Origin of the sequence: Dorea hominis, assembly GCF_014287705.1 — a bacterium.
GTDB classification, from domain to species: Bacteria; Bacillota; Clostridia; order Lachnospirales; family Lachnospiraceae; genus Dorea_D; species Dorea_D hominis.
On sequence record NZ_JACOOY010000001.1, the window covers coordinates 230687 to 287816 of the forward strand.

A 57130-nucleotide genomic window follows, 5' to 3' on the forward strand; every position below is an offset into this window, starting at 1 on the left:
TTAATGTCTTCATTGCCTGTGTCGGATTTTCAGAAGCTGCAGCTAATCCTCCGAATCCTTTTACCAGTTTCGTACAGTTCTTTGTTCCAACGGCAGCAAGCTGGCTGTAGGTCGTTGCCATATCCGAAGCGGAATAGATTGTCTTTGTAGCAAAATCCTGTAGTTCATCTCTTGTCTTCGTGATGGATTTTGTCCCTTTTCCGATCATCTGCATATTTCCGTTAAATGTCTTCCATGCCGCAGATGATTCATTTAACTCCCCTGTCACTCCGGATATTCCACTCGTTATTGCAGAGAATGCTTTCTGACCGATCCCGGTCATGATTCCAAATCCTAGACCGGACGTCAATGTACTTTTCAAACGTTCTGCACTGCTTTGCGCACTCTTGAACGCAGACGAAAATCCACGGTCGCTCGCAGACAATATCGCCTTTACTGAATAACTTTCAGCCATATTGCACCTCCTACTGTTTTTTCAGAAGCTTACCGATTCCAACAAAACGACTGTCCGTCTTATTCTTTCCAAGGACACGGTTCACTTCTTTTTCATAATCGAAGAACTTCTTAAAGTTTGCATATACCGGCCGCAGTTTGTCTTTTCCGGCTTTCTTCTTCGCCTTCGCTTTGAAGTTAAGAAATGCCTGTAAATGCAGCCGGTACTCTTCATCCACTCTTCTTAGTTCAACGGATTTCATTAACAGGTTGTATTCGGGAATCGTCAGTTTATTTACTTCCTCGAAGCTTTTCATGCCCAGATAGCGAAAACAGTTTAATGCGATTTCCTTATACTTTTCTCCAAAATCTTCTAATTCTGCGTCTCGGCTTCCGCCAGTTCCTTCTCCACCTGTTCCACAAGGAATTTCGTTGCTTTCTTCGTAACATTGGCTCCTAATAAAAAATCCTTCACCTTGTCAAACAGTTCATCGATATCTGTATCCGGATCTTCCACATAGGCTTCCAGAGCCGCCGGTGTGATTCGCGGATTCTGCCCCTTGTTCGCTGTGTTCAAAATCATTACAAGTGCTTCCACGTCACCACCGAGCATCTCTGCCGCATAATAATTGAATCCAACGTCCTTTTTCATGCCCGGAACTTCTTTCACCGGAACTGCGATCATTTTATTCATATCTCTTAAAAAGCCAATACCAAACTTAAACTCATATGTCTGCCCATTGATTACTAATTCTTCCATTGTCTTACTCCTTTCGCGAAAAATGAGGATACCGCAATGTGTATCCTCATGTATATTATCTTACTCATGCATATTACTCGTATATATTACGGACCTGTCTTCTGGGTATCTGCAAATACATAATTTGCAAGCTCCTGCTGTTCCTTCGTAACTGTCGCATAACCAGCTTCGCCTTTTCCGTTACATCCGAATGTAAGTGAAACTTCTACATTGTCTTCTGCATTGGATGTATATTCCAGTTCTGTAAGATACCCCTGGAAATATTTTGCTTTGAATTTTTCTGCATCTGAAGATGTTCCTTTTTCAAGCAAATTCACTTCCCAGATCTCCAGAAGTTCATCGTTGTCCAGTGCCTCTTCCAGCTTATCAATGGTTGTATCCCCTTTTGCCAGAATACTGGTCGCAGTGATTTCAACTTCCAGTGCGCCCGGTGTACGGATCGTTCCATCTTTTGTGGCAGTTGTATCTGCATCCTTGGACTTGGTACGTCCGTTTTCTGTCGTAAATGCGATTCCTTTCGCACTCTCTGTTGCCGCTTCTTTTAACAGACGGTATAAGTAAATGATTTTTTTACCCTGTACCGCCTCTGTGTTACTTTCTGAAAATACCTGCAATCCCTGCATTTCTTTCCTTCTCATTTTCATCATCCTTTCATGAAAAACTAAATTCAAACTCCAGCACACCGTGCAAGAGTGCCTGTTTCGTAGTGGTGTCCGGAAGGATCCTCTGTTCAGCAAGCTTTACTGACCAGCTAAAGTTCCGTGTGTGTTCTAAGCTCCGGCACAACTCTTTTATACTCAGCATGATCTGAGAGACCGTACCGCGCTTTCTCGGATTGTCGTGCCAGACATGGACCGTCTGACTCACTTTTCCGATGATCGCGTCCTTCGTGTCCTGATCCGCCTGCGTAGTTGCTCCGAGATATACAAATGGATACGCCGTTCCTTCCGGCGGCAAAAAGGTGTCGTAAACACCAATGCCTGTATTTTTATATTTTTCTTTCAGCGCGATCAGCAGTGCGCTGAATATTTCCTGCTGCGGATCCATTCTCTCACCTCACCAGTTCATTTAAATCTTTGACAAATTTCTTCTTCTGCTCATCGTAAGCGGGCTTCAGATAAGGCTGCGCCTCCATGAATCGTGTACCGTATTCAACGTAAGCTGCATAGTCTGCCGCAGGCTCTACCTCTGCTGTCATTCCATTGTCTGTAACATCCAGTCCAATACTTCGTTTTAAATTACCCGAATCAACCGGCGCATTTTTCTGTGTCTTCCCTTGCAACTCTGCGCCGTTCCTTCTTACGACTGTTCGCACTGCTCCGAGGTCCATATTCCGCTTAAGTTTCGCCTCCAGCTTGTCAAAGCCGTCTATCCTTACTCCTGCCACTACAATACCTCCGATACGACAAAAGACTGCTTCGTCCGCAGTCTTCTGCTCATGTCAACTGTATAAATCTTCTTTCCAATCCGTATCCTGTCAAACGGATCTAAGTAATGATTCTGTAAATGTATGGTCAAACTTCCCTGTTTCAGCCCACCGTACACTAACTGCATTGTCTCTGTTCCGGTATCCATCACAGATGCCATCAGCTCAGTTTCGCTTACATGCTCATCTTCATAATCGCCTGTATTCGGATCATACTCACCGGATGTGATCATCTGCATAAAAACAGGTGTATCATATCTCACAGAAACCTCACCTTGCCTTTCGTTATCTCTTTCTGGTTGTCCAGATATGAACGGATATCATCCATATATCCGGCAAAATCATTATCAGACCAGGAAAGGCTTTCTCCCTCTACGGTATGAGAAGAAAGCCCTTCTGATCCAATCCGGTTGAATCGTATGATTGCAACGTCCAGAATGATATAATTCAGTTCTTCAGGAGGTTCGATCCCGCCAAGCAAAAGTTTCAGCCGGCTCTTTGCTGCAGTTAAAATCAACTGCAGCTTTTTGTCCTGGCTTACATCTTCTTCCGGCAAGCCGAGCAATGCTTTCAGATTATCCAGCATAGCCTGTCCCTCCAAACTTTACTCTCCTACGCTCACGACTACATCACCGGAACGAACGGCTTTGTAATTCTGATCACATTCAACCAGAGTGATGTGATGAGAGGCAGTTGACGCAATCTCAGATTCGCCATCCCATTTAGTCCAGTTCTTCACATCCATTCCGCAAGTTACATTTGTAGCAGATGCCGCATCCTTATATTTCCAGCTATTTCTCGGAGACATCAACTGTTCTTTCACAGACAGTTTTGTCAGTCCTGCTCCTGAACCAGCTTCTGATGTTACATCCAGCGTTCCTAATGTCTGTGTATCAGAGCTACCGACTGAAATATAAGCAATTGCATCCAGATATTCACAGAAAAGACGTAAGCCCATGATTGCAAAGTTATCAGAAATCATACGTCCGTAAGTGCCCTCTGTATGGAATCCGATAAAGCCTGTCTCCGCATCCGTTGTAAATGCAAGGCCGGCTCTTGCGAACTCTGAATCTCCCGGATCAACATAGTATGCAGCAAGGTTGTTGAGCGGTGTCGCAACTACAACATTCTGCGGAATCTCAGATGTAATAAACACAACGTCTGCTCCAAGGAAATCTGTCATATACTTAAATCCAAACGCTGTCTGCAGAGTGATGTCAGCAGCTCCAAGGTATTTATACACATCCAGCGTATTTACCCATACAGCAACACCAGTAGCTCTAACCGTTGTACCTCGTCCTTTTGTCGTCTTCGCTCTTGTCTGCTTCGCTGGAACTTCGTGGCGATTTTATTTCTTTCAGCCTTATCTTCTGCAAACTCCAATTCGTGTAAAAAGTCCTGCAGCCTCTTGTCTTCTTTTCCAACAGCTTCACGAGCCATCTCATACTCTGACTTAACCTGATCAATATAATTTAAGAATCCCTGTAACAGTTCGGAAGGCTGTCTTTGCGTGTTTTTCACTTTGCGTCACCTTCTTTCTCCGGTACACCCAACAGTCCCCTTTCCAGTTTCTCCATGTTATAATCACGCCCCGAAAAATTATTTGCCTTATTCTTCTGTCCGGATCCGGGCTTTCTTTTTCCTGTTTTCAGTTCGTAGAATCCTTTATATCCTCCCGCCGTAGCCTTCTTAACGATAGCGATCTGTTCCTCTGCCTTGTCGCTCAGTGTTTTCAGATCATCCCTCAGAGCCTGTATCTGTTCCGGAAGGATTTCTCCATAATTATGTTCACGGACAAGAAGGTACATCTGAAAAGCCTGTTCAAGTTCTGGATGTTGAAATGCTATATTATTATTTTTATTATTTACTTTACTTTTCTTTGTGTCATTTTTCTCGGAATTTAATGAGTTTTTCCCGGAAAAATCCTTGTATTTTCCGGAATTTTCTTCAAAAAGTGTGCACTTAATAAAAGGTTCTGTATCTTCTTCATTTAGAAGCCAGTACCTGCCTACTTCTAACGGCGTTCTACTCTTTCGCATTCTTTCTTTAATACCAAGCTGATACCGCCTCTGTATCCCGGCAGAGGTCAAGACCTTGTCCAAACTAAAAAGTGTGTTATCAAACAGTGACCGTTTTAGCAGGAAGTTCAAGACCTGCTTCACCTTATTCTGATCTATCCCGAGTTCATCGGAAATGATATATTCAAAATCATCATCCACCTTGATGTAATATCCCTGACGATAGATCTCGCACAGCAAGAATAAATAAATCAATACTCCATCGGATTTGTATCTTGCTTTCAAAATCCGAATCTTATTATCTTCAAAAAAATCTATATCAAATGGAAAGTAAAGAAGGCCTTTTAGTCTCGGTCTCGCCATGTCGCACCTTCTTTCCTAATTCGCATATTCCTCCACTGTCACATCCAGTCCTTCTATTGCCGAATATGCTTTCTTAGCTGCCACCAGAACAATCTGCGTGTCATCGTGGTAAGCTACGCCATTCAACGCATCTGCTACAACCTTTACGATGTTGTCCACATCTGGCTTCTTAAGCGGAAGTTCTTTTCCCTCCAACATAAGTGCAGCACGCTTTTTGCTTGTACTCTTCGGAGGGGAGAATCTGGCTACGATCCGAAGTGTTACCGGCTTTCCCTGTTCCAGGAACATTCCGCCGCATGCATTCAAGAACTGGTTCTTAATATAATTTTCATACAGCAGGTCTTTTTCCGGTGTGTAAGACATTGTATTTCCGGTATGTTTATTCCGGACTGTCTTCGCTCTCGCTTTACCCTGTGGTTTTCCCGGCACATGAAATGTCACTGATTTCACTGGCTGCTCCTTTCTTCCTGCGGATGCTGAATTGCTTCAGATCATCCACAGGACATCTGCATGGTTTACAAGTTACTTTTGTGATACACTTCCATAGGAAGTTGCAAGCTTAAGCAATTATCGTAATTTTATGTTCCTCAATCTGATCACTTAATTCATATTCCAGATAATCTTTAATTTTCTTCATAACTACATTCTTCCACAAACCACCATCGGCTTCTACCAGTTTAAATGCCGGTCCCCTGTCATTATCTTTAATGCGGAATATATAAGAACTCTCTGGCTGTTCGATTTCCGCAAATGTACGATATGGTCTAAGTTTTACCGGATTCGGCACGATTACATCACTCAGTTCTACACCCGCTTTAATCGTCGTTTTTTGTGAAACTCCATCATCAGAATAATTTGCTGTTGTTCCAGATTTGATATTCCCAGATACCTGCATAATAGTAAGCAGATCCTCTGTCTGTAAAAAGTTTGACTGCAATTCTATCAGAAAACGTTCCTGATCATAATAATTGTCAAATGCAAATTCATTTACGATTGCTTCTGCAACCATTAAACTTTCTCTTTTTCTCTCATCGATTAACCCTGAATACAAGCTCACTCTGGTTGGGCTTACTACATGGAGAATAGATGTTTCTCTTAATTCTTCTGGTTTCCCCTTAATGTAATCTACTAATGCTGTCAATGTATTTACCGAAAGGCTACTTGCCATAGGGAATCTGTGATATCTGACGAGATCTCTTGTACAATATGTACTTCCTTCTATCTCCACAATTTTCGGTTCCATACTCTTTTCTTTCAATCCTGTAATGTACTGCAATGCGTCTCTTAATCCTTCTACCATCTACCAATTCCTCCTTATGCTTTCTTCCTCAAATCAACAACTTTATTTTCGACAATTTCACCCGTAGTTGCATCTACTTTGTTTCCATCCACTTCCACTACGCTTTCAGGGACAACTACCGGCACGTCATTTATAGACATCTGCCCCGGTATCTGGTTTCCCATTTCAACGGCTTCTACTTCTCCGGTCTGCAGGTTTTTACCCATACTAAATGCTGTGACAGCTCCAAGTGCCGGTGCAAGCGTTGTCTTTGTCTGTACACCGGTAGCAACAAAGTTACGCTCTGCATTTGGTTTAAATGCAATTGTAACTGTAATTTTTCTTGCAGCACCGGCATCCGTGTTAGGATTTTGAATGTTCTCTGTTACCTCTTCAATGGCCCTGTTCACCTGTGCAGAAAATGCTCCATTTGCAAATTTCTCTAAATCTACATGTTTCATCACTTATGTACCTCCTGTGTTATTTATTGAAAAACTCCGACTCAATATCGGAGGAATCCCCCTGTGCCTCTTCCGCATCTATGTGTACTTCCTGCAACTCCTGATCCACAACCACGTCAGCTGCTTCTGCATCAGTTGTGTTATTTTCTACATAATCTACAGATCCATCTTCCTGAATAACTGCCATGTCTTTATCAATTGCCTTCTGCAGATCGATACTCATGGTTCCCCATTTACTGATCAACTGACGAAGCATTGTTTTGTGCGCCATACCATCAAAATCCTTGAACCAGAAGGAAGAATATTTCCATAAATCTTTTTCTGGAATTTTCCCCTGTTCTAACAGTTCCAACGATTTTGCTCCACCATTCTTATAGAAAGCAAACGAATATTTTTCTGCATGTGCCAACATTTTCTGTTTCGACCAATAAATGCTATGTCTATATCCATTCACTTCCTCGAACATTGCATAATATCCGATTGTCGGAGTGCTTTCTCTTTCGTAGTCATCTTCGATCAGATTTACTTCCAGTTCTTCTTCCAGCGGATTATAAGAAATCAATTCTCCTTCTTTTATAGAAACAACATTGATCTTTTTGTATACCCCACTTCTCTTAGCCAACTGAATATATCCCTTATATCCGAGCTGAAACTGTGCTTCCTTACATCCCTTTTTCTTATTGTCGAATGGGACCATATAAAACTGTCCAAGCTGTGGCGACGGCGAAAGATTCAAGGCCTCTCCTAGCAATGCTGCTGATAAAATACTTGGATTTGTACACTCCTGCAATGCCGGAGTTGTCTGGACTGCAGATACAATACTGGAAATGAATCTTGTTCCGTTCTTTCCGCCAACCACACTGTTAATCTGCTTTTTAACAGCATCCTGCGTCAGATAAGCTGTTAAGCCAGTCTTTGCCGTTTTCTTTACCAAACTGTTACTTACTGCCATATTTTTATTCCACCTTTCCAAATCTTAAATGATTTTCTTTCATATAATCACGCAGAGCCATCAACTGCTCTTTCGTTCCCCATACACGGAAGTCCAAACACATCAGGTTTTCTTTTTCAACTGTTGCTTCCGGCGCTGTATCCTCTGCTGTTGTAACCTCTGCTGCATCTGCCGCCGCAACCGGCTCTGCGTTCTGCGCTGCCAGTTCTGCTGCTTTTCTTTCTTCTTCCGCTTTCTCTTTGGCGAGACGTGCTTCCTCTTTCCGCTTCTGGATATCCGCAAGCTCCTGTCCTTTCCGGATTGCCTGTGTAAGATCCAGTGTCTTCTTATAGACTTCCAATGCTTCAAAACTGAACTCCTGAAGATGATTGATCGTTCCAACCTCTTCGCCGATCCGGTACATGATATCCTTCATCTGGCTTTCTACCTTGGATAATGGCACAGATGCATTTAGCCATTTTTCATCCCAGATCATTTCGACTGTTACGAAATTCTGAAAACCAATTGTCTTAAATAATTCCTGTACTTCTTTTCGCTTTTCTTCCCGTTTCATCTGCTCGACTTCTTTAATCTGTGCATCAATCAGCTTAGCCGGTTCATCGATCAGTACAGTGACTTCTTTTAACTGTTTTTCAAACCGATTATACGGTTCCATACACAGCTTTTTGACTCTCTTGCGTTCGTCTTCAAATGCAGCCTTTAGCTTATTCAGGTTTGCTCTGTCCTGTTTTGCTTCTTTAATAGAGTTCTCTGTAAATACAAGTCCTCTGTAGTCTTCCATCATGGCTGCGATTCCGGCTTTGATTTCTTCATGGTTCCACTCGATTTCCCGCACGAATCCATCTTCCTGCGGACTTAAAATCTTTAATTCCAACATAAAATACCTCCTATATTATCGGGATGGTTCGCGGAGGCATCCTGTCGCTCTCCACGAATCCCCAAAATTTCTTTTCTTCCCGAAGTAGCATGGCAAGATCCTCTTCCACTTCTGAGCGTTCTATAAAATAATGCCTGACTGCGGTCTGCCTTTCGCCGCCCCAGTCTGTATTCAAATGTGCTCTTAAGACTACGAACTGCCAGCCGGTAACTAGCAAATAATGCAGTATCTGCGTGTAATAGTTGTCCGGGATACGCTTTTTCCATTTCTCGTACTGTGTAGATCGTAAAATATTGGTGGTCTTGATCTCCAATATTCCTTTTCGACCGTTCTGGTCTGTCAGCTCTCCATCTAAGGAAGCCTGCATGAATGGATATTTCTTACTCTGCAATATCCGGAATTCATGATGCTCCACTTCGTATTCCGGATAATCCAGTTTGAAAAGCTCACGTATATACTCCTCCGCTTTTTTTCCATAAATCACATAAGGCTTGTCCGATATATCTTCCGGTACTGTCCTTCCGGTTTTTTCTTCAAACAGATCGATATTACTTTTATATGGATTCTTTCCCATAACTGCACTGGCATCACTGCCGCCTATTCCATTCATTCTGCCTTTCAGCCAATGTTCTTCATCTTCAAAATCGTAGATCTTAAAAATATCATTCATGCTTGCTTCCTGATCTGCCTTTCACCTGTAATTCTTTCTTGTACTCTTCACATTCCTGGCACTCACATTTTTCGCCCGGATCAAGATTCGCCCCGCAAAAAGGACATTCATTGTAATACATTTATTCTTCTCCTTCCTCCAATATCGGAAAATCATTCAAAAGCTTATCCATCCACTGCCTTGCATCACTTTCCGTAAATCCGGTAAAATCCTCACCGACTACCAGCGCAAGAAGGACATCTCCCGCGATTGGATTGCCATGCTCCTGTGTGCCGTAAAAGTAGCTGCCAACTACATTTAACGGTAACCTCTTCCAGAGTCCTTCCTCATCCACCAGCATGATCACCGGTGCCTTATAATACTCGTACATGATCTTTGTATGTACTGTTTCAAAATGTCCGCCGAGTTCTTTCTGAATGGCTTTATAATCACTCATATTGATGTCGATCATGCGGATTTTATTATCTGTCGTGATTTTCAGTGTTTTCATATTTGACTAATTTCCTTTCTTCGTTTAAAATACAATTGACTAATTTCTTTTGTGCCGGATTCGGGTTCTTCCCTTTCTGGCACTCTTTTTATATGCTTTTAAAATACTGTGCCTGTCCGGCTTCGACTCTTAATCCGGAAGTTCCGATCTCCAGATTGTACGGACCGGCTGCTGCATCATTGGTATATCCAAATACATCACCGTCCAGCACCTGCACCGACACATGCCGGATACCATGCTTCGCAGCCACTCTCCGGATGTCTTTCATCGCCCGGACTACATCTGCATCTGTAGCAAATCCAAGCCATTTTTCTTTCATGCTCTGCACTTTTTCACCTTCTCTTTAATAAAATGTCATAAATATCACCACCCAGAATCCAACTACTGACACGCCGATCAGCGCTACCAGGATTCCGAGAATCCAGCAGAATACTTTGTACGCCATCTGCTTTCTTCTTTTGTATCTTTTAATTCCCTGCTCTCTCATCAATATCCAATAAAGAGCCAGTGGAGAAACATCAAAACTGCCGCCGCGTAACAGGACAGACAGATCAGCAGTGCACTCTGCGTCGCTTCGCTCATTTTTCTCTTTCTTCTCATGCTCTATCTCCTTTCTGATCTTATACAGATCTTGTTTAAAACCTTGTTTGACCTTGTTTAAAGCTTGTCTTACTTTAACCGCCTAAGCGGTTTTCTCTTTTAAGTCCTTTAATTTTCCAACGATGAAATCCGAAAAGCTCCGGACAATCCGGTTCACCTCTTCCGGTGTCTTATCCCGGTATGCATCATCGGAGATATGGCAGGTGCAGCCATTGTTGTTCATTGTTTCTACAATCATCTTCCTGCCCTCCTGTGTTCTTATTTCATGTTATGTGGTACAGTTTGTACTTGTTGCGGTTCTCTGGTATAATTTTCCTATCAAATGATGAAAGGAATATTGAAATGAACGAAGACTTCTCCAACATAAATCTTTACCGAAAGGAACGATTCAAACTATTTTGTATGCGTTTCAGAAAATGCGTTTCCGGCAAATTTCTAGGTGAATCCTTATACGGATTATCTCGAATTAAATTTATCCAAGCTGTTTATGAATTTGAAGATGCTGTTGCTACGCAGCATCCAAAGGAAACGTTTTACCAACTTACGGATAGATATTTTCGCTATTGTGTATATCGACGAAATAAATTTTATGATGGTAAAATATGGCCTTTTATCATTTCAATAGCCACTTCGGTTATTACTGCTATCGTTACGTCATACATCACTTCAAATATAGCAGTGCAATCAATATTGCATTAACTGCTAAAAGTACTCCAATGATACTTCTGTAAATCTGCCGCCTACGGTATATCATTTTGAAGAATTTCTCTTCTTCCACCGATATGCCGTAGAAGTCGAAAAAACCGTCACGTTTTTTCTCCTCATTCTCCATCTGCTCATCTCCTTTCTTCTGAACCTGTTTCATCTGTTGCGAATAAGTAATCTAATGATTTGTCTGGAAATTTTTCTTTCATATTTTTCTACCTTATTTTTCAACATTTTGTGTAAGAACGAATGTTTTTATACATTATATAGTATTTTAATATTGACTCATCGCTATATTAGTAGTAATCTTGTATTAGAAGCTTCAAAAATCTAATAGAAAGGAATTGTTCCAATATGTCAAAATCAAAAATTGTAACCTATGACTTGTGCAACTCTGGCAAAAATTACGATGAGCTATACACCTATTTAAAACAATATCCGTGGGCTCATATTACAGAATCCACTTGGTTTATCTCCACCGAAAAAACTTGCGTTACTATTCGCAACGAAATTAATCAAATTATTGATAATGATGATAGAGTTTTTGTTGGTGAATTAACTGGTGTAGCCGCTTGGCGGAATACTCAATGCAGTTCTGAATTTCTTAAAGAACATCTTTAATGCCTAGCTTTGAGAGTTGTTATATACAGCTCTCTTTTTTATTGTTATTTCTTCAACAGATTCATCAATATACTTAACTACCTCGCGTTTTAATTTATCAACACTACAAAATTCTTCCTTGCTTCCTTGCGCCTCTTCGTCTACTATCAGAATCACTTCTATCACTCTCCTTTCTCAATTCCAAAAAGATAATTTGCATCAATTCCAAACTCTCTTATAACTTTTAATATCGAACTTATATCCGCCGCACGCATGATTCTTCTGCCATTTAACATGTCGTTTAGCTCTTGCGCTGTGTAACCCGCTCGATTTGCAATCGACGTTTGTTTAAGTCCTTTTTCAGTTATAGCTTCTTTTAATCTAATTGCGACTATACTGTTTGATGATGTTATATCAAGCAACTTATCCACCTCCTTCAAATAAACAAGTTTCTTGTTGTTTTAAATATTATTACAAGTTTCTTGTTTTGTCAATACCTTTTTAACAATTTTCTTGTTATTCAATATTGACACAGCAAGATTTATGAAATACAATACCTATATAAAATAAATGAAATGAGGCGAAATAAATGAGTGTTGGTAGCAGAATAAGAGAATTGCGAGAAAGTAAAGATATTTCCCGAAGCGAATTAGCAGAAGCCATAGGTGTAACCGTCGGTGCCGTTTCAAATTACGAAAACGAAGTCAGTTCTCCCAAAGAACCTATTTTATTTAAAATAATGAAAGCTCTTAAATGTGACGCTAATTACCTTTTTCAAGATTCTATCAACTTTCCTAATATGGATCTCACCGTTTCGGTTGCTGAGCGTGATCTAATAAAAAAATACAGAGATCTTGATTCATTTGGGCAAGAAACCGTTTCTTATATTTTAAACAGAGAATCTGAACGTGTTAAAAATATTCAAAAAATCTTATGTCGTTCATTTTCAACAAACGAGCCATCCTATTTGATGACAGATGCAGCGCAACCGCGTACAGATATTTCAGTTCCCGAAGATGAAGATACGTCTGATGACGATATCATGAGTGCTGAAGATTTCTAAGTCCTTTTTATTGAACAGGTGAGTTATTATAATTATCTTGGAGGTGTTTATGATGAATGCTTATGAAGCACTTTTGGATGAAGCCTGCGATATGGGACTTACAGTAAAAGAAAAACCATTAAAGTATAACAACGGTCGGATCAAAGGAAACCGGATTGCAATCCGACAGGATATCGATACAACAACCGAAAAAGCCTGCGTCCTTGCCGAAGAGCTTGGTCACCACTACACTTCGGTTGGAAACATCATTGATATGGATAGCTCTTCCAATCGGAAGCAAGAACGACAGGCAAGATTATGGGCATATAACAAACAGATCGGACTCAAAGGTCTGGTCAGAGCATACGAACATGGTTGTACTGCCAGCCATGAGATTGCAGAATATCTGGATGTCACAGAAGAAGCTCTGCAAGAATGCATTGAATTTTATCGGGATAAATACGGGGAATACAAGACAGTTGAACATTACATCATATTTTTTATTCCGCATCTGGCAGTGTTGAAGAAGATATGATTGCCTAGAGCGATTATATAGAAGGAGTGAAAACATATGAAAAAGAAAATTTTAGCAATCAGTTTAGCAACCTTAATGGCAGTGTCTCTGTCAGCTTGTAGCAGTAGTGATTCTGGATCATCGGATAAATCCGCTCAAAAAACTACTGAAAAGTCTACTGAAAAGACTACTGAAACTAAGAAAGAGACAAAGAAAACCTACGAAAGTATCTTAACCGACTACACAAAGAAAATTAAAAAAGCTACACCTGGTCTAATCAAGGAATACAAGAAGGATTCAAAAGGTGTAACAGATATGAACAAACTCGCAAAAATTTGCAATGCAAAAGTAGAAAAATTAGCAAAGATTACAAACGATGGAGTTGAGGAAATGGCTAAAGTCATGCAGGAAAATGGAGATAAATATGAAATTTACGAATCCTGGGCTGGTAAGTTACAGGATGTATATACAGACTACGCCGGAAAAATCCAAGATGCTTACATGGATTCTGCTACAAAATAATCCTTAACTGAAATTCAATGCTTAGGTCTGACTCGTATACTTGACACATTCTTTTGTGCGGTATAATATATTTTATACAAAGCGTCATGCACGCACAAAATCATGATCTTGCCTATATGGCATCAAGAGTCAGACCTCGTAGAAATACGAGGTCTTTTACGTTACCAGATATGATTCCAAGAAAGGAGCGATCTTATGCCATTATCAAAATCAAACACATACACAATTGAAGATATCTACGCTCTTCCGGAAGGAAAAAGGGCGGAACTGATTGATGGACAGATCTATGATATGGCACCGCCGAGTTATCAGCATCAGCGACTCGTGATGAAGCTTTCCGCCACATTGAGAAACTATATTAAATCAAAAGGTGGATCATGCGAGGTCTTCCCTGCTCCGTTTGCGGTATTTATCAAAAAGGATGATACGAATTATGTAGAGCCGGATATCAGCGTAATTTGCGATAAAAACAAAATCTCTAACCGCGGATGCGAAGGGGCACCGGATTTTGTAATCGAAATTGTATCTCCGAGCAGCCGCAAGATGGACTACTCGTTAAAAAATGCATTATACTCAGACGCTGATGTCCGCGAATACTGGATTGTTGATCCAGCCAGAGAACGCACTACTGTATACCGATACGAAGAAGATGTTGCACCGATTATCATTCCTTTTGATAATTATGTAAAAGTCGGAATCTATGGCGATCTTAAAATCTGTATTGCGGATCTGCTGAAATAAAAAAATCGCCTCCACACAGTGAAAGCGATTAATGACAGCTAGTTCAGAATATCATAAAAAATAATACATTGCAAAGGGAAAATGCATTTTTTATGTTTTTTTATTATAAAAATGTTGATTTTTTTCTACTTTGGGCATATTATAATTGTACATCACAATATGTGATGCTTAATTGAATTTTTGCGAAATGCGAAAACACAGTAACATGTATAAGTTACGTTAAACGCGTCCCAGGTAGTAAGTCCCCAATATACGGGTAAGGCTGAAACCTGGGATTTTTCAATATAAGGAGGAAATATGAAAACAGCTATACTTGTAGATGGCGGCTTTTATCGCAGGCGAGCTTACGCAGCATTTGGAGATAAGCCACCGAAAGAACGAGCCGATGAACTTTGTAACTATTGCAGGAGACACTTGCACACTCACGGCGAATCAAATGAACTTTATAGAATATTTTATTATGATTGCCCTCCTATGACGGCGCAAATATATCATCCATTAACAAAAAAGGCTGTCAATTTTGCAAAATCAGATACATATATCTGGGCAAATGATTTTTTCAACGAATTAAAAAGAAAGCGAAAAGTTGCATTACGGATGGGAGAGCTTTCCGAGCAGAATGCTCATTATATATTAAAAAACAACGTACTTAATAAACTTATGCGCGGGGATATAGCTGTTTCTGATATAAAAGAATCCGATTTTCTTTTTGACGTTGAACAGAAAGGTGTTGATATGAGAATTGGATTGGATATTGCGTCACTTTCTTATAAAAAGCAAGTCGATCAAATAGTTCTCATCTCTGGAGATAGCGATTTTGTATCAGCCGCCAAACTTGCACGTAGAGAAGGCATCGATTTTATACTTGATGCACTTCATACAAATATTAAGCCAAACCTATTCGAACACATCGATGGTTTGCGCACATGTGATAATGCATTTAAACCGAAAACAAAATAAAATAAGAAAACCGCCCCTGCTACCAACAGGAACGGTCTCTCGAATACTATACAGTGCCTAGGCACGATATAATAATCCCTGAACAAGAATATTATATCACATTTCCCCGGCACCGTGTAGGTGTTATTTTTGTACTCATTTTTAGTGCGACGTCGCACATATATACTAAGGAAAGGTGATACATATGCAATATGAAGAATATCTTATCTATCTCCGGAAGTCCCGAAGTGATGCTTCTCTGGAAGCTATGGGCGTGGATGTCCTGGAACGGCATGAGCAGATCTTACTTGATCTTGCCAAACGAATGAACTTATCCATTGGCGGGATTTATCGTGAAGTCGTTTCCGGAGAGTCTATATCCGCGCGTCCGGAAATGCAGAAGCTTTTATCTGAAGTTGAATCCGGACGTTGGGAAGGTGTACTCGTAATGGAAGTGGAACGTCTGGCGAGAGGTGATACTGTCGATCAGGGAATTGTTCAAAGAGCTTTCCAATATTCCGGAACGAAGATCATCACTCCAACAAAGACCTATAATCCAAATAATGAATTTGACGAAGAATACTTTGAGTTCGGACTCTTCATGAGCCGGAGGGAATACAAGACAATCCGCCGCCGGATGCGCGCCGGTGTGACTGCTGCCGTGAAGGAAGGAAAATGGCCGTTCAATCAGGCACCCTACGGCTGGCAGCGCGTGAAGCTCGAACATGGGCGTGGATGGGTTCTCGCTCCGGATCCGGACGAAGCTCCGGTCGTGAAACTTATCTTCCAGCTCTATACCGGTCCCGATCGCATCGGAATTACCCACATCTGCAGATATCTGGACAACCGGGGAATCAAGCCAAGGAACGGAGATACCTGGCTGGAATGCAGCGTCATGGGAATCTTAAGGAACATTGTCAATGATCAGCGAGTCGGCATTGGGCGAAGAAAGGTTATAAAGCAGGTCCAGAACGGTTCTGTCAGTAAGGTGCGTCCTCACAGTGATTACGATTTCACTGCTCCAGGACTGCAGCCACGATTGATTGATCATGATGTATTTCTGGAAGCGCAGGAGTATCTCGCCAGGAACTCTCACAAGCTGCCGGAGTCTTACGGCATAAAGAATCCTCTTGCCGGAATCCTGGTCTGCTCCTGCTGCGGAAAGAAAATGCAGAGAAGACCGGCTTCCAGGGACGGCTCTTCCGGAAGATGTCCATATGACGTTTTAATGTGCAATACCAGAGGCTGTCCCACCATCGGCTCAACGCTTGAGCTGGTAGAGCGTGAACTCATACAGGCACTATCCGACTGGGTAGCTGGATACCAGTTAGATCCAACTCTGGAAGTTGAGAACAAAGTTCCGGAAAAAGAACAGCTTCTCTCTTCTGCTGTCAGCAACCATGATTTATTATTAAAGCAAAATGGAAACTTATACGATCTGTTGGAACAGGGAGTCTACACCACCGAGATCTTTCTGGAGCGTTCACACGAATTGCAGAAACGTATCAAAGAATCGGAAGCACATATAGAAATTCTAAAAAAAGATCTGGAATATGAAAAAGAGAAAATAGCAAACATAGAGAACTTCATCCCTTCCTGCAAGGAACTTCTCTCCTGCTACTGGGACTTATCCGTCCAGGACCGGAACAAAGCTCTGAAAATGCTCCTGGAAAGTGTCGAATACACGAAAACGAAGCGAAATCGTAAGGGAGATAAGGATAATCCTACTTTTACACTGAATTTAAAGCCCCGAATCCCGCGTATTTAGGGGCTTTTTCATTAGCGACAACATTTATGGGCGCAAGAACTGGCTCACTTAGAAATCGTCTGTGCTATTGTTTATCAACTTACAAAAAATATGACAATGGAAGAATTAGAAAAATCCGGTTTTGATAAATATTATGTAGATCATACGCTTGCACTCTGGCCACAGTCTGCCGGCGGTGTTCCTTGGAGCGCCACTACTTTCCAGTCCAAAGGTGATCCCATCACCGATTTAAGCGAAGATATGGCTGCGGAGCAAAAAGCACGTACAACCTACGATAACATTCTGCGCCTTGTCAAAGATCCGGAAGTCTGCGAACCAATCCGTTTCCTGCGTGAACGCGAAATCGCACACTATCAACGTTTCGGTGAAAGTCTGCGCATCGTACAGGATCATCTGGACAGTAAAAACTTCTATGCGTTTAACCCGGAATTTGACCTCCGGGCATGTTTCAAAAACAAAAACTAAACAGAAAAAGGATTCCCGGAAAAATTCCGGAAATCCTTTTTATTATTTCAATAGCATATATACAATTACTGCTGCTACAACTACGATTGCAATTCCAAGAATGATTACAGGCGCTTTGGAAAGCTTCTCTTCTTCCTCATAAACATCATCGTAATCATAATCTTCTTCTACTCTTGCAGTTTTTTTCTTTTTCTTTCTGCCATCTTCTACTGCTAACAGTTCATCATATGCTTTGCGCATCTCATCTTCACGTTTCTTACGAACGCTCTTTGGTGGAATATTCGAATACTTCTGTTCCTGCTCTTCCTCTTCCTGACGCTGCATAGATGCTTCCTTAATAGATCTGTGCAATGTTTCCTGCGTTGCCGGTTCTCTTCTTTCCGGAGCATGCTTCTGTTCTTTCCTGTTCTGTGGTACTTTGAACTTCTTCTTGCAATTATAACATAACAGGTAATTTGGATCTTTTTTACCCGGCCGGAGCTGTTGGCCGCAAATCGGACACTTCATTGGTATATTTTGCCTCCTCATATCGTAATCTACTTAGCATTATACTACAAATCACAGAAAATGGCAAAAACATTTCTCTTACTGTGTATTTTACTTATTGTGTGCTTTTTCCAAGTGTAACTTTCACGGTACGCTCTTTATAACTTCCATTTGAATTTGGAACCTGGATCGTCACTTTAACTTTCTCGCCAACTTTGTAATACTGCAGTTCTTCTTTTAATGCAGACATACTGTCCACTGTTGTTCCTTCCAGTTCTGTGATTACGCATCCCTTTGTGATCCCTGCATTTTTTGCTCCTCCGCCAGAGATAACATTAGATACATACACACCTGTTGGCATATTATACATCTGCGAACTGTCGGAAGTCACATCCACGCCTTCAATTCCCAGATATCCCTGCTTGCCTTCTGCTACTTTTGTTTTTGTCTTCTGATTCATCAGATTTTTAATTACATCACTTGCGCTGGAAATTGGGATCGCATATCCCATGCCTTCTACTGCATCTGTCGCGACCTTAGCAGTATTAATACCAATCACTTCACCCTTTGCATTCAGAAGTGCGCCACCACTGTTACCCGGATTAATTGCTGCATCTGTCTGGATAAGTTTGCCACTAACTCCATCCAGTGTACGTCCGGTTGCTGATACAATACCTGTTGTCACAGACTGACCGTAACCAAGTGCGTTACCAATTGCAATAGCCGTCTCTCCGACCTGCACTTTTTCTGAATCTGCAAGCGTTGCAACTTTAATTTTATTTAATGTAGAATCTTTGATATCACTGAGCTTTACAGCGATAACTGCAAGGTCTCTGGAAGAATCTGTTCCCTTTACCTGTGCTTCCACACTCTTATTGTCAACAAAAGAAACTGTCAGCGTTTTATTACTTTCCACTACATGGTTGTTCGTTGCAATTAGAAGTTCTGAATCTGTCTGGGAAATAATAATACCAGAGCCTACACTCTTGCTTTCCTGCTCCTGCACTCCACCAAAGAAATTCTGGACCTGCTGTACACTTAAATTGGTAATTGATACAACCGATGGCATTACATTACTTGCAACTTTGGAAATATCTGAGCTTGTTGAACTACTGTCTGAACTTGTTGTAATCTTTGCACTGTTTACAGTTGCAACTTCTTTTGTCTTACTGCCTGATGTGCCGAAAACCTTGCTACCCACAAGATTACTTGTCTGAAAAGCCGCACTTGCTGCCACACCAAATGCCAGTCCGAAACATACTGCTTTTACCCAATGTGATGTTTTCTTTTTCGGTGGTTTCTCATCCTGCGGCTGATACTGATAACCTCCCTGTCCATTTTGATTCTGATCGTCCTGATCCGGTGTATAATAAGTATATTGATTTTCCATAAATCATTACTCCTTTCACTACTTCGTTTATACTAAGTAGTCTAATCTATAATTGTGTTTAAACTGTGATAAAACTATGTTTAAACCTTAAAAAACAACCTGGATCAAAAACATATATAATGCCGTACCAACACCAATACTTAACAGGTTATTACGTTTCCATACATGAAGTCCTGCCGTCACTGCCACAGCAAGAAATTCTGGTATGCCATGTGGCGATACAAAAACTGGTGTATTCTTTAGGCAGTAAACTACTAACATCCCGATCACCGCCGGAGTCAGTACTTTTCCCAGATACTGGATCACTGGCGGTATTTCTTTTCCTTCTGGAAACAAGAGAAACGGAAATACTCTTGTTCCAAAAGTTGTCAATGCAACTGCCAGAATAATAATTGCTGATAACGCTGCATTTACTGGCATGACAGGTTCACCTCCTTCTGAAGCTGTTTTTTCGATACAAATAAAATCATTACAATTAATAACATGGATGGCAGTACAAATCTGGATGCCCCGAAAATCTGCAATCCAATAAATGCTGCTGCCACTCCGATAATTTCCGGAATCCGGTTCTTTTTATCCAGCCACTGTTCAATAAAAATGACAACAAACAATGCCGTCATTGCAAAATCAATTCCCTCTGAATTAAATGGCAGTACACTTCCCGCCACTGCACCAATGATTGAACCAGCTACCCAGTACACCTGATCCAGTGAAGCAATCGCAAACAGGAATTTTCCTTCATCAATGCCTTCCGGAATCTTCGTCGTACACAAAAGGGAATATGTTTCATCTGTCAGGCTGAAAATCATATACCATTTTTTCTTTCCCATACCATTAAATCGTTCCAATAAGGAAATTCCGTAAAAAACATGACGGATGTTAACCATTAATGTCATAAAGACAACCTGGAAAATTGATATTCCGGGAACAAAAAAATTCACAGCAAGATACTGTCCGGAACCTGCATATACAAGAATACTCATAAGCGCAGCCCATAAAAATGAATATCCCTTTTCTGCAAACATAACTCCGAATGCTACTCCGATAAATATATATCCGGTCAAAACCGGAATCGTATATGGGAATGCTTTTTTGTATGCCTCTCTGTATCCTTTCATCTTATTGCTCGCTCCTTTTTTCATCTTATGTATCCAAATGCCGTTTTCTTCGTTGTATAGACACAGGTAAACTTCCGGCACTGTAATGCTATACATAAAAGCCAGATCCTTTTGCAAAGATCTGGCTTCTCGCTCTCTATCAAGAATGATTCAGTGCTTTCTGTAACTCCTTTACCGATTCCGCAAGTAATGCATCCGACTTCAGTGCCGTCTGATACTGTCGGCGGCTCTTTTCAAGCAGTGCTTTCACATCATGTTGTCCGGCAAGCAATTTTATATGGTCAATCTCCTGCCTATCCAGTTGTTTCACCCTGACCTGGAAATTCTTTCCATCCTTTTCCGTAATATACAAGGTTCCTACTCCCGGAAGCTCTGTATAGACCTGCTTAATCTTCATCCGGTACATTACAAATGCTACATATGTATCTGCATATTCTCCATCTTTTATATAAATCTGGAGATGATTGTATGTTTCTACAAAGTCCGTCTTCTCTGCTATACATCTGTAATAATCTCTTACCGCCTGTCTTAATTCCGGCGATCTATTCTTACGCAGAGGATTCAGTTGTTCAACTTTACATCCCATATTTCTTGTTCTGCGCTTTTCTCTTACTATCTTTTGTGCTTTCTTCTGTGTGTTATCTCCCGTAAGTCCGATTCCGGTGCTCAACAAGATCAGGATAAAAAATAAGAAAAGCAGGCATCTTCTGCTTTTTCTCTTCTGAATATTCCTGTCTGTGAAGCCCGCTCCTAACGCACCTTTCATAAGAGTACCTCCACATACTATGCACTTTTAAAATACACACCCGGGCGGATTCGAACCGCCGCTCCCGCCTCCGGAGGGCGGTGCTCTATCCCCTGAGCTACGGGTGCATGACAATTTTCTTCAAACTGCATTATTTATACTACCATATTTTTCTTTTAAAGTAAAGGAAATGCTATAGACATTTCGTACATTTCCTTTACTTTATTATTTCTACTTTTCCTGATTCTTTTTACAATCTCAACAACTAATAAATGTTTTTTTACAGCCAATTTATACATTGGATTCTTTTATGCCTTCATATCAGCATATTGCAAGCCGGTCCTCTATTCTGTCATAATAATAGGCATGATTTTCAAGAATTTCTTCCGGCAGTACACAGGCTGCATTAATGCTTGCAACCATTTCGTTCAGATTCATGCAGTCATCGGTCTCCTTTTCGGGAACAATGATCACTTCATGCACACTGCTTGGCAAGACGTAAAAGTTTTCCTTCAGATATGTACCAATCTGATTTAAACATCCTGGATATATCATAGTTGCTGCCCCGAAACTTTTCTTTTCATTCGTCAGTACATACATTCTTGCAGCTTTATCTACAGCAATTCCTTCTTCGGAAAGCACATTCTGTATTGAATGAAATCTTGCCGGAAGGTGTTTTTTCATATTCATCATTGCAATTGCAAGAAGTTCCTTTTCATCTACGTTCCATTTTTCCATTGTTTCATTGCTGATCTGCATGGAAGCCATGCCGTCTTTGGTTATCTCTAAAAGTATGTAGAAAATAATCTCCAGATCCAGAATCGGCACATGTGGAATTTCTTTCAAAAATTCTTCATTCCTACTTCTCTGGACAAGCCTGAATACGATCTTATTCTTTATCTTTTCATAATTAAAAATCTCCGGCTCTTCCCATGACTGATCAAATTTCACTTTTTCATATACATTTAGAACTTCTTTTGCCAGCTCATCTACCTGGCTTCCAGACCGGTACTGTTCATAATAACCTTCCAGATAAATCGTCGGCGAAACATTCACACGCTGTTCTGAAATCACCAGACCGCTCCGGATGATTCCATTATTCTTTTTATTGTTGCATAATTCGACAGACAAAAGACATCCTGCCATTTCTTTCACACTTTTTTCCAATGCCTCAGTAAATTGATGATAAGTCATATTTCTCCTCTTTGGCCATTGTTGTAGTTATCTTCCGGAAATTGATGCGGGAAAATCCGCTTTTTACATCTTGTAGAAATTTAGAATAAATATTATGGTTTTATTATTATAAAAAAGCCTTGCAGAAAATGCAAGGCTTTTTTAATATTTCTTTTAACTCGAAAAGATTAGTTTGCTCTGGATAAGTACTCTCCGGAACGTGTATCGATCTTAATCTTCTCTCCCTGCTCAACAAATAACGGAACAGCAACCTGTGCACCGGTCTCAACAATAGCCGGTTTGTTTGCTCCCTGAGCTGTGTTACCTTTGAATCCAGGCTCCGTCTCTGTAACAACCAGTTCAACAGTAAGCGGTGGCTCGATTGCGAAAGGTTTCTCCTGATATAAACTTACAGTAACTTCTTCGTTCTCTTTTACGAATTTCAGAGAATCACCAACATCTTCTGTCCCTACGGCGATCTGGTCAAATGTCTCATTATCCATGAAATAATACAGATCTCCATCATTGTACAGATACTGCATTTTCTTTCTCTCAATATATGCTTCCTGGAAAGACTCTGTAGGACGGAATGTTGTCTCTACTACACCACCGTTGATGATATCTTTTAATTTAACACGAACAAATGCTGCACCTTTTCCTGGTTTAACGTGCATGAAATCAATAACCTGACATACTTTACCATCAATCTCCAGTGTCATACCATTTCTAAATTCACCTGCTGACTTTGTTGCCATACTTTTATCCTCCTTAAATTATGTGTTTTCACACTTTATCAATTCTACTCACTTGTTCCATTCTATAATATCTGAGCGTTTTTTTCAACTATTTTTTATCTGTACAGCCCCATTTTACCGTCCTTTTCGCTCTTTTTGATAAAAATAAAGAACGATTTTCTCCAGGTAACGTTTTAATACAATCTGTATCTCTTCTTTTGGATGGATCGGCTTCACAAGAATATTTCTGATTCCGGCTCTTTTTGCTCCCCAGACATCCGTAAAAAGCTGATCTCCCACAAATACTGTATTGGAAACATCCGTTCCCATAATCTCCATTGCTTTTTTGTAATTTTTCGTTGAAGGCTTATGCGCATCACAGATATAATTCACCTGGATATCCTGATTGAACATCTTCACACGTGGCTCCTGATTGTTGGAGATCAGGCAGCACTGATAACCAATCTTTTTAAGTCTCGCAAAAAGTGCTTTCGCACGGTCATCTGCCGGTGCACCATGCGGAACAAGCGTATTGTCAATATCAAAAATTACGGCACGTATTCCTTCTTCATACAATTTCTCAAAATCTATTACATAAGTAGATGCAACATATGCATCCGGGAAAAATCTGTCAAACATGTCTATTCATCCATCTCCATTAATCGTTGTACCAGTTCTTCACAGATCTGCAGAACAGTCTTATTATCTGTCTGGATAACAATATCTGCAGCCGCTTCATATTTCTCACATCTCTGCTCCATCAGTTCGGAAATGCCTTCAACATTCTTGCGGCCGGTCAGAACCGGACGGTCATTGCTGTCCTTTACACGTTCATAGATTACCTGTGGACTTGCTGTCAGAAGTACAACTCTACCATTCTTCTTCATCTCCTGCACATTATTCTTGCGAAGGGCAGCTCCTCCTCCGCAGGAAATAACTGTATTCTTCTTCTCCTGCATTTCCACAAGAAGATTGGTTTCCAGATTACGGAAATATTCTTCTCCATACGTTTCAAAGATATCCGGAATACTCATCTCTTCTCTCTCTGCGATAACCTGATCCATCTCAACAATTTCCATCGCAAACATCGTACTTAAATAATCTGAGATCGTAGATTTGCCTGCGCCCATAAAACCAATGAGTACAATATTGTAATCAAACAGTTTTCTTGCTTGAATCCGCTTGCTGTTCTTGCGGATACAATGGAAAATGTCACAGATCTCATCCTTGTAACGATTATCTGAAAGCTTTTCTTCCAGTCTTCTTTTCTGCTTTGCTTCCTGTCCCGGCTGAAGAATCGGCATACCATATTCTTCTTTGTATGCCATGATTTTCTCTATGATCATGCTTCTTTCCACAAGGGCATCAATAATTTTATCATCACACAGAGCTAACTGCTCTCTGTACAGTTCCAAGTCGTTCATGCTTGCCTCTCCTGTTTTCCTTACGATTTCTTTCTTAATTATGTATAAATATACATACGCTTATATATTATAGCAATATCACTTTGATTTTTCCAGTGCTTTTTTTACATCTTTCCGGAACTGTTTCCAGGCATTTTCATGTTCTACAAAATATTTCGGACAGTTCTTTCCTGTGACATCATAATGCCGAATAATATCATCCGGTGACAGAGCAAACTTCAGGCAAAGCCAGGCACACAAATGTATCACTGAGCGATAAGTCGCTTTATTAAATTCCCCCGTCTTATCCGGATGGCAACACTCAATCGATACCGTATCTTTATTCCGGTTATTGGAAGCATACGCCACTTCCCATGTCGGCACACACTGCACGATTTCTCCATCCAGCCCTACAATGAAATTACTGCTCGTTTTTGTCACATGACTGTCTTTGAGCCCCTCAAAGTAGTTTCGGTTTCCCATTGCTGTTGCACCCGGATTTGCCGTATAATGCACAACAATTCCCTTAATCTTACCGGTTTTTATCCCCGGTCTGGAATACGGATTCGGCGTCAGAAGTTTCACTGTAATATCAGGTTTAGATGCATCAACCTGTGCATTGTCTATTTCACTGTATTTTCCAGACAGCCATTCCGGATGTAAAATCCTGATTCCTGCTGCCAGAACCATAACAATCACCAATAAAAGCAGGCCCAGCCGCATCCTGCGCTGAGCCTGTTTTTTCTGTTGTATAGTTGTGAATGATTTTTTTCTGTTTTTAATCTTTTTTGTTCTCTTCATACTACACATTATTCATATGGCATATATTCTATGCCTTTTGTAAATTCTTATTGAATAGAAAACTGATATACCGTTTTGGATGTAAATAGTTCATTCGCCTTGATAACCGGCTGCGCAAACTCCGAATGATGAATGGCATCCGGGAAAAACTGTGTTTCAAAGCAGGCAGCATTGCGGATACGGTATTCAGCTCCGCCTTTGCCTTTCTCATAATCAACATAGTTTGCTGTATACAACTGCATACCCGGAAGATCTGTATATACATCCATATGGATTCCTGTCTTATCAGAATACATGGAGGCAGCTTTGCGGAATCCTTCACCTCTGATCACCCAGTTATGATCGTAACCTTTTCCATCGATCAACGGCTGGTAATCCGCTTCTATATCCTGTCCGATCGCTTTTGCTTCATTAAAATCCATCGGTGTTCCCTTTACAGGTGTCAGTTCACCTGTCGGAATACTCTGGGCATCTGCAAGAGTAAAATAATCTGCACTGATCGTTACTTTCTGATCCAGTACATCGCCACTTCCCTGTCCGGCGAGATTAAAATAACTGTGATTTGTAAGATTCAGCAGTGTATCTGCATCTGCTGTTGATCCATAAACAATTTCCAGTTCATTCTCCGGTGTAACCGTATAAGTTACTGTCAGCTTAAGATTTCCTGGAAATCCCTGGTCTCCATCTGGGCTGTCAAGTGATAAAGTCACGCTGTTATCTGTAGATTCTTCAACTTTCCACATACGCTTATTCATCATATCTCTACCACCGTGTAGTGTATTATCCCCATCATTCTTTGTCAGTTCATAAGTCTTACCATTTAATGTAAATGAACCTCCTGCAATACGGTTTGCCACACGTCCTACAAATGCGCCAAATACACGGTCGCCTTTTTCATAACCACTGACATCGTCATATCCGAGAACAACATCCGTCGGATGTCCTTCCTTATCCGGTACGATCACATTTACAATCGTTGCGCCATAATCGGAAATAGCAACTTCCATCCCTTTTTCATTCTTCAACAGATACAATTCTGCCTTTTCTTTTGTTTTCAATGTTCCAAATGCCCGCTTCATATCTTGCCTCCTGCTGTAATGTCTATTATAACGCCAAATTTCTCTGGTATTATTCTCTTTTACTCATCTACACTGTAATTTGGAGCTTCTTTCGTAATGTGAATGTCGTGCGGATGACTTTCTTTCAGAGATGCAGATGAGATCTTTACAAACTGTCCTCTCTGTTTGAGTTCTTCAATTGTTGGAGTTCCGCAGTAACCCATACCGGAACGAAGACCTCCCATCAACTGGAATACAGTATCTTCTACAGTTCCTTTGTATGCTACACGTCCTTCTACACCTTCCGGTACTAACTTCTTCGCATCTGTCTGGAAATAACGGTCTTTGCTTCCGTTCTCCATTGCAGCAATCGATCCCATGCCACGGTATACTTTGTATTTTCTTCCCTGATATAATTCAAATGTTCCCGGGCTCTCATCACATCCTGCAAAGATTGATCCCATCATACATACATTCGCACCGGCTGCAATTGCTTTTGTCATATCTCCTGAATATTTGATACCACCATCTGCGATAATCGGAATTCCATATTTGTCTGCCGCTTCATAACAACTCATAACTGCTGTGATCTGTGGAACACCGATACCTGCAACGACACGTGTTGTACAGATAGATCCAGGTCCAATACCAACCTTTACTGCATCTGCTCCTGCTTTGATCAGCGCTTCTGCTGCTGTTCCTGTTGCAACGTTTCCTGCGATAACCTGCAGATCCGGGAATTTGGATTTGACCATATCTACGGTACGGAGTACATTAGCAGAATGTCCGTGTGCAGAATCCATAACAACAACGTCTACATGCGCGTTCACAAGTTCCCGTGCACGTTCCAGGCAGTTTGCGGTAATTCCAAGTGCTGCACCGCAAAGCAGTCTTCCCTGGGAATCTTTAGCTGACAGTGGATATTTGATCTGTTTTTCAATATCTTTAATCGTAATAAGACCTTTCAAATTGAAATCTTTGTCTACGATCGGTAATTTCTCTTTTCTGGCTTTTGCAAGAATCTTCTTTGCATCTTCCAGCGTAATTCCTTCCTGTGCTGTAATAAGTCCCTCAGAAGTCATTGATTCTTTAATCTTCTTCGTAAAATCTTCTTCAAATTTCAGATCACGGTTCGTGATAATGCCTACCAGTTTTCCGTTTTCTGTAATTGGTACACCTGAAATGCGGAATTTTGCCATTAAATTATTGGCATCTTCCAACGTATGTTCCGGAGACAGATAAAATGGATCCGTGATAACACCGTTCTCAGAACGTTTTACTTTATCAACTTCCTCTGCCTGCTGCTCGATCGTCATATTCTTATGAATGATACCAATTCCACCCTGACGAGCCATTGCAATTGCCATACGGTGTTCTGTAACCGTATCCATACCTGCACTCATCATCGGTATATTCAATTTAATATTTTTTGTTAAATACGTGGATAAATCTACTTGATTTGGAATCACCTCAGAATATGCCGGTACAAGCAGCACGTCATCAAATGTAATTCCTTCTCCAATAATTTTTCCCATGGTAAACTCCTTTCACTCTTATCCTTATTTATAGCTTATCGGGGTAAAAACTCCGTTTTGCTCTTTCCTATAATTAACTGGTATCATAACGAACTTTGCTATCGTTTGTCAACTTGTTTTTTTATACATACAAAATACATTTTTCTGACTATTTTGCAGATTTGTATGTAACTTTTCCCGGAATCATTCCGGCATACCCGTCTACAATCGTCTGATTCGGTTCAAAAATAATTTTTCTTAATTCTCCTGCCCTGGAAACAACTAGCACATAAGTCTGATCATTGCGTCTGCCCGAGCTATAATCGCTTTTCTTTGCCCGCTGATACTGTCTGAGTTCACCTGTTCCAAATGGAGCCAGGACCTCTATTTCTTCTAACTTTATTGTACAGATTCGTCTTCTTCTCGACTTATGTATGATCTTGTCAACATCCAGTTCCCCATTCACAAATAAATATTCATATTCTGCATCAAATTCCAGATACAAATATATATCCATTACAAGTAATATAACTGTAAGCACTATAAAAAAAAGACAATGTACGACACCATATACACTCAGTAAAGTCGCTGCAAGCACCATTCCTTCCAGAAACCACTGACCTTTGCTTTTCTTCCTTTTAATAAGCTGTTCTGTACATATGTCATTCATGTCTTACATCCTCCGCTTTTCTCAATGTGTCTATTGTAGCACAAAAACAAGAAAAAAGAAAACTCCCCATACAGGGAGTTTTCTTAACTTTTTCTTACATCATGCCCATTCCGGCACCTGCACCTGCAGGCATAGCCGGTGTCTCTTCTTTGATATTAGCAACAACGGACTCTGTTGTCAGCAGTGTAGATGCAACACTTGTTGCATTCTGCAGAGCACTTCTTGTTACCTTAGCCGGATCAAGGATACCATGTTCAACCATGTCTACATATTCCTCAGCTAATGCATCAAATCCGATTCCTGGTTCTGACTCATATACTTTATTAATGATTACTGCGCCTTCCAGTCCTGCATTTGCAGCGATGCGAAGCAGTGGAGCTTCCAGAGCTTTCAGTACAACATTCGCACCTGTCTTCTCATCACCATCCAAATCAGCAACGATCTTGGCAACTTCTTTTGCACAGTGAATATAAGCAGATCCGCCACCTGCAATGATTCCTTCTTCTACGGCTGCTCTTGTTGCTGCAAGTGCATCTTCCATACGAAGTTTTGCTTCTTTCATCTCAGTCTCAGTTGCAGCACCTACACGGATAACTGCTACACCGCCTGCAAGTTTTGCAAGTCTCTCCTGCAGTTTCTCTCTGTCGAAATCAGATGTTGTCTCTTCAATCTGTGCTTTAATCTGTGCTACACGGTCTGCGATTGCCTGTTTGTCTCCGCATCCGTCAACGATAACTGTATTTTCTTTCTGAACTTTTACAGATTTTGCACGTCCAAGCTGATCCAGTGTTGTATCTTTCAACTCCATACCGAGTTCTTCTGAAATTACCTGACCGCCTGTCAGAATTGCAAGATCCTTTAACATCTCTTTTCTTCTGTCACCATATCCAGGCGCTTTAACACCTACTACATTGAATGTTCCACGCAGTTTGTTTACGATCAGTGTTGTAAGAGCCTCACCTTCAATATCTTCTGCAACGATCAGGAGTCTTGCTCCGGACTGTACGATCTGCTCCAGAACTGGCAGGATCTCCTGAATGTTAGAAATCTTCTTGTCTGTGATCAAAATATATGGATCATCCAGATTTGCTTCCATCTTATCCATATCTGTAGCCATATATGCAGATACATATCCACGGTCAAACTGCATACCTTCTACAAGGTCAAGTTCTGTCTTCATAGTCTTGGATTCTTCAATTGTGATAACCCCGTCATTGGAAACTTTTTCCATTGCATCTGCAACCATCTTTCCAACTTCTTCATCACTTGCAGAAATAGCTGCAACTTTTGCGATCTGATCTTTGTCTTTTACTTTGCTGGACATTTTAGCGATCGTCTCAACTGCTTTGTCTGTTGCTTTCTTCATTCCTTTTCTAAGGATGATCGGGTTTGCTCCTGCTGCCAGGTTCTTCATTCCTTCATGTACCATTGCCTGTGCAAGTACTGTAGCTGTTGTTGTACCATCTCCGGCAACATCATTTGTCTTAGATGCAACTTCTTTGATAAGCTGTGCACCCATATTCTCAAATGCATCTTCTAATTCAATTTCTTTTGCAATTGTAACACCATCATTAGTAATAAGCGGTGCTCCGAAAGATTTGTCAAGAACTACGTTACGTCCTTTTGGTCCTAACGTAACTCTGACTGTATCAGCCAGCTTATTAACTCCTTCTTCTAATGCTGCTCTTGCTTCTGCGCCATATTTAATTTCCTTTGCCATGATCAAATGCCTCCTATAATCTTTGTTTCTCTTCTTACATCTACATCTTACTCACAAATTGCAAGGATATCGTCCTGTTTTACGATAATATACTCTTCATCATCAAGCTCTACAGATGTTCCTGCGTATTTAGAATAAATAACTTTCTGTCCTACAGTGACATTCATCTTCACTTCTTTTCCGTCAACTGTTCCACCAGGTCCTACAGCAACGATCTCTGCCTGCTGTGGTTTTTCTTTAGACTGTCCAGGAATTACGATTCCTGATTTTGTTGTCTCTTCTGCAACCAACTGTTTTAATACAACCCTGTCTCCTAATGGTACTAATTTCATATTTATTCCTCCTTAAATGATATACTTATTTATTTTGTTAGCACTCACAAAAAGAGAGTGCTAAGAAACTCTAGATATAAAATAGCACTCTCTTAATATTTTGTCAACCGCCTTTGTTTAGTTTACAGTATTTTTATAAAATCCATTTTCCACATGGAAAACAAGTACTTTTCCTCTCTTATCCCAGTACCGTTCGACAATCTTTCCTCTGCATTTGACCTCTTCTTCCTCATCCGTCATCGTGCACTCATAGATACTGTCCAAAGAAAATTCTGACAGTTCCGTCTTCCCCGTTAACAGATATATGCATTCCTCTTCTTCATTATACTTAATCATCTTACACAGATAGATATTATCGTTAAAATATCCCCCGTCAAGAATCGTTTTTATCATCTCGAGTTTCACCGTATCGTCCTGAAATTTTTCCATTATATCCTCCAGTAAAATTCATCTCATCTTCAATCAAAGAAAAGGGTACCAGTCTCCCGATACCCTTATACTTCATCTTAATTGTTGCGCTCTGCTTTGATCTTATCCAGTTCCGTAAATACATAATCATTCACAACTTTGATATAAGTTCCCTTCATACCGGAAGATCTGGATTCAATAACTCCGGCACTCTCAAACTTGCGAAGCGCATTCACGATCACAGAACGGGTGATTCCTACACGGTCTGCAATCTTGCTTGCAACCAGGATTCCTTCTGTACCATCCAGTTCATCAAAAATATGAATGATCGCTTCCAGTTCAGAATAAGAAAGTGTGCTGATGGCTGACTGTACAATGTGTTCTTTTCTTGTTTCCTCCGCACTTTCTTCATTTACAGAACGAAGCATCTCAAGACCAACAACTGTTGTTCCATATTCACTTAAAATGATATCATCAATCTCATATACTTCGTCTTTCTTATAGATGAATAATGTGCCGAGTCTCTCTCCTGCGATATCGATTGGAGTTATAATAGCCTGATAACCTTTTGAGGCTTCTTCCGAAAATCCAAGAGTCTCAAGATTCACATTTTCCTTTGTCGAAAGAATGCTGAGCAGACGTTCATTTAACATATCATCAATATGTCTGCCTACTTCCTTCTGGATCAGTTCTTCTATATACGGAACACCTGTACATTTGCTTCCTCCGAGAACTTTTCCTTTTTTGCTGACCACCAGTACATTCGATGACAGAATCTCTGTCAGAACTTCACAAATATCATTAAAGACCACTTTACTTGAATTATTGTTGTGAAGTAACTTGTTGATTTTTCTAGTTTTGTCTAATAATTGTACACTCATTTGCACTCCTCCATCCTATGAAGTTATATTATCATACAATTCACTATAATTCAACGAATATTATTGTTATTTATCAGAATTTTCCTTATTTTCTACATATCCGCACTGAGCGTCACTACAACAGATCTTATTTCCCTTTTCGACCATATAATTTCCACATCTCGGACACTTTTTCTGAACCGGTTTCTGCCATGACATAAATTCACAGTCCGGATTGTCTTCACATCCGTAATATTTTCTGCCTTTCTTTGTCTTACGGAGCACAACATCTTTTCCACACAGAGGGCAGGAAACACCGATTTTTTCCAGATAAGGCTTTGTATTTCTACACTCCGGGAATCCTGGACATGCGAGGAATTTTCCGTGTGGACCGTATTTGATGACCATGTTGCGTCCGCACTGTTCACAGACAACGTCAGTCACTTCATCTTCGATCTTGACTGTCTCTAATTCTTTCTGTGCCTTTTCCACTGCGGCTTCAATATCCGGATAGAAGTTCTCGATAATCGTCTTCCATTTTACCTTGCCTTCTGCCACACCATCAAGCAGGCTTTCCATGTTGGCTGTAAAATTCACATCTACAATACTTGGGAAGGACTGTAACATGATATTATCTACAACTTCTCCCAGTTCTGTCAGATACAGATTCTTGTTCTCTTTTGCAACATATCTTCTGGCAATAATCGTTGAAATTGTCGGTGCATACGTGCTTGGACGTCCAATGCCCAGTTCTTCCAGAGCTTTTACAAGTGTTGCTTCTGTATAATGTGCCGGTGGCTGTGTAAAGTGCTGCTTCGTATCAAAACTTTCTTTTGTGAGCTTTGAATCCATATCCAGTCCTTTCATCAATACAGATTTTTCTTCTTTCTCTTCTCCTGCTTCTGTATAAACCAGTCTGAATCCCTGGAATACAATCTTGGAAGCAGCTACTGTAAAACGATATTTTCCTGCACTGATCTTCACAGATGTTGTCTCATATTTTGCCGGTTGCATTCTGCTGGCAAGGAAACGCTTCCAGATAAGCTGATACAAACGGAACTGATCTCTTGTCAGAGATTCTTTGATTGCCGCCGGTGTTCTTGCCGGATCTGTCGGACGGATCGCCTCATGCGCATCCTGGATGATCTTGCCGCCTGTCTTTGCTTTTGTTTCTCCAACTGCAACATACTCTTCTCCGTACTGTTCTCCGATATAAGCACGTACATTTGCATCTGCTTCATCTGAAATACGAGTAGAATCGGTACGCAGATACGTGATCAGACCGACGGTTCCATTTCCTTTGATATCGACACCTTCATACAACTGCTGTGCGATCTGCATCGTTTTTCCTGTAGCAAAATTCAATGCTTTGGATGCTTCCTGCTGTAATGTACTGGTTGTAAATGGAACCGGTGCTTTCTTTGTACGTTCCCCTTTTTTAATCTCAGCGACTTCATAAGATGCACCTTCTAATTCTTTTAAGATCTTATCCAGTTCCTCTTTGGATGAAATCGTCATCTTTTTCTTATCTGTTCCGTAAAACTTGGCATTCAGGAGTTTTCTCTCGCCTTTGACTTTCAGATTCGCATCCAGGCTCCAGTATTCTTCCGGAATAAATGCATTGATCTCTTCTTCACGGTCAGCAATGATACGAAGTGCTACAGACTGTACGCGTCCCGCACTTAAACCTCTTTTTACTTTCGCCCAGAGTACCGGGCTGATTTTATATCCAACCACGCGGTCAAGGACACGTCTCGCCTGCTGGGCATCTACCAGATCCATATCAATCTCTCTGGCATTTTTCAGAGATGCTTTGACTGCGTTTTTCGTAATCTCATTAAAACTGATTCGGTACGTTTTCTTGTTTTCCAGTTTCAGTGCTTTGCATAAATGCCAGGAAATCGCTTCTCCTTCGCGGTCCGGGTCAGTTGCAAGATATACTTTATCTGCTTTTTTCACTTCTTTTCGAAGATTTGCAAGAATCTCTCCCTTGCCACGGATTGTTATATACTTTGGTTCATAGTCATTCTCAGGTCCGACACCAAGCTGGCTCTTCGGCAGATCGCGCACATGTCCGTTAGACGCTACGACTACATAATTACTTCCTAAAAATTTTTTAATTGTCTTCACCTTCGTCGGTGACTCCACGATCACAAGATAACGTGCCATATATGATTTCCTCCATAAAATCCGCCCCGCTTTTTAGCGCATTTTCACATAATAATTCTTCGATATTTCTTTGACAAACCCTTGTAGTTCAAGCGTTATTAACTCTTCCATAAGTATCTCCGGAGCCAGTTTTGTCTCCTGCGCAAGCTCCTGAAGTCCCTTTGGAAACAAACCGACACAACTATACACCATATTTTCTGGACTTTCAAGTACTTTTTTCTCCGATGATTTATTTTGTCTGCTTTTTGACAAACAAATTCCCATCGTTTCCATCAGGTCTTCCGGACTTAGCAAAATCCCTGCACCTTGCGCGATCAGCCGGTGACACCCCTGACTTAAAAGGCTTGTTACAGGTCCCGGAAGTGCATAAACTTCCTTCCCCTGTTCCAGCGCCTGGTCTGCCGTAATAAGAGAGCCGCTTTTTTCTTTTGCTTCTATTACAAGTACGATATCTGCCATCCCGCTGATGATACGGTTACGCGCAGGAAAGTACCTGGCAAGAGGCGGGCTTCCCGGACTCTGTTCTGAAATCACACCGCCTTTTTTGATCAGATCCTGATATAGTCCGCGATGTTCTCCCGGATAACAGATATCCACGCCACATCCTAATATACCATATGTCATTCCCCCGGCATTTAATGCACCTCTTTGTCCGGCGCCATCAATTCCTCTTGCCATCCCGCTGATAATACTAATCCCGTTTTCTGCCAGCTTTTCTCCATATTCTAACGCCATTCTCTCGCCATAATGCGTACAGTTTCTTGCACCCACCAAAGCAGCCGCAGGTCTGTCACTGTCCGGCAGCCTGCCTCTCACATAGAGTGCATATGGAGGCGCCGGAATATTCTTAAGGCGCACTGGATATTCTTCCGAAAAATACGGAATAAAACGGATATTTTTCTCTTCCAGCATCTCCCATTTTTCTTTTATATCCTGCTGTTTTTTTGCTTTTATAAGTGCCTGGATTTCTCTGTCCGTCAGTATCCCCAGTTCTGTTAATTTTATTTCTTCTATATAATAAATCATTTCTGCTGTCTTTAAAATTTCACGCAGTTTTTTCTTTTTCATACAGTTAAGCCCGGAAATCCCCGCATACCAATATTCATAAATCATAAGCCTTTCCCCCAGTATTTTTTATCTACCGTACGGTATCCGATTGCCTCTTTAATATGCGCCGGAGTGATCACCTCACTTCCGGCAAGATCTGCGATCGTCCGTGCCACACGCAGAATCTTATGATATGTCCGCGCTGTCAGACCAAGTGTACAGAATGCCTGCTCCATAATCTGTTCCGTCACAGCGTCTAGCACACAGTGTTTTCGGATTTCCTTTGCTCCCAGCCTTGCATTTACCGAAAACGGCAATCCTTCATATCTCTTTTTCTGTATTTCTCTCGCTGCACACACGCGTGCACGTATATCTACTGAGCGTTCCTGCTTCTGCTGTGTATGGAGTGCCGCATAATCCACGCGCGGTGTTTCGATGCAGATATCCAACCGGTCTAAAAACGGCTGACTGATCCTTGCCAGATAATTCTGGATCTGCTGTGGTGTGCATGTACACGTCTGAGCCGGATAATTTCCGCAGGGACATGGGTTCATTGCCGCAACAAGCATGAAATCTGCCGGAAATGTATAATTTGCCTGATTCCTGGCGAGATGGATTTTCTGCTCTTCCAAAGGCTGGCGGAGCACTTCCAGAACAGACTTTTTAAACTCCGCAAGCTCGTCCAGGAAGAGGACGCCTCCATGTGCCAGACTGATCTCTCCCGGAACCGGGTAATTCCCGCCACCGATCAATGCCGCTTTTGTAACCGTATGATGCACCTCCCGGAACGGTCTTCCTAACATCAACGGATGGGTTTCCTCCACTTTTCCAACGACACTGTAGAGACTTGTAACTTCCATCGATTCTTCCAATGAAGGCTTCGGTAAAATGGTTGGAATTCTCTTTGCAGCCATCGTCTTTCCACTTCCCGGTGGTCCAACTAACAGCAGGTTATGTCCACCGGCAACCGCCACTGTCGCAGCTCTTTTTACAATTTCTTGTCCCTGTATCTCACTGTAATCCAAAAGTTCCGAATCCAACAGTCTCCCACATTCTCTGGCATCTTTGCACATCGCCGGTTCCAGCTTTTTTTCTCCTTTCAGATAACTGCACACTTCCTCCAGTGAATTCACACCATATACCGTGATCTTTTCTACCAGTGCACCTTCCGCCGCATTCTGCTCCGGTACAATACAGCACTTAAAGCCTTCTCTTCCTGCTTTCTGTACGATTGGTAAAATTCCGGAGACCTTTTGTACACTTCCGTCCAGCCCCAGTTCACCGGCAACCATTACATCTCGCAATCGTTCTTCTGGAAATATTTCAAGTGCTGCCATAATACTTAATGCAATAGGAAGGTCAAACGCTGTTCCTTTTTTCCTTATTGAGCCGGGCGCCAGATTTACAATGATTTTCTTCGGAGGCAGCACAATACCACTGTTACGGATCGCTGTCCGCACACGTTCTGCTGCCTCCCGTACCTCACCGGACAGATATCCCACCATATGAAACACAGGCAGACCATTGCTGACATCTGCCTCCACCTGTATCATCTTCGCTTCAACACCCTGAATCACTGCTGAATTTACTATACAAACTCCCATGTATCCACCTCTTTCTTCCTGCTTATTCCATGCGTTTACTGCTGTACCTGCAAAACTCCGCCAGCGACAGTTTCCTCCGGCTGCTATAACAGCTAAAAAAAAGTACGCAGTTTTTCGATCGCACTTTTCTCAATCCGTGATACATAAGAACGAGAAATTCCAAGCTGTCCGGCAATCTCCCTCTGCGTATACTCCTCTTCCCCATAAAGTCCGTATCGCATTTTCAGAACCAGCCGTTCTCTCTGAGATAATTCCGACTCCATTTTTGCATACAAAATCCGGACCGATTCTTTTAATTCCGCATGTCTGTGCGCATCTTCTTCTTTTGTTTCGATCACATCAAAAAGCTGGATTTCATTGCCTTCCCTGTCTGTCCCGATCGGCTCGTACAGTGAAATTTCCCGGGACATTTTTTTCTTCGCACGCAGATGCATCAATATCTCATTTTCAATGCACCGCGCCGCATATGTTCCCAGACGCACACGTTTTTCCGGATCAAAACTTACAACTGCTTTAATAAGCCCGATTGTCCCGATCGACAAAAGATCTTCCACATCCTCCTCTCTGGATGGATATTTTTTCACAATATGTGCAACAAGGCGCAAATTCCGTTCGATCAGAATATGTTTTGCTTTCAGGTCGCCCTCTGTATACTTTTGCATATAATAAGCTTCTTCTGCTGCAGTGAGGGGTTTCGGAAATGATTTCAAGGAACGCACCTCTCAGGGTATTTGCTTATAGTTTATGTAAGAGTATTCTTTTTTGTGCTTTTCCATCTGTTATGATCTTTTTCTGGTATTTTGTTGGATCGTATCTGTTTATGTCTTTGTTGAAAAATTATAAGATCTGTTTATGAAAACCATCACGCATATGTGACAATTTCAGATTATAGATGTTCCGGTTAAGATCTGCCGGACTCTCTTTCTTATGTGGCTAATAGTATACTGTATCTCTATCGAAAATACAATCATTTTTTATAAAAGCGCTTTAGGACGAAGTTTTCTGGCATAGAAAAGAATGCCAGACAGAGTCCGCATATAATAGGTTTCTCTGTCTGACATCCTATATTCTCAAATCATCTGTTTTTAAGCCTCTATGTCTTCCGCTCTTCTTAAAATATCATACTTCTCTGCTTTTTTATCCAGTTCGATATAGAGAACCTGTTTGGAATGCGGGGCACTCTCCTGTGTTTCCCCGTCTTCATTGATAATCGCCCGGACAACCGTCTCTATGTTTTGTCCATCCGGCTTCATAATCTCAATCGTCTCGCCAACCGAAAATTTATTTCTCTGCTCAATGCGGTATCTTCCGTCTGACTCTTTGCCAATAATTCCAAGATATGTGTATTCTCTTACATAAGTGTTGCTGTCGTAAATCTGACTTGTCTCATCCGGTTTTCCAAAGTAAAATCCGGTTGTAAACTGCCGGTATGTGCAATTTGAAATCTGATCCAGATACCACAGCATATGTTCTTCATACAGCTTCGGATCTTTCAGATAGTCATCAATCGCAAGGCGGTATGTTCTTGCAACTGTTGCGACATACAGCGCCGTCTTCATACGTCCTTCAATCTTGAAACTGTCAATTCCTGCTTCGATCATCTCCGGAATGTGCTCGATCATACAAAGATCCTTGGAATTGAAAATGTAAGTTCCTCTTTCATTTTCATATACTGGCATATACTGTCCCGGCCTTTTTTCCTCTACAACTGCATATTTCCAACGGCACGGGTGTGTACAGGCTCCCTGATTCGCATCTCTTCCGGTAAAGAAATTGCTGAGCAGACATCTTCCGGAATAAGAAATGCACATTGCACCGTGAATAAAACTTTCAATCTCCATCTCCTCCGGAATATGCTTACGAATCTCAGAAATCTCTTTCAAGGACAGTTCTCTTGCCGAAACTACTCTTTTTGCTCCCTGTTTCCACCAGAAATTGTAAGTACCATAATTTGTATTATTCGCCTGTGTACTGACATGGCGTTCAATGTCCGGGCAGATTTCTTTTGCCATTTCAAAGATTGCCGGATCTGCAATGATCAGCGCATCTGGTTTTAATTCCTTCAATTCGCAGAGATATTCCCGCACGCCTTCCAGATCATCATTATGTGCCAGAATATTTACGGTAACATGCACACGTACACCATGTTCATGCGCAAAACGGATTCCGGCAGCCATATCATCTTTGGAAAAATTCTTTGCTTTTGCACGTAATCCGAATGCCTCTCCTCCGATATAAACAGCATCGGCTCCAAACATAACCGCCACTTTGAGTACTTCCAGATTACTTGCTGGAATTAATAATTCCGGTCGTCTACCATTCATCTTACTTTTCTTCCTCCTTTTTCACACTCAGTGCCACCCCGTCTCCCAGTGGAAGAATGGATGTCTGAAGTCCTTCGTGGTGTTTCAGTTCATACAAGTATTCCCGCATGCGACTGTGAATTGTACGATTCCTTCTTTCAACAGCAAATCTTGACTGTGTAATATCGCCGTCTTGAAGTACATTGTCTGACATCAGTACTCCTTCCGGCGCCAACAGACGCAGTACTTCCGGCATATAATGAATATACTGTCCTTTCGCTGCGTCCATAAAAATAAAATCATACGGTCCTTCCAGCGTTTTCATCACTTCAAGAGCATCTCCCTCCAGCAGTGTGATCTTATCTTCTTTCTCCGCCCTGGCAAAATTTGCTCTGGCAACCGGGATTCTTTTTTCATAATTCTCAATCGTGATAATATGTCCGTCCTTTGGCATATAATGGCTCATTAAGACAGCCGAAAAACCTACTGCGGTTCCTACTTCCAGGATTCTTTTCGGTTTCTGTATCGTCAATAATACTTTCAGGAAACTCTGTGTCTCTTTTCGGATGATCGGCACATAAGCTTCCAGCGCTTCTTTTTCAATCTCTTCGATCACCGGAATATCCGGCATTTCCAGAGAATGTAGGTAGGTTGTAATTCTGTCATCTACGATCACAAAGTCTTCCTCCTTCTGACATAATACAGGACGTAGTAAAGACTGCTCTACTACGTCCTTTTTCTTCTATACGTCCATAATGATCGGAAGGATCATCGGTTTACGTTTTGTTCTCTTCCAGATAAACTCATTCATCGTATCACGGATCACAAGCTTAATCTTGCTCCAGTCCGCATTTCTCTGATGTGTCAGACAATCTTCCACGGCATTTGTCAGAACATTGCGTGCCTCTTCCATCAATCCTTCAGATTCTCTTACATATACAAATCCTCTGGATACAATATCCGGTCCCGCAAGCAACTGATTACTTCCTTTCTCAAGCGTCAGTACAACGATCAAAATTCCGTCTTCAGCAAGGTGCTGACGGTCTCTCAACACAATATTCCCAACATCTCCAACGCCAAGTCCGTCTACAAGGATCTCGCCTGTGTGAACCTTATCCACAACTTTTGCTTCATTCTCACTGACTTCCAACACATCTCCGGACTGTAACAGGAAAATATTTTCCTTCGGAATACCCAGGGATCTTGCTACTCCCGCATTGGCCTTCAAATGACGGTATTCTCCATGAACCGGAATCGCATATTTCGGTTTTACAAGAGAATAAATAAGCTTCAGTTCTTCCTGGCAGGCATGCCCGGATACATGTGCATCCTGGAAAATAACATTGGCACCTTTGGAAGAAAGCTCATTAATAACCTTGGAAACAGATTTTTCATTTCCAGGAATCGGATTAGAACTGAAAATAACTGTATCACCCGGCATAATTGTAACCTTCTTATGCACATCTGCCGCCATACGTGACAGTGCTGCCATGGATTCTCCCTGACTTCCTGTCGTGATCAGGACCGTCTTCTCCGGTGGATAGTTTTTCAACTGATCAATCTCAATCAATGTCTTGTCCGGTACATTCAGATAACCTAATTCCTGTGCAACCTGAATGATATTTACCATACTTCGTCCTTCTACAACAACCTTACGGTTGTATTTGCATGCAGAGTTAATGATCTGCTGAACACGATCTACATTTGAAGCGAATGTAGCAATAATAATTCTCGTATTCTGATGCTCTGCAAAAATATGGTCAAATGTAATTCCGACTGTACGCTCTGACTGAGTAAATCCCGGTCTCTCTGCATTCGTACTGTCTGACATCAGCGCAAGAACGCCTTTTTTGCCAATCTCTGCGAAACGCTGCAAATCGATTGCATCTCCGAATACAGGCGTATAGTCTACTTTGAAGTCTCCAGTATGCACAACAATACCTGCCGGAGAGTAAATTGCAAGCGCTGCTGCATCCTGAATGCTGTGATTTGTTTTAATAAATTCAATCCTGAACTTGCCAAGATTAATAGACTGTCCATGTCTGACTACTTTTCTGCGCGTACTGCGGAGAAGATTATGCTCTGAGAGCTTCTTCTCAATAATTCCCATTGTCAATTTCGTTGCATAAATCGGAAGATTCATCTCACGAAGTACATAAGATAATGCTCCAATATGATCCTCGTGTCCGTGTGTGATCACAAATCCTTTTACTTTCTGAATGTTCTCTTTCAGATATGTCACATCCGGAATAACGAGATCGATTCCGAGCATATCATCTTCTGGGAATGCAAGACCGCAGTCCACAACAATAATACTGTCTTCAAACTCAAAGGCAGTAATGTTCATTCCGATCTTCTCCAGACCTCCAAGCGGAATGATACGCAATTTTCCGTTGTTTTCTCTTTTCAATTTAACACCTCCATGTGCCTCTCCGTACTACTTTTTCCGGCATTTTTTACACTGTCCGTAGAATTTCAGCTCATGGTCCAACACATGGAATCCTGTCTCTTCCTCAATATGACGTTCTAGTCCGTCCAGCAGATCGTCCCTGAAAGGGAACACTTTTCCACATGTTTTACAGATCAGATGATGGTGATGATGGTGTGGCTCACCCTCTCCGTCATTTGCCTCACCAATCTCATATCGCACACATCCGTCATCCAGATTGATCTTATCCACCAACTGCATCTCGAGCAAAAGCTGCACTGTCCTGTATATCGTCGCCAGTCCAATCTCCGGATAGTCTTCTTTTACAAGTTCATAGATATCCTCCGCAGTCATGTGTCTGTCCCGATGTGCGGCAAGGACTTCCAGAACGAGCAATCTCTGGTTTGTAACTTTCAAACCTTTTTCTTTCAGCATTTGTTTAAACTTTTCCTGACTGATAGACATAAAGTTCTTACCTTTCAATCTCAATATCTTCCAGTAACTCCTCGAACACTTTTAAAATTGCTGACAATTCTTTCTCGTCTTCTACAATCTCATAAATGCTCTCTTTTTCTTCTTCCGCTGATGTATCTTTTAAAATTAAACACTCTGCATCGTCTTCTTCTGAATCCGTCACAAGAATGTAAGACACTCCATTTAATTTCGTCTGTTCCAGCACAAAGAATTCTGTCTCTTCCTGCAGTTCATCCGATGTAAATCTTATTTTTTCCATACAAAAAACACCTCACGACTTTACCGAGTCCAAGTATCCCTGCAAAATAAATACTGCAGCAATTTTATCGATATATTTTTTGCGGTCCTCTCGTCTGATATTGCTTTCGATCAGGGTACGTTCCGCTTCCATTGTTGTAAGTCTTTCGTCCCACATCTGCACTTCCAGACCTGTCCGTCTTTTTAACATCTCTGCGAATTCCATTGACTTCTCAGCTCTGATTCCAATGTCATTGTTCATATGCTTTGGCAACCCGATGACGATCTTCTCCACTTGATACTCTTCGATCAGAGCCTCAATTCTTGCACAGGTCTTACGCAGCTTGTTCTCATCTTTGCGTGTAATTGTCTCAATTCCCTGCGCAGTAATGCCAAGTGGATCGCTGATTGCAACGCCCACCGTCTTCGAGCCGTAATCCAGTCCCATTATTCTCATAGATATTATACCCACTTGTTGTGCTCAATATACGTCTTGAGCATCTCTTCCACCAGTTCGTCCCGCTCCATCTTCATGATCAGGCTTCTGGCTCCGTTATAACTTGTAATATAAGTCGGATCTCCTGACATAATATATCCAACGATCTGGTTGACCGGATTGTATCCCTTCTCAACCAATGCCCGATAGACAATTTCCAGAATATCTTTTGCCTGAATCTGCGGGCCGCTTTCTACCTGGAAAAACTGTGTACTGCTTAAATCTTTCATATACTCACGTCCTTCAAAAATACTTTTCATTTTATTCTAACTTATTAACACCGAAAATTCAATGTATTATTTGCAAACGGCTCTCAATTTCTACATTTATGAGCTGATTTGCCAGATTTTTTTCTGTTTTATATCCAATTTTTACATATTCCTTCGTATGCCCGATCCGCCAGATTCCGTCTTCTCTCTCTATAGCTTCTTCCATCAGCACTTCCTGTGTAGTTCCGATCAGTTCTTCCTCAAAGCGGCTCTGTTTCTCTTCACTTAATGCAATCAGTACTTTGCTTCGCTCTGCCTTAATCTGCTCCGGTACCTGATCCGGCATAACGGCAGCTTTTGTACCTTCTCTTCTAGAATATTTAAAAATATGTGTCTCATAGAAATCCATGCTGTCTACAAACGCCCTGGACTCTTCAAATTCTTCCGGTGTCTCTCCCGGGAATCCAGTGATCACATCGGTTGTAAGTGCCGGATGTGCAAAATATTTGCGCAGGAGCTGACATTTTGCAGCATATTCTTCTGCCGTATATCTACGATTCATTCTGCGAAGTGTCGCATTACATCCGCTTTGCAGAGACAGGTGAAAATGTGGGCACACCTTCGGCAGTGCGGAAATCGTCCGGACAAACTCTTCCGTGATAATCCCCGGTTCCAGTGAGCCAAGACGGATACGGTGGATTCCATCCACTTCGTGTACAGCCAGAATAAGAGAAAGCAGATTATCCTCTATATCTACTCCATAAGAGCTCAGATGGATTCCGGTCAGTACGACTTCCTTATAACCATTTGCAGCAAGTGTCTTTACTTCCTCGATCACATCTTCTTTGGCACGGCTTCGCACTCTTCCTCTTGCATACGGAATAATACAGTAAGAGCAGAACTGATTACATCCGTCCTGTACTTTGATATACGCTCTTGTGTGCTCTCCTGTGCGGCTCAGATGAAGATTCTCATACTCCTTTGTATGTCCGATATCAATAAGATCGGTTGTTCTTTCTCTCTCCTCTTCGTACTGTTTGAGGATCTCCACAATATCTTTCTTTTTATTATTACCAATCACAATATCAATGCAATCGTCCACTTCCTGATTCTCAGTCTGCACATAACAGCCAGTTGCCACTACGATTGCATCCGGATTCATCTTTCTTGCCTTGTGCAGCATCTGTCTGGACTTACGATCCGCAATGTTTGTAACTGTGCATGTATTGACTACATAAACATCTGCACCTTCTTTGAACGGCACGATCTCATAACCGTTTTTTTCCAGAAGCTCCTGCATGGCTTCTGTTTCATATGCATTTACTTTACATCCAAGATTATGCAATGCTGCTTTCTTCATAATTTTCTTTTTCCCTCTCTTTACAAATTATTCCTTGACTTTTTGACTACAAAAAACTAAGATAAACGTGTAGAAAAAAATGAAACCAAGGAGGTATATTCAATGAAAACAGTTAAAATTTCTTTGAATTCCATTGACAAAGTAAAATCTTTCGTAAATGAAATCACAAAATATGATTATGATTTTGATTTAGTATCCGGCAGATACGTGATCGATGCCAAATCCATCATGGGTATCTTCAGTCTGGATTTATCTAAGAGCATTGACCTCAACATCCATGCTGATGACAACGAAATCGACAAGATCCTCGAAACATTAAAACCATACATCGTAGAGTAATTATTTTTAACCTTTAAAAGAATGTGCCGGAGCACATTCTTTTTTGTTTTACGGTGTTACTTCAATCACTTCTACTGTATCGATTGCTTCCTGAACCATAGCATCGATCTTCTCAGCCAATTTCTCCTCTGATCTGCGAATCACTTCTATATTCGGCTTTGTAACCGGATGTTTAGCCACAAAAATCGTACAGCAGTCTTCGTACGGCTGAATCGATGTCTCATAAGTGTCGATCTTCTCTGAAATATCTACAATCTCCTGTTTGTCAAATCCAATGACCGGACGATATACCGGAAGTGTGCATACATCATTTGTCGCTGCAAGGCTATGCATTGTCTGACTTGCGACCTGACCAATGCTCTCTCCTGTGATCATTCCAAGACATCCGTCTGCTTTTGCAAAATGTTCTGCGATCCGCATCATATAACGACGCATAATGATCGTCAGCTCATCATGCGGACACTGATCATAAATATAGAGCTGGATATCTGTAAAGTTTACCACATGAAGCTTGATCGGTCCGGAATATCTTGCTACAATCTTTGCAAGGTCTACAACCTTCTGCTTTGCACGTTCACTTGTATACGGTGGTGCATGGAAATAAGTTGCTTCCAGTCCAACTCCACGTTTGGAGATCATATAACCGGCAACCGGGCTGTCAATGCCGCCTGACAGAAGAAGCATGGCACTTCCATTTGTTCCAACCGGCATTCCACCTGCTCCCGGAATGATCTGTGAATACACATAAATCTCATTACGTACTTCAACATGCAGCATCACATCTGGTTTGTGCACATCTACATGTGTCTCCGGGAATGCATCCAGAATTGCCTCTCCCAGATCACAGTTGATCTCCATGGAAGTCTTCGGGTAAGATTTTCTCGCTCTTCTTGCTTCCACTTTGAAAGAAAGCTTCTTATCCGGATATACTTCATCCATATATGCAACGACATCTTTTTTCAACTGGTCAAAGCCCTGATCTTCCATACGGACAACCGGACAGATACCTACCAGTCCGAACACTCTTTTTAAATGCTCTACTGTATCGTCATAATCATATTCACCTTCACAGTCCACATAAATACGTGCCTGTGATTTATAAACATTGAAAGTTCCTTCTACATCTTTTAAAGCGTAACGCACCTGTCTTACAAGTGCATCTTCAAAAAGATAACGGTTCTTTCCTTTAATTCCAATCTCTCCATATTTTAACAAAAAAGTATGAAATCTCATCTTATGTCTCCTTTTCGCTTCCGGACCGGTTAGTGTCTGGTATATTTTCTAAGCACCGGTACTATATTATAAAGGGTATCCAAAGTATAGTCAATCTCTTCTGATGTAGTAAATTCCGACATACTGAAGCGAAGTGTGGCATCTAAAAATTCCTGCCCTGCTCCGATTCCTTTTAACACGCCGCTCACCTGCGGATGGTTGGAAGCGCAGGCAGATCCGGAGGATACATAGATTCCCTTTTCCTCCAGTGCATGCAGGAGCACTTCGCTTCGGATACCTGCAAATCCGACACTGATAATATGCGGCGCACTCGTCTCATCATAGAGCCCATGGATCGTCGTATTTTCAATCCTGGCAATTCCTTCGATGAAATGCTCTTTCAGCTTACGCATCTTCTGCACTTTTTCATCCAGATCCTCGTAAATTGTCTTCGCTGCAAGAGACAGTCCTGCAATACCCGGAACGTTTTCCGTACCGGAGCGGATATTCTTCTGCTGTTCTCCTCCAAACAGAATTGGTTTGATCTTCACTTTGCTGTCAATATACAGCACTCCTGTTCCTTTCGGTCCATGAATCTTATGACCGCTGATGGAGCAGAGATCTACACCCAGTTTCTTCGGATGGATCCTGTATTTGCCAAATCCCTGTACTGCATCTACATGAAACAGAATATTTTTATTATATGCTTTCACAATACTTGCCGCTTCTGCGACCGGCTGTACAGAACCAACTTCATTATTTACATACATCACAGACACCAGTATCGTTTCATCACAGAGTGCCTCCTTCAATGCCTCTAACTGCACTCTTCCATAACGGTCAACCGGAAGAAATGTAACCCGGAATCCCTGTTCTTCCAGATAGCGCATCGTATTGATGATCGCAGGATGTTCAATTCCTGTCGTGATCAGATGATTACCTGCGCGTCTGTTTGCCATTGCTGTTCCGATCAGAGCCAGATTATCACTCTCTGTTCCTCCAGATGTGAAAAATATTTCTTTTTCCTGTACTTTTAAAAGTCTGGCAAATGTCTCTTTTGTATCTTTTATATATTGTTCTGCTTCAACGCCTTTTCTGTGCAGAGAAGATGGATTGCCATAATCTTCGCACATCACATGCGCAACCAGTTTTCCGACACTGTCGTAAGCTCTGGTTGTTGCTGAATTGTCCAGATAAACTTCTTTCATGTTCTTCTCTCCTGCTTATTTTCACTATTAGCTTATGTATCATTCTTCCAAATGGAACATAAGTACCGACAACGTTGTAAGTCCCGCTGTCTCCGTTCTTAAAATCCTCTTTCCCAGTGTGATCGTATGTGCGCCTGCCGCCAGTGCCTGTTCGATCTCTGCTTCTTCAAATCCGCCTTCCGGTCCGATAAATATCCCAACGCTCTGCCCCGGCCATATTTTCTCAAGAAGTGTTTTTGTCTCTTTCATACCTTCTGCACATTCATACGGTACGAGAATGACATCCAGCTGCTTTGCCTGTTCCAGTGCTTCTTTAAATGTACACACCGGTATAACTTCCGGGATTACACTCCGACCGGACTGCTTTGCCGCACTTCTGGAAATTTCCTGCCATCGTTCCTGCTTCTTTGCTGCCTTTTTCGCATCCAATTTTACAACGCAGCGCTTCATGGAAACCGGAACAATCTGATAAGCTCCAAGTTCTACCGACTTCTGCACGATCCACTCCATCTTTTCCTGCTTTGGCAGTCCCTGGAACAGATAAATTCTGGATGGAAGTTCTGTACTGCTCTCTTCCTGCGATTCTATTTTAAGTACGGCCTCCTTATCTTCATAAGAATCAATCACACACTGGTATGTCTTTCCGGCTCCGTCACTGACTGTCACACGTTCCCCCGCATGCATACGCAGAACGTTCTTCATATGATTCACATCCGAACCATTCAGACGTATCCACTCACCTTCTGCCTGGGACGGTTCAATAAAAAAATGCTGCATCTTTTTTCTCCTGTCTGAGCTGCCTGTTTTTATTTATGCATTTTTACGTGCGACAACAGAAACCCATTCCCCCTGGTGGTTCACTTCCAGGACTTCCAGTCCTGCCGCCTTTACAGCCTCTGTTACAACTGTTTCTTTGTCCTCAATGATACCACTTGTAATATATACAGCTCCCGGTTTCATCTGGTGTACGATTACCGGAGTCAGTGGCTCCAGAACATCCGCAAGGATGTTAGCAAGTACAATGTCGTATTTTTCATATCCGACAGCATCCTGCACGTCTTTATCATCAATAATATTACCGATCATAACTTTATATTGATCTTTTGCTATACCGTTTACTTCCATATTTTCATGGGTGGCATCAAGCGCACACGGATCAAGATCTGTTCCGATGGAATGTCCTGCACCAAACTTCAGTGCAAGCATACCCAGGATACCACTTCCGCATCCTACATCCAGAACAAGATCTCCATTTTTTACATACTTTCTCAGCGCACGGATACAAAGTTGTGTTGTTTCATGCATTCCTGTACCAAAAGCTGTACCCGGATCAATGTGGATCACCAGTTTATCACTGTCTTCTGCTTTTACATCTTCCCAGGATGGAATTACAAGGATATCATCAATATAGAACTGATGGAAATACTGTTTCCAGTTATTTACCCAGTCCACATCTTCTGTCTCGGATTCCTCAATCGTTGCATCTCCTACATCTACATATGCACGCATCTGTTCCATTTCTTCCCTTACCTGTGCAAGGATCGTTCCTGCATCCAGATCCGGGTCAAGATAAAATGTGAGATAGGCAACTCCGTCATCTTCCGGAATATCTGGTAATATATCCACAAACATCTGCTCTTTGTCCTGCTGTGTAAGCGGGATCTTATCTTCAATCTGCACGCCTTCGATTCCAAGATCCGCCAGCATGCTGCTAACAATATCTTCTGCTTCAGTTGTTGTTTTTAATCGGAATTGATTCCATTTCATGATTTTCTCTCCTTCATACAATATATCATCCGTTATATTAACATTGCTCAAAAGCTCCAGCTCTTCCAAACCCAGGAACAGCCAGAGCTTCATAATTAATCAAGGTCAATGAAATCCACCTTAAAGGTATCATCATCTTCCATATGCCCTCTCTTCTTTTTCGGTGTCTCTCCGAGAAGATCATCTAAATCATCAATCGTAAGTTCTTCTCTTGGAGTATATCCGGCAAATACATTTTTATCCAGATTGCCGTAATCATCCTCTTCATAAGTAATCTCTCCGAATTCGTCTTCGTCATAAGCATCGTATTCGTCTTCAAAATCATCTTCGTCATAAGCATCTTCATACGCGTCTTCTGCATCATATGCATCATAATCATCTTCTACATATGCTTCTTCAAATGCATCTCCATCATCTACATTATCAAAATCTTCTCCGTCGTAAGTTTCAAAATCATCTTCATCTGATTGTTTTTTCTTACCAAAACGAGATTCTTTTTTATTCTTCTTTTCTTTTTTGTTTTTTACCGGTACCGGCTCTTCTTCCACATCAATACCGTACTCATCATAAAGCTCATCTAACTCTGCGTTACGGTTATGCAGTTTGATACCAAGAATAATAAGGATCAGTAAAAGAACAATTGCTCCGATTCCTCCTGCAAGAATAATCATCTGTAAATGATCATTTACAAATGCCGGAAGCTTGTTGGAAGTAGTTTTACTGGATGTATCTGTCTTAGAAGTCTCAGACGGATCATCCATTCTCTGGTAAGTATTCTCCTGGGAATCATACTGATAATATCCGGTCTCGCCTTTGTTATTCATTGCATACAGGACATAATAATCTGTACTGTCACTATTCTGCCATACCGGAAATTCTTTATCATTTAAAGTCAGCTTTGCTTCCTGATAATTCGATGGAAGCTTTACTTTGGACGTATCGCTCAGCACAACAATAGATGTACTATCAGAAATACTGACTTCCTCATATGGAGAAAAAGTTGCATCTTCTTCATTATACATGAAAAAGTCACCTTTTTTATCACTGTCCATCAAATAACCAAGTGTAATGCCACTGTCTTCATTCTTCACCATCTGACGGTCTTCTCCGTCCAGTGAAACAGTCACTCTGGAATATCCCGTCGGAACATCATTATCTGAAAATTCATCTGTCAGCGTATAAGACTTTCCATTTACTTTTACAGTCTTATCTGCTGCATTTCCAGCTTTGCTGCTCTTGGAATCACTTTTTATCTTGGATGGATCACCCGCTGCAATCTTAACTGTTGAATTCCCCTGATCCAGTGTCAGTGTCGTACCGACATCGGACGCAATCGTTGCGCCGGAAACTTCAACCTTGGTGCTTCCTTCTTTTAACGCCTGAAACTTCATTGTAAAAGAAGTTTCTGTAGAGCCGCCGGTTCCTGTATAAGTCAGTGCTCCGCCATTTTCCTTCACACCATCTCCAGATTCAAATTTCAATGAAGCCGTATCATAGCTCAACTTCACTTCCATATTTCCAAGGCTTGAACTTGTGGAGCGTACTACACATTTCACTTCTACTTCATCACCAACTGCTGTGCTTGGATCTGTAAAAGAGATTCTTCCATCTGCTGCATGTGCAACGAAAGAAAAACAAGACACGCACAGACAGAGAGTCAATAAAGCTACACTGAGTTTCTTAAATGCTTTCATGTTCTTTCTATTCCTCCTAAATCAACTTTTATTCTGTCCCGCCACCAGTTGTATTATTATTGCTTTTACTTTTTCCGGAGTCACTGGTTGAGTTTGTAATCACCGGTTTATTACTGTTATTGTTATTGTTTATATTACTGTTATTATCTGTATTCGTCTCTTCTTCTGTATTCATATTCGCTGGACGTACAACATTCGTCAGATTGGAAATCTCTGTTGAAATCATCTGCACTGTAGAAGATACCGTTTTTGTCTCGTTCGGGTACAGGAACTTATGCAATTCTTCTACATTCTCAGCCAGTCCAAGCGGTACAACAACATCTCCTGCATTCCTGTAGATAATTCCATCCGTCTTCTCAAACGGGAAGCCCTGACTGTCACCCAGCTTATAACTTGAGGCACTCGCCGCAAGCGAAAGTACATCTTTCAGCGAAAAACTCGTAGATACCTGTGGAAATATCTTATCCACAATCTTATTAAGTGTACCAATGTCTGCCTTAATACCTTTTTCGTACAACTTCTTAATCACAAGACGCTGTCTCTCTGTACGCTTGTAATCTCCGCCTTCCAGCTTACGAAGTCTTGCATATGTTACAGCCTGCGGTCCATCCAGTGTATAGACACCACCGCCATTTAACTTATGCGCCTTCTTCTTGGATGCTTTTGCTGTCTCACCGACATACTTATTCAGCATCTTCGCTTCCGGATCGGTTACCTGTATCTTAATTCCGCCAAGCATATCTACCACATCAGACATTGCTTTGAAATCGACGGTTGCATAATCCTGAATATCCAGGTCCAGATTCTTGTTCAGCATGTTGATTGCTGCTTTCGGACCGCCTGAAAAATATGCATGATTCGCTTTATTATAGGTATTATCATCCTGCTGCAGAAGCGTATCTCGGTAAATGGACGCCATACGGATCACACCTTCTTTGTGGTCAAGCGCTACAATTATGATCGTATCCGTGCGCGTACCGGCTTCCAGTTCTCCTTCTCTGGAGTCGCCTCCGAATAACGCTACTGTTGTATATCCTTCCTTCTTCACCCCGGAATTGATTTTAATATCATCTGAGTTAATCTCTACACGCTGGAACTTGTCATACTTCGCCATGACAAAAGCTGTTGCGGACAATGCCAGCAATATGATCACTTCGATTGCCAGTACGATTGCACGCCTTCTTCTTCTGTTCCTTCGCTTTTTTCTGGCCTTGGCAGCCTGCACTGCTTTAAGGTTTCTCTGATTCCTCTTCTTTGCCATATCAAGCCTCACTTTTCTTTTTATACAAAATACTACAATATATTACTATATTTTTGCAAAAAGTGCAACCTAAATTAACTCTTCTTTCGTAACCCGAAGAGCTTCTGCTACGACATGGTGCATATCCATGTATTTATATGTTCCAAGTCTTCCTCCAAAAATGACTTTCTTTTCTTCCTTTGCAAGTTTCTCATAAGAATGATACAGCATATTATTCTTCTCATTATTTACCGGATAGTAAGGCTCATCACCTTTCTTCCATGCTGCAGGATATTCTCTGGATATGACTGTCTTATCCTGTGTGCCAAACTCGAAATGCTTGTGTTCAATGATTCTTGTGTACGGTACTTCGTATTCCGTATAATTTACAACTGCATTTCCCTGATAATTCGGCTGATCCAGTACTTCCGTTTCAAAAGAAACACTACGGTACTCCAGTTCTCCGAACTGATATCCATAATATGCATCGATCGGACCGGTATATACTATTTTCTCTGCAAGTGCATCCAGTTCGTCTTTGTGTTCCAGGTAATCCACACCAAGTCTTACTTCTGCCTTTGCAAGCATCTTCTCGATCATAGCTGTATATCCACCAATCGGGATTCCCTGATAAATATCATTAAAATAATTATTATCATAAATATACCGCACCGGCAGACGTTTAATAATCTCCGGTGGAAGCTCTGTTGCGCGATGCCCCCACTGCTTCTCTGTATATCCTTTGATCAGTTTCTCATAAATATCTTTTCCGACCAGGTTGAGTGCCTGTTCTTCCAGATTCGCCGGATGCTCTGTGCGATAAGCTGCTGCCTGTTCTTCGATCTTCGCTTTTGCCTCTGCCGGTGTCACAACACCCCACAGTTTATTGAATGTGTTCATATTAAATGGAAGATTATAGATTTCTCCTTTATAATTCGCTACCGGGCTGTTCGTATAACGGTTGAACTCTGCAAACTGCTGTACATACTCCCAGACTTCTCTGTTGCTTGTATGGAAAATGTGCGCTCCATACTGGTGAACCTGAATTCCTTCAACTTCTTTTGTATAAATATTTCCACCAATATGATCTCTTTTCTCCACTACCAGACATTGTTTTCCTTTTTTCCCCGCTTCATACGCGAAAATGGATCCGAATAAACCAGATCCGACAATTAAATAATCATACATCATTTTTCCACCCGTTTTTCTACACTTTTTTTTGTTTATTCTAACAAAAAAAGGATGTACATGTCAATTATGTACACCCTTTCCTTATTATTTTACTTATTCTGCTTCGTTTTCACTGCTTCCGCCTCCGGTATTGCCGTCTCCGGATTCACTGCTTCCGCCTCCGGATTCACTGCTTCCATCTCCGGTATTACTTCCAGAGTTTCCGCCTGTACTGCCTCCGGTATTTCCACCTGTACTGCCTCCGGTATTTCCACCTGTGCTGCCTCCGGTATTTCCAGAATGATTTCCCGAATTGTTATTCTTATTGCTGTTGTTATTTTTATTACTGTTTGTACCGCTGTTTCCGTTGTTACGATTACTGTTCTTATTATTATGGTAACTGCTGTTGTTATTCTTATAAGACCTTGTCGGTGTATACTTATTCGATTCCTGTGCCTTATCTTCCGGCGTTATCTTATATGTCTTACTGTTCAGCGTCGAACTGCTTTCTGCCTGTCTCTGTCCGACTCTTGCGACAACTGCATTGCTGATTGTCTTCACTTCACTGGATGTTTTGTAATTTTCATCATCATACAGAAACTTATGCAGTTCTTTTACATTGTTGTCCAGTTTTACCGGAATAACAATACTTCCCAGTCCGGAAATCGTATCTGTCGTTTTTTCAAACGGGAATCCGGATGAGGCACCGATCTTATACTTTGTAAAATCTTTCGCATAAGAGAGGATCTCTGCTGCTGAAAAGTTTGTCTTAATTGTCGGAAGTAATTTATCAATGATCTTGTTGATCGTAGCAAAATCTGATTTCTGTGCCTTCTCAACGATCTTCTGGATAACGAGACGCTGTCTCTCCGTTCGTGTGAAATCCCCGCCCGCTGTTGAACGGATACGTGCATAGGTTGTCGCCTGCACACCATTGAGATGCTGTTTTCCAGGCTTGGTAACTTTCTTTGCCTTTTTCTTTGCAACTCTGGCTGTCTCACCAACAAACTTATTCAGATACTGAATCTCTTCTTTTTTCACATTTATATCCAGACCACCAAGTAAGTCTATCGTTTCTGAAATAGCTGCAAAATCCACAGTTGCAAACTTTTCAATATCCAGATCCAGATTCTTATTCAGCATATTGATTGCCTGTGTCGGACCACCGAAACTATATGCTGCATTACATTTCTGCAGGTGTCCGTCTTTGATGTCCAGAAGAGTATCTCTGTAAACACTGGACATACGCACTTCTTTTGTCTTATTATTCAGACTTGCTACAATAATACAGTCTGTTCTGGTTCCTTTTTCCAGCTCACCGCTTCTGGAATCGATTCCGAAAAGTGCTACATTCGTATAACCTTCCCCGGTCTCTTCTGCTTCTTTGTTCACCTGAATATCTGCCGCATCGATTTCCTCCGTGTCAAGTTTGCCAAGCTTGGCTGCCACAAATATCACGCCACTTGCCGCAAGACAAAGCACCAGACTTCCCATACAGAGTGCAATCTTCTTTCCTATGCTTAGACGCGAGAACCAGTTTCCTGCTCTTCTTCTGCGTCTTCTGCGCCTCTTTCCTGCCATGTTGTACCCCATTTCTTCTTAAATTTATCTTGTCATGCCATTCTTCGGATTCGAGTAAAATCCATAAACCTTTTTCGTCCCGTTCTTCTGATATGCACGTATTTTATACTTGTACTTTGTACGCTTTTTCAGTCCTTTATCCGTATAAGAAACAGTTTTTGGATTCGTGAGCGTTTTTATCTTCTTATACGCTTTCTTCTTCGTATTATAGCGGACAATCTCATACCCATCCACACCGATAATCTGTTTCCAGCTTAGTTTTATTTTACTTTTTGAAACAGCCTGTGTCTTAAGAGATGGAAAACCAATGCGTGCTCCCGCACCGGTCTTTATGTAGCTTTTCATTACATATCCCGTCTTCTTCGTTCCGTTCAGCTTCGCTGTAACTTTATACCAACCGCCGCGTGCTCCTGTTACCGATACTGTTTTTCCTCTTGTAAGAGTTCCCTGGCTCTTATAAGAAGTAGATGGTCCTTTGCGGAAATTCACACTTGAAACGCTGACTCTTCCTGTCTCTGCTTTCTTCGTTACCGCTTTTGCTTCTGTATACCCGCTGTATCCTTTTACGCCACTTACCGATTTATATGCACGAATCCGGTATGTATAGGTCTTAGAAGCATCCAGATCCGCATCTGTATAAGATAACGTCTTCGGACTTGTAACGGTCTTTATCGTAGTATAAGACTTCTTCACAGAATCATAACGCTGTATAATATATCCGCTTGCGTCTGCTGACTGTTTCCAGCCAAGTGAAATCCGATTCAGTGCTGTTCCTTTTGCTGAAAGTGCGGTGCCGTCAATTCCGGTTACACCTGTAGCTGCCGGTGTGAAAGAACTGTAATCTTCCCCTGCATCTTCCTCTAAAAATGCACGCACTTTATAAGTTCCCGCCTCGCCTTTTCCAAGTCCGGTATCTGTATAAGTTGTTGCATCCGCATCTTCGATCGTTGCAATCTTTACGTATTTATCTGCTGTATTTTTCTTGAAAACTTCATAGCCGAATGCATGCTCGATCGGATCCCACTGCATCGTAATACTGTCCTGTGTTGTCTTTTTTATCTTCAAAGTTTCCTGCTGTTTTACATAACGAAAATTCATATCTACATTATTATCATTGATTCCGCTTATTCTTCCAGTCGGGCTATACTGCCAGTATTCGTATGTTCTTCCATAAGTAACTTTTGTATTATACTGTGCCAGCCAGATCTTATATTTACCATCGATCTGATCTGCATACATATCATTTGTCAGCATCGAACGATTCGCATAAACCATCGGTGTGTAGCCTTTGGATGCAACTCTTGCGCAAAACGCATTGCAGATCTTCGTCTTCTTCGCTCTGCTGAGTTTCGCAGTTGCCAGTCTTCCCAGCGTCGGCGTTACATATTCGTAATCCAGGACAATCGGAAGCTTTAATTTGTATTTGCTGACTTTTGAAATAATATAATCCGCTTCTTCTCTCGCTTCTTTCTCTGTGATCGCCTGTGAGAAAATATAAGCGCCAACCGGGATGCCCGCATTGATCGCTGCCGGAATATAATTATCTACCTGCTTGTCCGGATATAATTTTCCTTCTCCGTAAGAGCGGTATCCCGCACGGATGATCGCAAACTGCACACCGGCAGCCTTTACTTTCTTCCAATCAATATTCCCCTGATGATAAGATACATCAATTCCGGTCTGGATCTCATATCCGACTTTAAACTTAGACGCATGCTGATATTTCGAATTGTTGATCACTGCTCTTGCTTTTGCCGAAGCAAGTGTATCATAAAATTCCGGTGCAATCTTTCCATTCAGACGGTAATCTCCCGGGTCACCATCTTCAGGTATCTCTGCGGCTTTTGTACAAAACGGAAGCATGGAAATACTTACACACATTGTCAGAAGCGCCGCCAGTATTCTTGTTCTCTTTTTCATTCTACTTTTATAATCTCCTCATATTCTGGTATTGCCTGTCATTCCATGAAAGTTAAACTAATTTTTAATTTACAATATACTTACATAACTTGTCAACATATAGCCGGTCTTTTTCTTGCCTTTTACAGAAAATGAGATTTTATACCAGCTTCCCTTTGTTCCTGTCACCGAAATCTTTGTTCCTTTTGTAAGAGTTGTCACTTTTTTATAAGAAGTTCCCGGACCTTTACGCACATTGACATTCGTTGCATTTACTTTTGCCTGACGCGATGTGATCTTCACATAATCATCTAAAATATAGCCTGTTTTACTCTTTCCGTTTATACTTGCTTTTACTTTATACCAGCTTCCACTCTTCCCAGTCAGAGTAACATTTTTTCCTTTTTTCAACTGCGCGATCTTTGCTTTAGAAATTGATGCGCCTTTACGGAAATTTACATTGCTGCCTTTGATTTTTCCGGAAACCGCTTTTTTCGTAGTCGCTTTCACAGCCGAAGTATAGGAACTGTACACTGTTGTTCCGTTTGCTTTCTTATATGCACGGACACGATATTTGTATGTCGTTGCTGCATTTAAACCTGTATGATTGTAGGACACTGTAGAACCATTGCTAATCGTCTTTATTGTCTCGTAGGC

71 protein-coding genes, 1 tRNA gene and 1 pseudogene (2 of these 73 cut by a window edge) are annotated in these 57130 nt (G+C 41.4%); 9 read left to right on the top strand and 64 right to left on the bottom strand.

From position 1 onward, the window contains the following. The 22 genes from H8S07_RS01105 to H8S07_RS01205 all read right to left on the bottom strand — a co-directional run. Positions 1-454 carry the beginning of a tape measure protein gene (locus H8S07_RS01105; RefSeq protein ID WP_186855241.1) on the bottom strand. Its footprint begins 3434 nt before the window's first position, so only the first 454 of its 3888 coding nucleotides appear in the window; it begins with the start codon at positions 452-454; its stop codon lies off the left edge, out of view. 10 nt (positions 455-464) lie between these two features. Next, positions 465-749, bottom strand: coding sequence for a hypothetical protein (locus H8S07_RS01110; protein WP_199537843.1), 285 nt, complete (start codon positions 747-749; stop codon positions 465-467). Between the two features lie 56 nt (positions 750-805). Continuing rightward, positions 806-1192 (bottom strand): tail assembly chaperone, encoded by a 387-nt coding sequence (locus H8S07_RS01115; protein WP_186855242.1) that lies wholly within the window; start codon positions 1190-1192, stop codon positions 806-808. 86 nt (positions 1193-1278) lie between these two features. Continuing rightward, positions 1279-1830 carry a phage major tail protein, TP901-1 family gene (locus H8S07_RS01120; RefSeq protein ID WP_118287810.1) on the bottom strand — a complete coding sequence of 184 codons (552 nt, stop codon included), beginning with the start codon at positions 1828-1830 and terminating at the stop codon, positions 1279-1281. Positions 1831-1843: 13 nt separating this feature from the next. Beyond that, complete coding sequence (locus tag H8S07_RS01125) at positions 1844-2239, bottom strand: DUF3168 domain-containing protein (protein WP_186855243.1); 396 nt, start codon at positions 2237-2239, stop codon at positions 1844-1846. 4 nt (positions 2240-2243) lie between these two features. Beyond that, positions 2244-2579, bottom strand: coding sequence for an HK97-gp10 family putative phage morphogenesis protein (locus H8S07_RS01130; RefSeq protein WP_186855244.1), 336 nt, complete (start codon positions 2577-2579; stop codon positions 2244-2246). After that, a complete protein-coding gene (locus tag H8S07_RS01135; RefSeq protein WP_186855245.1) occupies positions 2579-2881 on the bottom strand; it encodes a hypothetical protein in 303 nt (100 codons plus the stop codon). The genes H8S07_RS01130 and H8S07_RS01135 overlap by 1 nt, the downstream gene beginning before the upstream one ends. Continuing rightward, a complete protein-coding gene (locus H8S07_RS01140; RefSeq protein WP_243175940.1) occupies positions 2878-3219 on the bottom strand; it encodes a phage head-tail connector protein in 342 nt (113 codons plus the stop codon). The genes H8S07_RS01135 and H8S07_RS01140 overlap by 4 nt, the downstream gene beginning before the upstream one ends. Before the next feature lie 3 nt (positions 3220-3222). Continuing rightward, positions 3223-3861 (bottom strand): hypothetical protein, encoded by a 639-nt coding sequence (locus H8S07_RS14720; RefSeq protein WP_186855246.1) that lies wholly within the window; start codon positions 3859-3861, stop codon positions 3223-3225. An 11-nt stretch (positions 3862-3872) separates the two neighbouring features. Then, the gene (locus tag H8S07_RS01150; protein WP_186855247.1) at positions 3873-4139 is read right to left on the bottom strand and encodes a hypothetical protein; all 267 of its coding nucleotides are present in this window, start codon (positions 4137-4139) and stop codon (positions 3873-3875) included. Further along, the gene (locus tag H8S07_RS01155) at positions 4136-4999 is read right to left on the bottom strand and encodes a DUF4373 domain-containing protein (RefSeq protein WP_186855248.1); all 864 of its coding nucleotides are present in this window, start codon (positions 4997-4999) and stop codon (positions 4136-4138) included. Before H8S07_RS01155 ends, H8S07_RS01150 begins: the two co-directional genes overlap by 4 nt. Positions 5000-5014: 15 nt before the next feature. Further along, the gene (locus tag H8S07_RS01160) at positions 5015-5449 is read right to left on the bottom strand and encodes a RusA family crossover junction endodeoxyribonuclease (protein WP_118519709.1); all 435 of its coding nucleotides are present in this window, start codon (positions 5447-5449) and stop codon (positions 5015-5017) included. A gap of 109 nt (positions 5450-5558) precedes the next feature. After that, positions 5559-6299 (bottom strand): hypothetical protein, encoded by a 741-nt coding sequence (locus tag H8S07_RS01165; protein ID WP_186855249.1) that lies wholly within the window; start codon positions 6297-6299, stop codon positions 5559-5561. 14 nt (positions 6300-6313) lie between these two features. Next, complete coding sequence (locus tag H8S07_RS01170) at positions 6314-6739, bottom strand: hypothetical protein (protein ID WP_186855250.1); 426 nt, start codon at positions 6737-6739, stop codon at positions 6314-6316. Between the two features lie 19 nt (positions 6740-6758). After that, positions 6759-7691 (bottom strand): recombinase RecT, encoded by a 933-nt coding sequence (locus H8S07_RS01175; protein WP_186855251.1) that lies wholly within the window; start codon positions 7689-7691, stop codon positions 6759-6761. Positions 7692-7695: 4 nt separating this feature from the next. Continuing rightward, complete coding sequence (locus tag H8S07_RS01180; RefSeq protein WP_186855252.1) at positions 7696-8568, bottom strand: DUF1351 domain-containing protein; 873 nt, start codon at positions 8566-8568, stop codon at positions 7696-7698. A 10-nt stretch (positions 8569-8578) separates the two neighbouring features. Beyond that, positions 8579-9238 carry a YqaJ viral recombinase family protein gene (locus tag H8S07_RS01185; protein WP_186855253.1) on the bottom strand — a complete coding sequence of 220 codons (660 nt, stop codon included), beginning with the start codon at positions 9236-9238 and terminating at the stop codon, positions 8579-8581. Further along, on the bottom strand, positions 9231-9359 hold the full coding sequence (locus H8S07_RS14585; RefSeq protein ID WP_279287623.1) for a hypothetical protein: 129 nt from the start codon (positions 9357-9359) through the stop codon (positions 9231-9233). Before H8S07_RS14585 ends, H8S07_RS01185 begins: the two co-directional genes overlap by 8 nt. Beyond that, a complete protein-coding gene (locus H8S07_RS01190; protein WP_186855254.1) occupies positions 9360-9728 on the bottom strand; it encodes a DUF3846 domain-containing protein in 369 nt (122 codons plus the stop codon). 88 nt (positions 9729-9816) lie between these two features. Then, positions 9817-10056, bottom strand: a complete 240-nt coding sequence (locus tag H8S07_RS01195) for a hypothetical protein (protein ID WP_186855255.1) — start codon at positions 10054-10056, stop codon at positions 9817-9819. A 354-nt stretch (positions 10057-10410) separates the two neighbouring features. Continuing rightward, positions 10411-10566: a hypothetical protein gene (locus H8S07_RS01200; RefSeq protein ID WP_186855256.1), complete on the bottom strand. Its 156-nt coding sequence runs from the start codon at positions 10564-10566 to the stop codon at positions 10411-10413. A 423-nt stretch (positions 10567-10989) separates the two neighbouring features. Further along, a complete protein-coding gene (locus tag H8S07_RS01205) occupies positions 10990-11160 on the bottom strand; it encodes a hypothetical protein (RefSeq protein ID WP_186855257.1) in 171 nt (56 codons plus the stop codon). Positions 11161-11387: 227 nt separating this feature from the next. Between H8S07_RS01205 and H8S07_RS01210 the strand changes: the two genes are divergently transcribed. Beyond that, positions 11388-11654 (top strand): CRISPR-associated protein Cas2, encoded by a 267-nt coding sequence (locus H8S07_RS01210; RefSeq protein ID WP_186855258.1) that lies wholly within the window; start codon positions 11388-11390, stop codon positions 11652-11654. 3 nt (positions 11655-11657) lie between these two features. Here the strand turns inward: H8S07_RS01210 and H8S07_RS01215 are convergent, their stop codons facing one another. Beyond that, positions 11658-11810, bottom strand: a complete 153-nt coding sequence (locus H8S07_RS01215) for a hypothetical protein (RefSeq protein ID WP_186855259.1) — start codon at positions 11808-11810, stop codon at positions 11658-11660. A gap of 5 nt (positions 11811-11815) precedes the next feature. Continuing rightward, positions 11816-12055, bottom strand: coding sequence for a helix-turn-helix domain-containing protein (locus H8S07_RS01220; protein WP_186855260.1), 240 nt, complete (start codon positions 12053-12055; stop codon positions 11816-11818). 167 nt (positions 12056-12222) lie between these two features. Between H8S07_RS01220 and H8S07_RS01225 the strand changes: the two genes are divergently transcribed. From H8S07_RS01225 to H8S07_RS01255, 7 genes and pseudogenes are all read left to right on the top strand, one after another. After that, positions 12223-12696 (top strand): helix-turn-helix domain-containing protein, encoded by a 474-nt coding sequence (locus H8S07_RS01225; protein ID WP_186855261.1) that lies wholly within the window; start codon positions 12223-12225, stop codon positions 12694-12696. A gap of 52 nt (positions 12697-12748) precedes the next feature. Beyond that, positions 12749-13210: an ImmA/IrrE family metallo-endopeptidase gene (locus tag H8S07_RS01230; protein WP_186855286.1), complete on the top strand. Its 462-nt coding sequence runs from the start codon at positions 12749-12751 to the stop codon at positions 13208-13210. A gap of 36 nt (positions 13211-13246) precedes the next feature. Then, positions 13247-13711, top strand: coding sequence for a hypothetical protein (locus tag H8S07_RS01235; RefSeq protein WP_186855262.1), 465 nt, complete (start codon positions 13247-13249; stop codon positions 13709-13711). A 195-nt stretch (positions 13712-13906) separates the two neighbouring features. Continuing rightward, positions 13907-14452: a Uma2 family endonuclease gene (locus H8S07_RS01240; RefSeq protein WP_186855263.1), complete on the top strand. Its 546-nt coding sequence runs from the start codon at positions 13907-13909 to the stop codon at positions 14450-14452. A gap of 297 nt (positions 14453-14749) precedes the next feature. Then, entirely contained in the window at positions 14750-15412 is a 663-nt protein-coding gene (locus H8S07_RS01245; protein WP_186855264.1) for an NYN domain-containing protein, read from the top strand. Positions 15413-15596: 184 nt separating this feature from the next. Then, the gene (locus tag H8S07_RS01250; protein WP_186855265.1) at positions 15597-17159 is read left to right on the top strand and encodes a recombinase family protein; all 1563 of its coding nucleotides are present in this window, start codon (positions 15597-15599) and stop codon (positions 17157-17159) included. A 33-nt stretch (positions 17160-17192) separates the two neighbouring features. Next, a pseudogene (locus H8S07_RS01255) lies at positions 17193-17624 on the top strand (manganese catalase family protein); the annotation flags it as partial. Between the two features lie 42 nt (positions 17625-17666). On the opposite strand, the gene H8S07_RS01260 reads toward H8S07_RS01255, so the two are convergent. The 30 genes from H8S07_RS01260 to mtaB all read right to left on the bottom strand — a co-directional run bounded on the left by H8S07_RS01260 (position 17667) and on the right by mtaB (position 44363). Further along, a complete protein-coding gene (locus H8S07_RS01260; protein WP_021861584.1) occupies positions 17667-18131 on the bottom strand; it encodes a hypothetical protein in 465 nt (154 codons plus the stop codon). 94 nt (positions 18132-18225) lie between these two features. Further along, positions 18226-19500: a S1C family serine protease gene (locus tag H8S07_RS01265; protein ID WP_186855266.1), complete on the bottom strand. Its 1275-nt coding sequence runs from the start codon at positions 19498-19500 to the stop codon at positions 18226-18228. An 87-nt stretch (positions 19501-19587) separates the two neighbouring features. Then, complete coding sequence (locus H8S07_RS01270; protein ID WP_118287766.1) at positions 19588-19920, bottom strand: branched-chain amino acid transporter permease; 333 nt, start codon at positions 19918-19920, stop codon at positions 19588-19590. After that, positions 19911-20618: an AzlC family ABC transporter permease gene (locus H8S07_RS01275; RefSeq protein ID WP_021861586.1), complete on the bottom strand. Its 708-nt coding sequence runs from the start codon at positions 20616-20618 to the stop codon at positions 19911-19913. The genes H8S07_RS01270 and H8S07_RS01275 overlap by 10 nt, the downstream gene beginning before the upstream one ends. A 139-nt stretch (positions 20619-20757) precedes the next feature. Next, positions 20758-21384 carry a hypothetical protein gene (locus H8S07_RS01280; protein WP_118287765.1) on the bottom strand — a complete coding sequence of 209 codons (627 nt, stop codon included), beginning with the start codon at positions 21382-21384 and terminating at the stop codon, positions 20758-20760. Positions 21385-21419: 35 nt separating this feature from the next. Further along, positions 21420-21491 (bottom strand) — tRNA-Arg (locus tag H8S07_RS01285). Positions 21492-21684: 193 nt separating this feature from the next. After that, the gene (locus H8S07_RS01290; protein WP_186855267.1) at positions 21685-22557 is read right to left on the bottom strand and encodes a DUF5688 family protein; all 873 of its coding nucleotides are present in this window, start codon (positions 22555-22557) and stop codon (positions 21685-21687) included. Between the two features lie 167 nt (positions 22558-22724). Continuing rightward, positions 22725-23291, bottom strand: coding sequence for an elongation factor P (gene efp / locus H8S07_RS01295; protein WP_021861589.1), 567 nt, complete (start codon positions 23289-23291; stop codon positions 22725-22727). 114 nt (positions 23292-23405) lie between these two features. Further along, positions 23406-23909 (bottom strand): YqeG family HAD IIIA-type phosphatase, encoded by a 504-nt coding sequence (locus H8S07_RS01300; RefSeq protein WP_117538153.1) that lies wholly within the window; start codon positions 23907-23909, stop codon positions 23406-23408. Between the two features lie 2 nt (positions 23910-23911). Continuing rightward, on the bottom strand, positions 23912-24694 hold the full coding sequence (locus H8S07_RS01305; protein ID WP_186855268.1) for a shikimate kinase: 783 nt from the start codon (positions 24692-24694) through the stop codon (positions 23912-23914). 78 nt (positions 24695-24772) lie between these two features. Further along, the gene (locus H8S07_RS01310) at positions 24773-25483 is read right to left on the bottom strand and encodes a peptidoglycan recognition protein family protein (protein WP_408640160.1); all 711 of its coding nucleotides are present in this window, start codon (positions 25481-25483) and stop codon (positions 24773-24775) included. A 38-nt stretch (positions 25484-25521) separates the two neighbouring features. Further along, entirely contained in the window at positions 25522-26553 is a 1032-nt protein-coding gene (locus tag H8S07_RS01315; RefSeq protein ID WP_021861593.1) for an aldose epimerase family protein, read from the bottom strand. A 59-nt stretch (positions 26554-26612) separates the two neighbouring features. Beyond that, complete coding sequence (guaB, locus tag H8S07_RS01320) at positions 26613-28067, bottom strand: IMP dehydrogenase (RefSeq protein ID WP_021861594.1); 1455 nt, start codon at positions 28065-28067, stop codon at positions 26613-26615. A gap of 148 nt (positions 28068-28215) precedes the next feature. After that, the gene (locus H8S07_RS01325; RefSeq protein WP_021861595.1) at positions 28216-28716 is read right to left on the bottom strand and encodes a DUF6106 family protein; all 501 of its coding nucleotides are present in this window, start codon (positions 28714-28716) and stop codon (positions 28216-28218) included. Between the two features lie 94 nt (positions 28717-28810). Continuing rightward, entirely contained in the window at positions 28811-30436 is a 1626-nt protein-coding gene (gene groL, locus H8S07_RS01330; RefSeq protein WP_021861596.1) for a chaperonin GroEL, read from the bottom strand. Positions 30437-30483: 47 nt separating this feature from the next. Further along, complete coding sequence (locus tag H8S07_RS01335) at positions 30484-30768, bottom strand: co-chaperone GroES (protein WP_117538150.1); 285 nt, start codon at positions 30766-30768, stop codon at positions 30484-30486. A gap of 117 nt (positions 30769-30885) precedes the next feature. Then, the gene (locus H8S07_RS01340) at positions 30886-31197 is read right to left on the bottom strand and encodes a hypothetical protein (RefSeq protein ID WP_021861598.1); all 312 of its coding nucleotides are present in this window, start codon (positions 31195-31197) and stop codon (positions 30886-30888) included. Between the two features lie 77 nt (positions 31198-31274). Then, complete coding sequence (gene codY / locus H8S07_RS01345; RefSeq protein ID WP_021861599.1) at positions 31275-32057, bottom strand: GTP-sensing pleiotropic transcriptional regulator CodY; 783 nt, start codon at positions 32055-32057, stop codon at positions 31275-31277. Between the two features lie 66 nt (positions 32058-32123). After that, positions 32124-34205 (bottom strand): type I DNA topoisomerase, encoded by a 2082-nt coding sequence (topA, locus tag H8S07_RS01350; RefSeq protein ID WP_021861600.1) that lies wholly within the window; start codon positions 34203-34205, stop codon positions 32124-32126. A 33-nt stretch (positions 34206-34238) separates the two neighbouring features. Then, positions 34239-35318 (bottom strand): DNA-processing protein DprA, encoded by a 1080-nt coding sequence (dprA, locus tag H8S07_RS01355; RefSeq protein WP_021861601.1) that lies wholly within the window; start codon positions 35316-35318, stop codon positions 34239-34241. After that, positions 35315-36856, bottom strand: coding sequence for a YifB family Mg chelatase-like AAA ATPase (locus tag H8S07_RS01360; RefSeq protein WP_117538149.1), 1542 nt, complete (start codon positions 36854-36856; stop codon positions 35315-35317). Before H8S07_RS01360 ends, dprA begins: the two co-directional genes overlap by 4 nt. 92 nt (positions 36857-36948) lie before the next feature. Next, the gene (gene sigK, locus H8S07_RS01365) at positions 36949-37566 is read right to left on the bottom strand and encodes an RNA polymerase sporulation sigma factor SigK (RefSeq protein WP_117538148.1); all 618 of its coding nucleotides are present in this window, start codon (positions 37564-37566) and stop codon (positions 36949-36951) included. Positions 37567-37941: 375 nt separating this feature from the next. After that, positions 37942-39180 (bottom strand): peptidase U32 family protein, encoded by a 1239-nt coding sequence (locus H8S07_RS01370; protein ID WP_021861604.1) that lies wholly within the window; start codon positions 39178-39180, stop codon positions 37942-37944. A 1-nt stretch (position 39181) separates the two neighbouring features. Beyond that, positions 39182-39835: an O-methyltransferase gene (locus tag H8S07_RS01375; RefSeq protein WP_118287759.1), complete on the bottom strand. Its 654-nt coding sequence runs from the start codon at positions 39833-39835 to the stop codon at positions 39182-39184. A 66-nt stretch (positions 39836-39901) separates the two neighbouring features. Next, positions 39902-41569 (bottom strand): ribonuclease J, encoded by a 1668-nt coding sequence (locus H8S07_RS01380; protein ID WP_021861606.1) that lies wholly within the window; start codon positions 41567-41569, stop codon positions 39902-39904. A 27-nt stretch (positions 41570-41596) separates the two neighbouring features. Further along, on the bottom strand, positions 41597-42052 hold the full coding sequence (locus H8S07_RS01385; protein ID WP_021861607.1) for a Fur family transcriptional regulator: 456 nt from the start codon (positions 42050-42052) through the stop codon (positions 41597-41599). A 7-nt stretch (positions 42053-42059) separates the two neighbouring features. Then, positions 42060-42320: a DUF1292 domain-containing protein gene (locus tag H8S07_RS01390; RefSeq protein WP_117538145.1), complete on the bottom strand. Its 261-nt coding sequence runs from the start codon at positions 42318-42320 to the stop codon at positions 42060-42062. A gap of 12 nt (positions 42321-42332) precedes the next feature. Then, entirely contained in the window at positions 42333-42755 is a 423-nt protein-coding gene (gene ruvX, locus H8S07_RS01395; protein ID WP_117538144.1) for a Holliday junction resolvase RuvX, read from the bottom strand. A 5-nt stretch (positions 42756-42760) separates the two neighbouring features. Beyond that, the gene (locus H8S07_RS01400; RefSeq protein ID WP_021861610.1) at positions 42761-43024 is read right to left on the bottom strand and encodes an IreB family regulatory phosphoprotein; all 264 of its coding nucleotides are present in this window, start codon (positions 43022-43024) and stop codon (positions 42761-42763) included. 58 nt (positions 43025-43082) lie between these two features. Continuing rightward, positions 43083-44363: a tRNA (N(6)-L-threonylcarbamoyladenosine(37)-C(2))-methylthiotransferase MtaB gene (gene mtaB / locus H8S07_RS01405; protein ID WP_186855269.1), complete on the bottom strand. Its 1281-nt coding sequence runs from the start codon at positions 44361-44363 to the stop codon at positions 43083-43085. A gap of 102 nt (positions 44364-44465) precedes the next feature. Between mtaB and H8S07_RS01410 the strand changes: the two genes are divergently transcribed. Continuing rightward, positions 44466-44702, top strand: a complete 237-nt coding sequence (locus H8S07_RS01410; protein ID WP_118287757.1) for an HPr family phosphocarrier protein — start codon at positions 44466-44468, stop codon at positions 44700-44702. Between the two features lie 48 nt (positions 44703-44750). On the opposite strand, the gene thiI is transcribed toward H8S07_RS01410, so the two are convergent. The 10 genes from thiI to H8S07_RS01460 all read right to left on the bottom strand — a co-directional run. After that, a complete protein-coding gene (gene thiI / locus H8S07_RS01415) occupies positions 44751-45935 on the bottom strand; it encodes a tRNA uracil 4-sulfurtransferase ThiI (RefSeq protein ID WP_118287756.1) in 1185 nt (394 codons plus the stop codon). Between the two features lie 29 nt (positions 45936-45964). After that, on the bottom strand, positions 45965-47122 hold the full coding sequence (locus H8S07_RS01420; protein WP_186855270.1) for a cysteine desulfurase family protein: 1158 nt from the start codon (positions 47120-47122) through the stop codon (positions 45965-45967). A 39-nt stretch (positions 47123-47161) separates the two neighbouring features. After that, positions 47162-47899 carry a 16S rRNA (uracil(1498)-N(3))-methyltransferase gene (locus H8S07_RS01425; protein WP_186855271.1) on the bottom strand — a complete coding sequence of 246 codons (738 nt, stop codon included), beginning with the start codon at positions 47897-47899 and terminating at the stop codon, positions 47162-47164. A gap of 33 nt (positions 47900-47932) precedes the next feature. Then, positions 47933-48889 (bottom strand): 50S ribosomal protein L11 methyltransferase, encoded by a 957-nt coding sequence (prmA, locus tag H8S07_RS01430; RefSeq protein WP_186855272.1) that lies wholly within the window; start codon positions 48887-48889, stop codon positions 47933-47935. A gap of 95 nt (positions 48890-48984) precedes the next feature. Next, the gene (locus H8S07_RS01435; protein ID WP_186855273.1) at positions 48985-50583 is read right to left on the bottom strand and encodes a cohesin domain-containing protein; all 1599 of its coding nucleotides are present in this window, start codon (positions 50581-50583) and stop codon (positions 48985-48987) included. 28 nt (positions 50584-50611) lie between these two features. Further along, on the bottom strand, positions 50612-51844 hold the full coding sequence (locus H8S07_RS01440; protein WP_186855274.1) for an LCP family protein: 1233 nt from the start codon (positions 51842-51844) through the stop codon (positions 50612-50614). Between the two features lie 69 nt (positions 51845-51913). After that, on the bottom strand, positions 51914-53011 hold the full coding sequence (gene glf / locus H8S07_RS01445) for a UDP-galactopyranose mutase (protein ID WP_186855275.1): 1098 nt from the start codon (positions 53009-53011) through the stop codon (positions 51914-51916). 96 nt (positions 53012-53107) lie between these two features. Beyond that, the gene (locus H8S07_RS01450) at positions 53108-54574 is read right to left on the bottom strand and encodes an LCP family protein (protein WP_186855276.1); all 1467 of its coding nucleotides are present in this window, start codon (positions 54572-54574) and stop codon (positions 53108-53110) included. A 24-nt stretch (positions 54575-54598) separates the two neighbouring features. Further along, positions 54599-56494 (bottom strand): GH25 family lysozyme, encoded by a 1896-nt coding sequence (locus tag H8S07_RS01455; protein WP_186855277.1) that lies wholly within the window; start codon positions 56492-56494, stop codon positions 54599-54601. A 69-nt stretch (positions 56495-56563) separates the two neighbouring features. Further along, positions 56564-57130 carry the 3' end of a GH25 family lysozyme gene (locus H8S07_RS01460; protein WP_186855278.1) on the bottom strand. 1041 nt of this gene lie beyond the right edge of the window, so the window shows 567 of its 1608 coding nt (coding positions 1042-1608); its start codon lies beyond the right edge, outside the window — the gene reads right to left on this strand; its stop codon occupies positions 56564-56566.

Bases quoted from the DNA above. Each gene is read 5' to 3' on its own strand.
- H8S07_RS01110 (WP_199537843.1), bottom strand. From the start codon at position 749: ATGAAAAGCTTCGAGGAAGTAAATAAACTGACGATTCCCGAATACAAC.
- H8S07_RS01115 (WP_186855242.1), bottom strand. From the start codon at position 1,192: ATGGAAGAATTAGTAATCAATGGGCAGACATATGAGTTTAAGTTTGGT.
- H8S07_RS01120 (WP_118287810.1), bottom strand. From the start codon at position 1,830: ATGAGAAGGAAAGAAATGCAGGGATTGCAGGTATTTTCAGAAAGTAAC.
- H8S07_RS01125 (WP_186855243.1), bottom strand. From the start codon at position 2,239: ATGGATCCGCAGCAGGAAATATTCAGCGCACTGCTGATCGCGCTGAAA.
- H8S07_RS01155 (WP_186855248.1), bottom strand. From the start codon at position 4,999: ATGGCGAGACCGAGACTAAAAGGCCTTCTTTACTTTCCATTTGATATA.
- H8S07_RS01165 (WP_186855249.1), bottom strand. From the start codon at position 6,299: ATGGTAGAAGGATTAAGAGACGCATTGCAGTACATTACAGGATTGAAA.
- H8S07_RS01170 (WP_186855250.1), bottom strand. From the start codon at position 6,739: ATGAAACATGTAGATTTAGAGAAATTTGCAAATGGAGCATTTTCTGCA.
- H8S07_RS01175 (WP_186855251.1), bottom strand. From the start codon at position 7,691: ATGGCAGTAAGTAACAGTTTGGTAAAGAAAACGGCAAAGACTGGCTTA.
- H8S07_RS01180 (WP_186855252.1), bottom strand. From the start codon at position 8,568: ATGTTGGAATTAAAGATTTTAAGTCCGCAGGAAGATGGATTCGTGCGG.
- H8S07_RS01185 (WP_186855253.1), bottom strand. From the start codon at position 9,238: ATGAATGATATTTTTAAGATCTACGATTTTGAAGATGAAGAACATTGG.
- H8S07_RS14585 (WP_279287623.1), bottom strand. From the start codon at position 9,359: ATGTATTACAATGAATGTCCTTTTTGCGGGGCGAATCTTGATCCGGGC.
- H8S07_RS01190 (WP_186855254.1), bottom strand. From the start codon at position 9,728: ATGAAAACACTGAAAATCACGACAGATAATAAAATCCGCATGATCGAC.
- H8S07_RS01200 (WP_186855256.1), bottom strand. From the start codon at position 10,566: ATGATTGTAGAAACAATGAACAACAATGGCTGCACCTGCCATATCTCC.
- H8S07_RS01205 (WP_186855257.1), bottom strand. From the start codon at position 11,160: ATGGAGAATGAGGAGAAAAAACGTGACGGTTTTTTCGACTTCTACGGC.
- H8S07_RS01210 (WP_186855258.1), top strand. From the start codon at position 11,388: ATGTCAAAATCAAAAATTGTAACCTATGACTTGTGCAACTCTGGCAAA.
- H8S07_RS01225 (WP_186855261.1), top strand. From the start codon at position 12,223: ATGAGTGTTGGTAGCAGAATAAGAGAATTGCGAGAAAGTAAAGATATT.
- H8S07_RS01230 (WP_186855286.1), top strand. From the start codon at position 12,749: ATGAATGCTTATGAAGCACTTTTGGATGAAGCCTGCGATATGGGACTT.
- H8S07_RS01235 (WP_186855262.1), top strand. From the start codon at position 13,247: ATGAAAAAGAAAATTTTAGCAATCAGTTTAGCAACCTTAATGGCAGTG.
- H8S07_RS01240 (WP_186855263.1), top strand. From the start codon at position 13,907: ATGCCATTATCAAAATCAAACACATACACAATTGAAGATATCTACGCT.
- H8S07_RS01245 (WP_186855264.1), top strand. From the start codon at position 14,750: ATGAAAACAGCTATACTTGTAGATGGCGGCTTTTATCGCAGGCGAGCT.
- H8S07_RS01250 (WP_186855265.1), top strand. From the start codon at position 15,597: ATGCAATATGAAGAATATCTTATCTATCTCCGGAAGTCCCGAAGTGAT.
- H8S07_RS01260 (WP_021861584.1), bottom strand. From the start codon at position 18,131: ATGAAGTGTCCGATTTGCGGCCAACAGCTCCGGCCGGGTAAAAAAGAT.
- H8S07_RS01265 (WP_186855266.1), bottom strand. From the start codon at position 19,500: ATGGAAAATCAATATACTTATTATACACCGGATCAGGACGATCAGAAT.
- H8S07_RS01270 (WP_118287766.1), bottom strand. From the start codon at position 19,920: ATGCCAGTAAATGCAGCGTTATCAGCAATTATTATTCTGGCAGTTGCA.
- H8S07_RS01275 (WP_021861586.1), bottom strand. From the start codon at position 20,618: ATGAAAGGATACAGAGAGGCATACAAAAAAGCATTCCCATATACGATT.
- H8S07_RS01280 (WP_118287765.1), bottom strand. From the start codon at position 21,384: ATGAAAGGTGCGTTAGGAGCGGGCTTCACAGACAGGAATATTCAGAAG.
- H8S07_RS01290 (WP_186855267.1), bottom strand. From the start codon at position 22,557: ATGACTTATCATCAATTTACTGAGGCATTGGAAAAAAGTGTGAAAGAA.
- efp (WP_021861589.1), bottom strand. From the start codon at position 23,291: ATGGCAACAAAGTCAGCAGGTGAATTTAGAAATGGTATGACACTGGAG.
- H8S07_RS01300 (WP_117538153.1), bottom strand. From the start codon at position 23,909: ATGTTTGACAGATTTTTCCCGGATGCATATGTTGCATCTACTTATGTA.
- H8S07_RS01305 (WP_186855268.1), bottom strand. From the start codon at position 24,694: ATGAACGACTTGGAACTGTACAGAGAGCAGTTAGCTCTGTGTGATGAT.
- H8S07_RS01310 (WP_408640160.1), bottom strand. From the start codon at position 25,483: ATGTGTAGTATGAAGAGAACAAAAAAGATTAAAAACAGAAAAAAATCA.
- H8S07_RS01315 (WP_021861593.1), bottom strand. From the start codon at position 26,553: ATGAAGCGGGCATTTGGAACATTGAAAACAAAAGAAAAGGCAGAATTG.
- guaB (WP_021861594.1), bottom strand. From the start codon at position 28,067: ATGGGAAAAATTATTGGAGAAGGAATTACATTTGATGACGTGCTGCTT.
- H8S07_RS01325 (WP_021861595.1), bottom strand. From the start codon at position 28,716: ATGAATGACATATGTACAGAACAGCTTATTAAAAGGAAGAAAAGCAAA.
- groL (WP_021861596.1), bottom strand. From the start codon at position 30,436: ATGGCAAAGGAAATTAAATATGGCGCAGAAGCAAGAGCAGCATTAGAA.
- H8S07_RS01335 (WP_117538150.1), bottom strand. From the start codon at position 30,768: ATGAAATTAGTACCATTAGGAGACAGGGTTGTATTAAAACAGTTGGTT.
- H8S07_RS01340 (WP_021861598.1), bottom strand. From the start codon at position 31,197: ATGGAAAAATTTCAGGACGATACGGTGAAACTCGAGATGATAAAAACG.
- codY (WP_021861599.1), bottom strand. From the start codon at position 32,057: ATGAGTGTACAATTATTAGACAAAACTAGAAAAATCAACAAGTTACTT.
- topA (WP_021861600.1), bottom strand. From the start codon at position 34,205: ATGGCACGTTATCTTGTGATCGTGGAGTCACCGACGAAGGTGAAGACA.
- dprA (WP_021861601.1), bottom strand. From the start codon at position 35,318: ATGATTTATGAATATTGGTATGCGGGGATTTCCGGGCTTAACTGTATG.
- H8S07_RS01360 (WP_117538149.1), bottom strand. From the start codon at position 36,856: ATGGGAGTTTGTATAGTAAATTCAGCAGTGATTCAGGGTGTTGAAGCG.
- H8S07_RS01370 (WP_021861604.1), bottom strand. From the start codon at position 39,180: ATGAATGGTAGACGACCGGAATTATTAATTCCAGCAAGTAATCTGGAA.
- H8S07_RS01385 (WP_021861607.1), bottom strand. From the start codon at position 42,052: ATGTCTATCAGTCAGGAAAAGTTTAAACAAATGCTGAAAGAAAAAGGT.
- H8S07_RS01390 (WP_117538145.1), bottom strand. From the start codon at position 42,320: ATGGAAAAAATAAGATTTACATCGGATGAACTGCAGGAAGAGACAGAA.
- ruvX (WP_117538144.1), bottom strand. From the start codon at position 42,755: ATGAGAATAATGGGACTGGATTACGGCTCGAAGACGGTGGGCGTTGCA.
- H8S07_RS01400 (WP_021861610.1), bottom strand. From the start codon at position 43,024: ATGAAAGATTTAAGCAGTACACAGTTTTTCCAGGTAGAAAGCGGCCCG.
- mtaB (WP_186855269.1), bottom strand. From the start codon at position 44,363: ATGAAGAAAGCAGCATTGCATAATCTTGGATGTAAAGTAAATGCATAT.
- H8S07_RS01410 (WP_118287757.1), top strand. From the start codon at position 44,466: ATGAAAACAGTTAAAATTTCTTTGAATTCCATTGACAAAGTAAAATCT.
- thiI (WP_118287756.1), bottom strand. From the start codon at position 45,935: ATGAGATTTCATACTTTTTTGTTAAAATATGGAGAGATTGGAATTAAA.
- H8S07_RS01420 (WP_186855270.1), bottom strand. From the start codon at position 47,122: ATGAAAGAAGTTTATCTGGACAATTCAGCAACAACCAGAGCTTACGAC.
- H8S07_RS01425 (WP_186855271.1), bottom strand. From the start codon at position 47,899: ATGCAGCATTTTTTTATTGAACCGTCCCAGGCAGAAGGTGAGTGGATA.
- prmA (WP_186855272.1), bottom strand. From the start codon at position 48,889: ATGAAATGGAATCAATTCCGATTAAAAACAACAACTGAAGCAGAAGAT.
- H8S07_RS01435 (WP_186855273.1), bottom strand. From the start codon at position 50,583: ATGAAAGCATTTAAGAAACTCAGTGTAGCTTTATTGACTCTCTGTCTG.
- H8S07_RS01440 (WP_186855274.1), bottom strand. From the start codon at position 51,844: ATGGCAAAGAAGAGGAATCAGAGAAACCTTAAAGCAGTGCAGGCTGCC.
- glf (WP_186855275.1), bottom strand. From the start codon at position 53,011: ATGTATGATTATTTAATTGTCGGATCTGGTTTATTCGGATCCATTTTC.
- H8S07_RS01450 (WP_186855276.1), bottom strand. From the start codon at position 54,574: ATGGCAGGAAAGAGGCGCAGAAGACGCAGAAGAAGAGCAGGAAACTGG.
- H8S07_RS01455 (WP_186855277.1), bottom strand. From the start codon at position 56,494: ATGAAAAAGAGAACAAGAATACTGGCGGCGCTTCTGACAATGTGTGTA.